Source organism: Actinoplanes sp. TFC3 (assembly GCF_001553785.1).
GTDB lineage: Bacteria > Actinomycetota > Actinomycetes > Mycobacteriales > Micromonosporaceae > Actinoplanes.
Genome location: NZ_LOJP01000001.1, coordinates 1,853,026 through 1,894,562, shown reverse-complemented (window position 1 = coordinate 1,894,562; position 41,537 = coordinate 1,853,026). Strand labels below are relative to the sequence as shown.

The 41,537-nt window shown below is 69.7% G+C and carries 33 protein-coding genes and 1 pseudogene; 16 read left to right on the top strand and 18 right to left on the bottom strand.

The genetic code is table 11. The features are described from left to right. Both TFC3_RS08635 and TFC3_RS08630 read left to right on the top strand, forming a co-directional pair. On the top strand, positions 1 to 2,411 hold a 2,411-nt coding region (locus TFC3_RS08635), incomplete at its 5' end, for a WG repeat-containing protein (RefSeq protein ID WP_161952552.1). Between the two features lie 9 nt (positions 2,412 to 2,420). Continuing rightward, on the top strand, positions 2,421 to 3,419 hold the full coding sequence (locus TFC3_RS08630) for an aldo/keto reductase family protein (protein ID WP_067497849.1): 999 nt from the start codon (positions 2,421 to 2,423) through the stop codon (positions 3,417 to 3,419). Here the strand turns inward: TFC3_RS08630 and TFC3_RS08625 are convergent. Continuing rightward, positions 3,416 to 4,231 carry a site-2 protease family protein gene (locus TFC3_RS08625; protein ID WP_067497846.1) on the bottom strand — a complete coding sequence of 272 codons (816 nt, stop codon included), beginning with the start codon at positions 4,229 to 4,231 and terminating at the stop codon, positions 3,416 to 3,418. The two genes, TFC3_RS08630 and TFC3_RS08625, sit on opposite strands and share 4 nt — an antisense overlap. Next, entirely contained in the window at positions 4,228 to 4,425 is a 198-nt protein-coding gene (locus TFC3_RS08620) for a hypothetical protein (RefSeq protein WP_067497843.1), read from the bottom strand. Before TFC3_RS08620 ends, TFC3_RS08625 begins: the two co-directional genes overlap by 4 nt. Positions 4,426 to 4,565: 140 nt before the next feature. Here TFC3_RS08620 and TFC3_RS08615 point away from each other — a divergent pair, with 140 nt between their 5' ends. Further along, positions 4,566 to 6,425: a bifunctional adenosylcobinamide kinase/adenosylcobinamide-phosphate guanylyltransferase gene (locus TFC3_RS08615; RefSeq protein WP_067497840.1), complete on the top strand. Its 1,860-nt coding sequence runs from the start codon at positions 4,566 to 4,568 to the stop codon at positions 6,423 to 6,425. Further along, a complete protein-coding gene (locus tag TFC3_RS08610) occupies positions 6,400 to 7,155 on the top strand; it encodes an adenosylcobinamide-GDP ribazoletransferase (protein ID WP_067497836.1) in 756 nt (251 codons plus the stop codon). The genes TFC3_RS08615 and TFC3_RS08610 overlap by 26 nt, the downstream gene beginning before the upstream one ends. On the opposite strand, the gene gcvT is transcribed toward TFC3_RS08610, so the two are convergent. Beyond that, positions 7,144 to 8,229, bottom strand: a complete 1,086-nt coding sequence (gcvT, locus tag TFC3_RS08605) for a glycine cleavage system aminomethyltransferase GcvT (RefSeq protein ID WP_236718038.1) — start codon at positions 8,227 to 8,229, stop codon at positions 7,144 to 7,146. The genes TFC3_RS08610 and gcvT overlap by 12 nt on opposite strands. A gap of 141 nt (positions 8,230 to 8,370) precedes the next feature. On the opposite strand from gcvT, the gene TFC3_RS08600 reads away from it, so the two are divergent. After that, positions 8,371 to 9,921 carry a leucyl aminopeptidase gene (locus tag TFC3_RS08600; RefSeq protein WP_067497833.1) on the top strand — a complete coding sequence of 517 codons (1,551 nt, stop codon included), beginning with the start codon at positions 8,371 to 8,373 and terminating at the stop codon, positions 9,919 to 9,921. Positions 9,922 to 9,942: 21 nt separating this feature from the next. Here the strand turns inward: TFC3_RS08600 and TFC3_RS08595 are convergent, their stop codons facing one another. Next, positions 9,943 to 10,263 carry a hypothetical protein gene (locus TFC3_RS08595; RefSeq protein WP_067497831.1) on the bottom strand — a complete coding sequence of 107 codons (321 nt, stop codon included), beginning with the start codon at positions 10,261 to 10,263 and terminating at the stop codon, positions 9,943 to 9,945. A gap of 136 nt (positions 10,264 to 10,399) precedes the next feature. Between TFC3_RS08595 and lpdA the strand changes: the two genes are divergently transcribed. From lpdA to lipB, 6 genes are all read left to right on the top strand, one after another. Continuing rightward, on the top strand, positions 10,400 to 11,815 hold the full coding sequence (gene lpdA / locus TFC3_RS08590; protein ID WP_173745307.1) for a dihydrolipoyl dehydrogenase: 1,416 nt from the start codon (positions 10,400 to 10,402) through the stop codon (positions 11,813 to 11,815). Positions 11,816 to 11,853: 38 nt separating this feature from the next. Beyond that, on the top strand, positions 11,854 to 13,707 hold the full coding sequence (gene sucB, locus TFC3_RS08585) for a 2-oxoglutarate dehydrogenase, E2 component, dihydrolipoamide succinyltransferase (RefSeq protein WP_067497825.1): 1,854 nt from the start codon (positions 11,854 to 11,856) through the stop codon (positions 13,705 to 13,707). 137 nt (positions 13,708 to 13,844) lie between these two features. Then, positions 13,845 to 14,762 carry a TIGR01777 family oxidoreductase gene (locus TFC3_RS08580; protein ID WP_067506252.1) on the top strand — a complete coding sequence of 306 codons (918 nt, stop codon included), beginning with the start codon at positions 13,845 to 13,847 and terminating at the stop codon, positions 14,760 to 14,762. 30 nt (positions 14,763 to 14,792) lie between these two features. Then, positions 14,793 to 16,640, top strand: a complete 1,848-nt coding sequence (locus TFC3_RS08575; RefSeq protein ID WP_067497822.1) for a DUF2079 domain-containing protein — start codon at positions 14,793 to 14,795, stop codon at positions 16,638 to 16,640. A 53-nt stretch (positions 16,641 to 16,693) separates the two neighbouring features. Further along, on the top strand, positions 16,694 to 18,571 hold the full coding sequence (locus TFC3_RS08570) for a DUF2029 domain-containing protein (RefSeq protein ID WP_082771928.1): 1,878 nt from the start codon (positions 16,694 to 16,696) through the stop codon (positions 18,569 to 18,571). A 22-nt stretch (positions 18,572 to 18,593) separates the two neighbouring features. Next, on the top strand, positions 18,594 to 19,226 hold the full coding sequence (gene lipB, locus TFC3_RS08565) for a lipoyl(octanoyl) transferase LipB (RefSeq protein ID WP_067497819.1): 633 nt from the start codon (positions 18,594 to 18,596) through the stop codon (positions 19,224 to 19,226). Positions 19,227 to 19,232: 6 nt separating this feature from the next. On the opposite strand, the pseudogene TFC3_RS35460 reads toward lipB, so the two are convergent. Together TFC3_RS35460 and TFC3_RS40415 are read right to left on the bottom strand one after the other, a co-directional pair. Next, positions 19,233 to 19,446, bottom strand: a pseudogene (locus tag TFC3_RS35460) (amino acid--tRNA ligase-related protein); the annotation flags it as partial. Beyond that, a complete protein-coding gene (locus tag TFC3_RS40415) occupies positions 19,410 to 19,598 on the bottom strand; it encodes an OB-fold nucleic acid binding domain-containing protein (RefSeq protein WP_067497816.1) in 189 nt (62 codons plus the stop codon). The gene TFC3_RS40415 and the pseudogene TFC3_RS35460, both read right to left, overlap by 37 nt. A 384-nt stretch (positions 19,599 to 19,982) precedes the next feature. Between TFC3_RS40415 and lipA the strand changes: the two genes are divergently transcribed. Together lipA and TFC3_RS40410 are read left to right on the top strand one after the other, a co-directional pair. Next, positions 19,983 to 20,879 carry a lipoyl synthase gene (gene lipA, locus TFC3_RS08555; protein WP_067497812.1) on the top strand — a complete coding sequence of 299 codons (897 nt, stop codon included), beginning with the start codon at positions 19,983 to 19,985 and terminating at the stop codon, positions 20,877 to 20,879. A 331-nt stretch (positions 20,880 to 21,210) separates the two neighbouring features. Next, complete coding sequence (locus TFC3_RS40410) at positions 21,211 to 21,510, top strand: hypothetical protein (RefSeq protein ID WP_369819591.1); 300 nt, start codon at positions 21,211 to 21,213, stop codon at positions 21,508 to 21,510. A gap of 467 nt (positions 21,511 to 21,977) precedes the next feature. On the opposite strand, the gene TFC3_RS08550 is transcribed toward TFC3_RS40410, so the two are convergent. Next, positions 21,978 to 24,791: an AAA family ATPase gene (locus TFC3_RS08550; protein ID WP_236718037.1), complete on the bottom strand. Its 2,814-nt coding sequence runs from the start codon at positions 24,789 to 24,791 to the stop codon at positions 21,978 to 21,980. A 450-nt stretch (positions 24,792 to 25,241) separates the two neighbouring features. On the opposite strand from TFC3_RS08550, the gene TFC3_RS08545 reads away from it, so the two are divergent. Then, a complete protein-coding gene (locus TFC3_RS08545) occupies positions 25,242 to 25,931 on the top strand; it encodes a DUF4191 domain-containing protein (protein WP_067497806.1) in 690 nt (229 codons plus the stop codon). A 510-nt stretch (positions 25,932 to 26,441) separates the two neighbouring features. On the opposite strand, the gene glnA is transcribed toward TFC3_RS08545, so the two are convergent. Beyond that, positions 26,442 to 27,866 (bottom strand): type I glutamate--ammonia ligase, encoded by a 1,425-nt coding sequence (gene glnA / locus TFC3_RS08540; protein ID WP_067497803.1) that lies wholly within the window; start codon positions 27,864 to 27,866, stop codon positions 26,442 to 26,444. Between the two features lie 225 nt (positions 27,867 to 28,091). Between glnA and TFC3_RS08535 the strand changes: the two genes are divergently transcribed. Continuing rightward, positions 28,092 to 28,481, top strand: a complete 390-nt coding sequence (locus TFC3_RS08535; protein WP_369819590.1) for an RDD family protein — start codon at positions 28,092 to 28,094, stop codon at positions 28,479 to 28,481. A 3-nt stretch (positions 28,482 to 28,484) separates the two neighbouring features. On the opposite strand, the gene TFC3_RS08530 is transcribed toward TFC3_RS08535, so the two are convergent. The 10 genes from TFC3_RS08530 to TFC3_RS08485 form a co-directional block, all read right to left on the bottom strand. After that, positions 28,485 to 29,120, bottom strand: a complete 636-nt coding sequence (locus TFC3_RS08530) for a hypothetical protein (protein ID WP_236718035.1) — start codon at positions 29,118 to 29,120, stop codon at positions 28,485 to 28,487. A 25-nt stretch (positions 29,121 to 29,145) separates the two neighbouring features. Continuing rightward, positions 29,146 to 30,300 (bottom strand): glycosyltransferase 87 family protein, encoded by a 1,155-nt coding sequence (locus TFC3_RS08525; RefSeq protein WP_067497795.1) that lies wholly within the window; start codon positions 30,298 to 30,300, stop codon positions 29,146 to 29,148. After that, the gene (mptB, locus tag TFC3_RS08520; RefSeq protein WP_067497791.1) at positions 30,297 to 31,649 is read right to left on the bottom strand and encodes a polyprenol phosphomannose-dependent alpha 1,6 mannosyltransferase MptB; all 1,353 of its coding nucleotides are present in this window, start codon (positions 31,647 to 31,649) and stop codon (positions 30,297 to 30,299) included. The genes TFC3_RS08525 and mptB (TFC3_RS08520) overlap by 4 nt, the downstream gene beginning before the upstream one ends. Further along, on the bottom strand, positions 31,646 to 33,040 hold the full coding sequence (gene mptB / locus TFC3_RS08515) for a polyprenol phosphomannose-dependent alpha 1,6 mannosyltransferase MptB (protein WP_067497787.1): 1,395 nt from the start codon (positions 33,038 to 33,040) through the stop codon (positions 31,646 to 31,648). The genes mptB (TFC3_RS08520) and mptB (TFC3_RS08515) overlap by 4 nt, the downstream gene beginning before the upstream one ends. Then, positions 33,037 to 34,434 (bottom strand): hypothetical protein, encoded by a 1,398-nt coding sequence (locus tag TFC3_RS08510; protein ID WP_067497785.1) that lies wholly within the window; start codon positions 34,432 to 34,434, stop codon positions 33,037 to 33,039. The genes mptB (TFC3_RS08515) and TFC3_RS08510 overlap by 4 nt, the downstream gene beginning before the upstream one ends. Next, the gene (locus TFC3_RS08505) at positions 34,427 to 37,447 is read right to left on the bottom strand and encodes a bifunctional [glutamine synthetase] adenylyltransferase/[glutamine synthetase]-adenylyl-L-tyrosine phosphorylase (RefSeq protein ID WP_067497781.1); all 3,021 of its coding nucleotides are present in this window, start codon (positions 37,445 to 37,447) and stop codon (positions 34,427 to 34,429) included. Before TFC3_RS08505 ends, TFC3_RS08510 begins: the two co-directional genes overlap by 8 nt. Before the next feature lies 1 nt (position 37,448). Further along, the gene (locus TFC3_RS08500; protein ID WP_067497778.1) at positions 37,449 to 38,222 is read right to left on the bottom strand and encodes a type 1 glutamine amidotransferase; all 774 of its coding nucleotides are present in this window, start codon (positions 38,220 to 38,222) and stop codon (positions 37,449 to 37,451) included. Between the two features lie 9 nt (positions 38,223 to 38,231). Next, a complete protein-coding gene (locus tag TFC3_RS08495) occupies positions 38,232 to 38,675 on the bottom strand; it encodes an N-acetyltransferase (RefSeq protein ID WP_067497775.1) in 444 nt (147 codons plus the stop codon). 9 nt (positions 38,676 to 38,684) lie between these two features. Continuing rightward, positions 38,685 to 39,110: a DUF350 domain-containing protein gene (locus tag TFC3_RS08490; protein ID WP_067497773.1), complete on the bottom strand. Its 426-nt coding sequence runs from the start codon at positions 39,108 to 39,110 to the stop codon at positions 38,685 to 38,687. 104 nt (positions 39,111 to 39,214) lie between these two features. Continuing rightward, on the bottom strand, positions 39,215 to 40,567 hold the full coding sequence (locus TFC3_RS08485) for a glutamine synthetase family protein (RefSeq protein ID WP_067497771.1): 1,353 nt from the start codon (positions 40,565 to 40,567) through the stop codon (positions 39,215 to 39,217). A 151-nt stretch (positions 40,568 to 40,718) separates the two neighbouring features. Here TFC3_RS08485 and TFC3_RS08480 point away from each other — a divergent pair. After that, positions 40,719 to 41,537 (top strand): nitrilase-related carbon-nitrogen hydrolase (locus TFC3_RS08480; protein ID WP_304438969.1); only part of this gene is annotated, 819 nt, incomplete at its 3' end.

Genomic DNA, 41,537 nt, shown 5'->3' with positions numbered 1-41,537 from the left:
GCGGCGCCCCCGTCAGCAAAACCGACTGGTTCGCCCCCACCTCCGAGTCCGAACTCATCGTCACCACGGCCGCCGCGCAGACCCCTGCCGCCCCCGATTTGGGCGAAGCGGCAGCCACAGAAGAGCCCACCACCGAGCCCACGGCCCAGCCGGAGTCCGTTCCCGGTTCCACGGTTGAGGCGACCGCAATCGCCGAGCCGGTGCCAATGGTTGAACCGGGGCCCGGATCGAGCGCCGGACTTGAGGTACAGCCGAAGCTCGCACCTGAGGCGTCCAGGATCGCGCTCTCTGGGATCGGGGCCGGACCGCGGCCGGAGATCGACCCCAAGGCCGAGAGTGCAGCCGGTCAGGAGACCGGCTCTGCCACCGGGACCGGGTCTGCGACTCACCCGGTGATCGGCTCCTCAGTTGAGGCTCCGACGCCCGCACCACCCGAGACCGAGCCGGACACGAAGGTCGAGCCGGAGAGCGAACCTACCCCTTCAGCCACGACCGAGATCAAGCCCGAGGCCGGCGCAACAGCCACGCTAGACAGCGAACCCGATGCTGACGCCGCGATCGAAGCTGACTCAGCGGCCCACCTTGAGGTCACCCAGGAGGCAGCGCCCGAACCCGCCACCGGCCCAGCAATGACGGAGCCCAGCACCGAAAGTGAACCAGCGCCATCAGAGCCGGAGAATTCCAGCGCTGACGAGCACAGCGACGTCACCTCGCAACCAGGTTCCGCCGCGCAAGAGAACGATGTCGCCGGCCCCAAGGCCACGGCTCAATCCGCACCCGACCCGGAGCCGACAGGATCGTCCCAGAACGAACCGCAAGCCGAAGATGAAACGCGCACCGATGATGCGGGCCGAGCGCCGCGGGCTGACAGCGCACCTTCGGAGAAGGCCCCTGAACCTGAGACCGCGGAAGCAGCGCAAACCGAAGTCGCAGAGCATGAGACGGAATCAGCCCTCGACGTTGCGCCGCATGCCGTCGGCGCGTTGGAAAGCACCGCCCCATTGATCGAGGCGGAAATCCTCCCCGACGTCATCCCGCCGACCAGCGAGATCATCGACGCGGAGATTGTGCCCGATGCGGAGCCGCAGCGAGCGGAAGCGGTTGAGCAGGACCAAACCCCAGCACAATTCTTCCCGCCGCAGACCTGGAAAGCGCCGCAGTCCACCAAAGAGCAGCCCGCCAAAGAGCAGCAGCCCGCGAAACAGCAGCAGCCCGCACCCCGCCGGCTCAAAGATCCCGAAGAACAATTAGCAGACCACCCCTGGACGACAGACCCCAGAACCCTCAGAGAAACAGCCACCGATCCCGAACCGCTGTACACCATTCAGGACCGCCTGACAGACAAGCTCGAGTATGCCGAACGAGACGTTGTCCGGGCTCGCCTCTTGAGCTTGCGGGCGGTTATCGGGCGGGTTCTGGGCGAGTCCGATCAGGCGCTTGCTGATGGGCGGGAGGCTTTGCAGCATGCCGAGGCCAGTGGGGATGTTCGGCTGCTGGCTGTGGTTAAGGCTCGCGTTGCTCAGGTTCAGCAGTGGCGGGGGGATTTCGCCGAGGCCGATCGGCTTTATGCTGAGGCTAATTCTGGGGATGTGCCGGAGCGGCTGCGCGCCGAAATTCACGTCAACGCCGGGCGTTCCTGTTTTGAGCAGGGGCGTTACCTGGAGGCTTGCAATCAGTTCGAGCAGGCGCTTGAACTGCGGCGGGACGACGATTCGGACCTTGCCGCCCGGGCTGAAGCTGCTCTCGATGCGGTTATGACCCGGGTCCAGGACAGCGGGTGGGGTCCCTATCAGCGGACCCGGGAGGAAATCCTCCAGCAGGATCCGCCACCGCAGCCGACGTCGAATACCGATTCCCTTCTCATGGGGTACGCCGATAGCGCCCACAAAGACAGCGCCCACACCATTGTCATAGCCGAGCAATTCGCCGAGGCGCAGCCGTTCTCGGAGGGCGCTGCCTGGGTTCGCCGGCCCGATGGTGACGTGTGGGAGTTGATTGATGAGTCCGGCGCTACGCTGATTGGCGACGCTTCGGCGTACCGGCAGATCAGTCCTTTCTCGGAGGGTTTGGCGTGGGTTTCGCGTGAGCTTGAGGGTGAATGGTTCGCGATCGACTGGCACAACCGGGTCATCGTGGCGGGCAGCTTTGACGATGTGCGGCCTTTCAAGAATGGCCTGGCGGTGGTACGACGGGGCGACTGGGGCGCCCTCGATCGGCATGGACGCGTTGTTGTCGCACCGCGGTACTCGAACGTCGTCATGCATTCCGCTGGCTTCCTGATTCAACAGGGCGAGCTATGGGGGGCTCTTGATCGCAGCGGTGAGCCGCTCGCCGCGGTGAGCCACGCGACGCCCGCCGAGGTCGCCCGGGAGATCGACGGGCGGAGCGCGGATTTCCGGCCGGTCCTGTAGAAAACGGTGATGGAACACCGTCACCTGGGCCGTTCCGGTCTGCTCATCAGCGAGATCGCCTACGGCAACTGGATCACCCACGGTTCGCAGGTCGAGGAGGACGCCGCCGCCGCGTGTGTGCGGGCCGCCCTCGACGTCGGCATCACGACATTCGACACCGCCGACGCCTATGCCGGAACCGCCGCCGAAGAGGTCCTCGGACGCGCGCTCAGGGGTGAGCGTCGTGAGGGCCTCGAGATTTTCACAAAGGTTTTCTGGCCCACCGGTCCCGGGCCAAATGATCGCAGCTTGTCGCGCAAGCACGTGATGGAGTCGATCAACGGGTCGCTGCGCCGGCTGCAGCTCGACTACGTCGACGTCTACCAGGCACATCGCTACGACTATTCGACGCCGCTTGAGGAAACGATGCAGGCGTTCGCCGACATTGTGCATTCCGGCAAGGCGTTGTACATCGGCGTCTCCGAATGGACCGCGACGCAGCTCCGCGCGGGCTGGGAGCTGGCCCAGGACCTGAAGTTCCAGCTCGTGTCGAACCAGCCGCAATACTCGATGCTGTGGCGCGTCATCGAGGCCGAGGTCGTGCCGCTCAGCCAGGAAGTGGGCATCGGCCAGGTCGTGTTCTCGCCGATTCTGCAGGGCGTGCTGACCGGCAAGTACGAGCCGGGTAAGCAGCCGCCCGCCGGTTCCCGCGCCACCGACGACAAGTCGGGAGCCAATTTCATCGCCCGCTACCTGACCGACGAGGTGCTGACCGCGGTCCAGCAGCTACGCCCGCTCGCCGATCAGGCAGGTCTCAGCATGGCCCAGCTAGCGGTCGCCTGGGTCCTGCAGAACAGCAACGTGTCAGCGGCCATCATCGGCGCCTCCCGCCCGGAGCAGGTCCAGGACAATGCCAAGGCCTCCGGCGTACGACTGGGCAACGACCTGATGAAAGCCATCGACTCCGTCATCGGGGGCATAGCCGAGCGCGACCCCGCCAAAACGGTAAGCCCCGCGCGGCGCCCCTAGAGGTCTGACCAGAAGCGCATGAAGTAGAGGCCGGCTTGGCCGAGGGTGTCGGGGATGCCGATGAGATCGGCCAGCCAGTCGACCGCGTTGAAGAAGTAGACGTTGATCTGGGACTGCCAGAGCAAAACGAAGAGCAGCATGAAGCCGTACGGGGCGAACAGGTCGTACGCCCGCTGGTACGCCTGGTTGAGCCACGGCCGCAGAATGTTGCCGCCGTCGAGGCCCGGGACCGGCAGGAAATTGAGCAGGCTTGCGGTGACCTGCAGGAACGCGAGTGCGCCGAGGCCGAGCCAGAAGCCGCCGTGCGGGCTCAGCGTGCCGTCCTCGTAGACCGCCAGGCCATCGGCCGCGCCCAGGGCGAACGGGATGGCCAGCAACAGGGCGAACAGCACGTTCGTCAGCGGCCCGGCCGCGCTGATCAGGGATTCCTTGGCCTTGCTGCGGATGTGGGCGTGGTCGACCCACACCGCACCGCCGGGCAGGCCAATGCCGCCGAGCACCACCGCGATCAGCGGCAGCACGATCGACAGCACCGGGTGCGTGTACTTCAACGGGTTGAGCCGCAGGTAGCCGCGATCGGCGACGCCGCGGTCGCCGGAGAAATACGCGATGATCGCGTGCGCGTACTCGTGCAGGCACAGGGAGAAAACCCAGCCCGCAATGACGAACAGGAAAACGTCAACGCGTAGGTTGCCGAACCCGGTCCACGCCATCCACGCGCTGACCACGACCAGCGCGAGGATCCCGACGAAGACCGGGCTGGGCAGGAAGGCACTGCGCGGCGCACCGCGGCTGACCTGAAAGCTGCTCACTCGGCCGGCAGCAGACTCATCTTGTAGTCGACCCGATCGTCCTCGACCAGGCTGACCTGCGCGACACCGGCGGAGACGAGCTCACGCCACGCCTGACCGATCCACGACTCGGCATCGGCCTGGCTGCTGAACGTCTCGGCCGGGCCCGCCACCGGCTGCCCATCGACGCCCTCGTACCGCCAACTCCACGGCATCCGCCTCGCCCCTCCTCGATGTCTGGAACGCTTGCCGTCCACCCTACGGTGTGCGGCCCAGGGGTCACGCCCAGGCGCGCGGGCGGGACGGGGACGGGTCGATCCACGGGGTGTCACCCAGCGGATCTAAGGTACGGGCTATGTCTGCTGACGGGTGGAGTTCGGTCCTGGTGCTCGGCGGGATCCGGTCCGGCAAGTCCGCGTTCGCCGAGGCGCTGGTCGCCGGCGCCGCCTCGGTGCGCTACATCGCCACCGCTGTCGGCGGCGAGGACGATCCGGAGTGGCTGGCCCGCATCGAGGCGCATCAGCGCCGCCGCCCGCAGTCGTGGAGCACCGAGGAGAGCGGCGCCGACCCGGCCCGGCTCACGGCAATCCTCACCGACGCCAAGCCCGACGAGACGCTGCTGGTCGACGATCTCGGCGGCTGGGTGGCCTCGCTGCTCAACCCGGACCTGCAACCCAACGACGACGTGGCCACCGTCACAGCCCTGGCCGAAGCGGTACGGACGTCGGCCGCCCGGGTCGTGGTGGTCAGCCCGGAGGTGGGCCTGTCCCTGGTCCCCCAGACCCCGCTGGGCCGCGCGTTCGCCGACGCCGTGGGCACCGCGAACCAGGCGCTCGCGGAGGCTTGCGACCGAGTGGTGCTGGTGGTGGCGGGCCGCCCGGCATGGCTCAAGACGGCCGCCGACGAACCTGGCATCGTGACCGACGTCCAAGCCGAGGCCGCAACCGCCGATGAACCGGGCGCCCAAGCGGCCCCGGTCCCGCAGCCCGCCCCGACCGGAACAGCTCCCGTCGAAGCAGCCACGGGCGCAGCAGTCCCGGCCGTCGAGCCGCGGTCGGCCCAGGTCTCGGTGGCCACCCCGGCCGCCTCACTGGACGCGCCGCAGGCCGCCAGGAGCCGCCCCGAAAAGGAGACGGCCGACGACGAGGCGGATGTGGTCATCGAGGCCGGGATGGATCTCCCGCTGCCCGACAGCGACGCCGGTCCGGACGCCCGCGACCGCCTTGCGACCCTCGACCTGCCCGGGTCCGGGGTGGGCGCGCTGGCCGAGGCAATCGAGTTCGCCGCCGCCACCCAGAGCACCGCGAGTCCCCGACCGTGGGGTCCGGTTCGGGTGCTGCTGCTCGACGGCCGGGACGCCGGGGCGGCGTCGGCCGGTGACAGTCCGGCCGGGTCCGACCGCCGCACCGCGCAGGTCGAGGCCGGGGAGGGTGCGCTGGCCCGGCTGGCGGCTGGGGCCGGGGCCGACATCGCCGTCGTGCGCGTACCGGATACCGGGGCTTTGGAAGATGGCCCGGTCTTGGACGACGCAGCCGTGGAGGCTGGGCTCCGGCAGGGCTGGGAGCTGGCCGTTGCGGCCGCCGCGGATGGCAAGGAGGCGCTGGTCATCGCGTCGTGCGGGGCCGGTACGGACGCCGCCGCTACCGCGGTGGTGGCCGCGACTACCGGCGCCGAACCGGTGGCCGTGCTCCCCCGCGTCCTTGCCCCGGGCGGCAAGTACGACGATGAGGCGTGGATGCGGCGCTGCGCCGCGGTCCGCGACGCCATGCACCGCATCCGGCACGAGCCGCGCGGCGCCAAGGACATCCTCGCCCAGCTGGGTGGGGCCGACCTGGCCGTCGCCGCGGGGGCGCTGCTCGGGGCGGCCGCCAGGCGCATTCCGGTGCTGGTGGACGGCCCGGTGGGGATCGCCGCCGGGTTGGTGGCGCGGGATCTGGCCGCGCAGAGCCGGCATTGGCTGCTGCTCGCCGACGCGGGACGCCACCAACTCGTACGGCAGGGCGCGGACGTGCTCGGCCTGACCCCGGTGCTGGAGCTTGGTCTGGACCTGGGCGAGGGTGCGAACGCGCTGGCCGCTCTGCCGTTGTTGCGCACGGCGATCGCGCTGGCCGGCGCGTTGCCGGTGCACCCGGCGCTGCTGGAGAGCCCGGGCGACGACGACTTGAGCGAGTTCCTCGAGCCCGAACCGAATGGTCCCGGCCCCGCCAGTGTTTGATGCGCTGCGCCTGGCGGTCACCACGTTGACGGTGCTGCCGGTCAAAACGGGGCGCATCGACGGGCGTACCGCGGCCGGGGCGATGAGCCTGGCGCCGCTGGTGGGCGCGGGGCTCGGGGCGGTGCTGGGAGGCCTGCACGCGGTGTTGCCGGCAACGCTGCTGGGGGCGGCGCTGACGGTTACCGCTGGGGTGTTGCTGACCCGGGGTCTGCACCTGGACGGGCTGGCCGATTCGGTGGATGCGCTGGGCTCCTACCGCACTGGCCATGAAGCGCTGGAAATCATGAAAAAGGCGGACATCGGGCCGTTCGGCGTGGCGGCCATCGCGCTGAACCTGATCCTGCAAATCGCCGCCATAGAAGCAACAACAACCGCGATAGCGCTGTGCATCGCCATCGCCTGGACCACGGGTCGGCTGGCGGTGACCCTTGCCTGCCGCAGGGGCGTTCCGGCGGCCCGGCCCGAGGGCCTGGGCGCGCTCGTGGCCGGCACCGTGCCCACGCCGGTTGCGGTGGGCATCGCGGTCCTGGTGATGGCGGGAGCGACCGTGGCGGTTCCGGGCCGTCCGTGGGCCGGTCCCGCCGCGGTCGCCGGCGTCATCGTCGTCGTGCTGGGTCTGATCAGGCATGCGGTACGGCGTTTCGGCGGCATCACCGGGGACGTTCTCGGTGCTCTGACCGAATTCGCCACCACGGCAACGCTGGTGACCCTGGCCCTGCTAGCGAACTGAGGTCTGCACGAACGGCGGCTTCACGATCCGGGCCTCGATCCGGCGGCCTCGCACGTCAATCTCGACCAGGTCGCCTTCTTTGAGCCCGGGTGCCGTGTCGAGCAGGGCCAGCGCGATGCCGGCCTTCTTCGTCGGCGAGAAGGTGCCGCTGGTGACCTCGCCGACCAGGGTGCTCTGGACGTACACCTGCATGTGGCCTCTCGCAATGCCACGGCCCGTCAGTTCCAGTCCTCGCAGCGACCTGCGCGGGCCCTGGGTCTTCTCGGCAAGCAGCACGTCGCGGCCCCAGAACGCCGGCTTGTTCCAGCCGACCGCCCAGCCCGAGCGCGCCTGCACCGGTGTGATCTCCAGCGACAACTCCTGGCCGTGCAGCGGGTAACCCATCTCGGTGCGCAGCGTGTCACGCGCGCCGAGACCGCACGGCCGGACACCCGCCTCGATCAGCGCATCCCACACCCGCACCGCGTCGTCCCACGGCACCACCAGTTCGTAACCCACCTCGCCGGTGTAGCCCGTGCGGCACACGATCAGCTCGACGCCCTGCAGGGTGGCCTGGTTGAACGACATGTACTCGTGCTCGACGGGCAGACCAAGCGCCTTCACCGTCTCCGGCGCCTGCGGACCCTGCACGGCCAGAACTGCCCAGCTCCGGTGCTCGTCGGTGACCGTGATGCCCTCGGGCGCGGCGGCCTGCAGGCGGCGCACGACCTCGGCCGTGTTCGCCGCGTTCGGGATCAGGAAAACCTCGTCCGGACCGATGAGGTACGCGATCAAGTCGTCGACCACGCCACCGCTCGCGTCATCGCAGCACAGCGTGTACTGCGCCCTGCCCGGCTCGATGCGGCCCAGGTCGTTGGTCAGGCACGAGTTGACGAAGCCGGCGGCGCCCGGGCCGGAAACCCGCGCCTTGCCCAGATGCGAGACGTCGAACACACCGACCGCTTCGCGCACCGCAGCGTGCTCACGCAGGACACCACCACCGGCGTACTCCAGGGGCATCTCCCAGCCGCCGAAGCCGGCGAACTTGGCGCCCAGGGCGGTGTGGCGCTCGTGCAGAGGCGATTGGAGCAACATGAGTGGCAACTTACCCGTGACCATGCATGTGGTTAGCATCGGCGGGACACCACCGCCGTCCGGCGCGACCCGCACCGGATGGAACACGCCGCCGGAGCGTCCCACGAGTCGCCTCCGGCCCAGCGATCGCGGAGAGCCCGAGTGACCCACCCCACCCCCACTTTGCGCCTCGCCGACGGCGACCCCGCCGAGCTAGCCGTCGATGCCCTGATCATCGGCCTGCACAGCCAGCCCGGCGAGGGTGGCGCACTGCTGCCCGCGGCCGGTGCCGAGAGCATTGCCGCCGCGTTCGACGGCAAGCTGAGCTCGACGCTGTCCCTGCTCGGCGCCACCGGCGCGCCCGGCGAGGTGACCAAGCTCGCCACCCTCGGCACGGTTGCCGCGCCGCTGATCGTCGCGGTCGGCTTGGGCGACGAGCCCGCCGGTTCCGCTCCGGCCACCGAGACGCTGCGCCGGGGCACGGGTGCCGCCGTGCGCGCGCTGGCCGGCAGTGAGAACGTGGCGCTGGCCCTGCCGGTGCCCGGCGACGCGGATGCGCCCGGCGTGCTGCGGGCCATTCTCGAAGGGGCACTGCTGGGGTCGTACCGCTTCGGTGGTTACAAGACCAAGCCGCAGCCCGGCCGCCGCGACCCGGTCAAGAACCTGCAGGTCATCGTGGCCGACTCCGGCGACGCCGCGGCGCAGGCGGAGCTCACCCGCGCCGAGATCGTCGGGCGCGTCGTACGGCAGACCCGCGACTGGGTCAACCAGGCGCCCAACGAGCTGCGCCCGCCCGCGTTCGCCGACGCTGTTGCGGCGGCCGCCGAGGGCACCGGCCTGGAGGTCGAGGTGCTCGACTTCGACCAGCTCAAAGCCGGTGGTTACGGCGGCATCGTGGCGGTCGGCCAGGGTTCGGAGGCGCCGCCGCGGCTGGTCAAACTTTCCTACACCCCCGAGGGCGTGCAGAACCCCAAGCGGGTGGCGCTGGTCGGCAAGGGCATCACGTTCGACACCGGCGGCATCAGCATCAAGCCGGCCGCCGGCATGTGGGAGATGAAGTCCGATATGGCCGGTGCCGCCGCAGTCGGGGCCACGCTGCTGGCCGTCGCCGCGCTCAAGCCGGACGTCGCGGTCAGCGGCTACCTGGCGATCGCGGAGAACATGCCGTCGGGCACCGCCTACCGTCCCGGCGACGTGATCACGATGTTCAGCGGCAAGCGCGTCGAGGTGCTCAACACCGACGCGGAGGGCCGCATGGTGCTGGCCGACGGGATCGCCCGGGCCTGCGCCGACGGCACCGACTACCTGTTCGAGACCTCCACACTGACCGGAGGCCAGGTGATCTCGCTGGGCAAGCGGATCGCCGGCGTGATGGGCGACCCGGCGACCTGCGAGCGCGTCAAGGCGGCCGGTGACCTGGTCGGCGAGCCGGCCTGGCCGATGCCGCTGCCCGACGACGTGCGCAAGGGCATGGAGTCCGAGATCGCCGACATCAGCCAGACCAACGCCAGCATGGACCGGGCCGGGCACATGCTGCAGGGTGGCGTGTTCCTCAGCGAGTTCGTGGCCGAGGGCGTGCCGTGGGCGCACATCGACATCGCCGGGCCGTCGTACCACACCGGCGAGCCGAGCGGTTACTGGACGAAGGGCGGCACTGGCGTTCCGGTTCGTACCCTGCTCGCCCTGATCGACGACGTCGCCGCCAACGGCTGACCCGTCCGCAGAGCGCCGCTCTCAAGCGGGGCGGCGCTTCTGGCGGGCGTTGTAGTCACGCATCCGCTGCGGATAGCCCATCAGCCGGATATCGTAGATCGGCATCGAGAGCTGGTGGGCGAAGCGACGGGCGCTCTCCGGCGAATCAATGCGGCGCCGGGTCCATTCGCCGTCGTGGGCGATCAGCAGGATGGTCGTCTCGGTGACGGTGGTCCGGGGCTCGATGAACGCTTCGACACCGCGGCGGGAGCGGACGAACTCCGTCAGATATTCAAGATCCTCACGGGTCGCAGTCCGGCCGCTCGTACGTACCGGCTCTCTGCGCCGCCGGAACCAGGCCACGGACGACTCCTTCAACGGGGTAGCTGTCGCAAGGGTACGTCCTGACGCAAGTGTCGTACGGCACCTGGCTTCATCGAACGGTTCGTCAAGTGACAAGATGACCGGGACAGCTGTGACCGTTTCCACCATGTGACCCATGTGGCAACGATGCGATCTGGGAGAAGACGTGAGCCAGCCTGGCGGAACCTTCGACATCGTGATCCTCGGCGCCGGCAGTGGCGGGTATGCGGCCGCCCTGCGCGCGGCCGAGCTCGACCTCTCCGTGGCCCTGATCGACAAGGCGGAGCTGGGCGGCACCTGCCTGCACCGCGGGTGCATCCCGACCAAGGCGCTGCTGCACGCCGCGGAGCTGGCCGACCAGACCCGCGAAAGCGAGCAGTTCGGCATCAAGGCCGATCTGGTCGGCATCGACATGGCCGGCGTCAACGCCTACAAGGACGGCGTCGTCGGCCGGCTCTACAAGGGCCTGCAGGGCCTGCTCAAGCAGGACAAGATCACCGTGGTGCAGGGCGAGGGCAAGCTCGTCAGCAAGGACACCGTGGAGGTCAACGGCCAGCGCTACACCGGCCGCAACATCATCCTGGCCACCGGCTCCTACTCGCGTTCGCTGCCCGGCCTCGAGGTCGACGGCAAGCGGGTGCTGACCAGCGAGCACGCCCTGCGGCTGGACCGTGTGCCCAGCTCGGCGATCGTGCTCGGCGGCGGCGTCATCGGCGTCGAGTTCGCCAGCGTGTGGAAGTCCTTCGGCGCCGACGTGACGATCCTGGAGGCGCTGCCCCGGCTCGTGGCCGCCGAGGATGAGGAGATCTCGAAGGCGGTCGAGCGCGCGTTCCGCAAGCGGAAGATCAACTTCAAGGTCGGCAAGCCGTTCGAGAAGGTCGAGCACACCGAGAACGGCGTGCGTGCCACGATCGCCGGCGGCGAGACCGTCGAGGCCGAGATCCTGCTGGTTGCCGTCGGCCGCGGCCCGGTCACCCAGGGCCTGGGCTACGAGCAGCAGGGCATCACGCTCGACCGCGGCTTCGTGATCACCAACGAGCGGCTGCACACCGGCGTGGGCAACATTTACGCGGTCGGCGACATCGTGCCCGGCCTGCAGCTGGCCCACCGCGGCTTCCAGCAGGGCATCTTCGTCGCCGAGGAGATCGCCGGACGCAAGCCCGCAGTGATCGACGAGGCCGGGATCCCGCGCGTCACCTACTCCGACCCCGAGGTCGCCTCGGTCGGCATCACCGAGGCCAAGGCCAAGGAGCAGTACGGCGCCGACAAGGTCAAGACCTACAACTACAACCTCGGCGGCAACGGCAAGAGCCAGATCCTCAAGACCCAGGGCTTCGTCAAGCTGGTACGGGTTGAGGACGGCCCGGTCGTGGGCGTCCACATGGTTGGCGCCCGGATGGGCGAGCTCGTTGGTGAGGCACAGTTGATCTACAACTGGGAAGCTTTCCCGGAGGAGGTCGCGCAGCTCGTGCACGCCCACCCCACGCAGAACGAGGCTCTTGGCGAGGCGTTCCTGGCGCTCGCGGGCAAGCCGCTGCACGCACACAGCTGATCACGATCCGTTCTACAGCGGTTAAGGAGTTCTGAGAGATGCCGGTATCGGTCACCATGCCGCGGCTGGGTGAGAGCGTCACCGAGGGCACCGTCACGCGCTGGCTCAAGCAGGAGGGCGAGCGGGTCGAGGCCGACGAGCCGCTGCTCGAGGTCTCCACCGACAAGGTCGACACGGAGATCCCGTCGCCGGCCGCGGGTGTGCTCTCGCGCATCGTCGTCGGCGAGGACGAGACGGCCGACGTCGGCAGCGAGCTGGCGGTCATCGCGGGCGACGGCGAGGACGCGGGCTCATCGGCCCCGGCCCCCGCCCAGCAGCAGGAACAGCAGAAGGCCCCGCAGCAGCAGGAACAGCAGCCGGAGCCCGAGCCGGCCGCGCCCACCACTCCCTCGACCGAGAAGCCGGTCGAGGAGGAGGCCCCGGCCCCGCAGACCGGCGCCCCGAGTGGCGGCGGCGACGGCACGGCCGTCAAGATGCCCGCCCTGGGTGAGAGCGTCACCGAGGGCACCGTCACGCGCTGGCTCAAGCAGGTCGGCGAGACGATCGAGGTCGACGAGCCGCTGCTCGAGGTCTCCACCGACAAGGTCGACACGGAGATCCCGTCGCCGGTGGCCGGCACGGTGCTCGAGATCAAGGTGCAGGAGGACGAGACCGCCGACGTCGGCGCCGACCTCGCCATCATCGGCACCCCCAGCAGCGCGCCCGCCCAGGAGGCCCCCAAGCAGGAAGCGCCCAAGCAGGAAGCGCCCAAGGTCGAGTCGGCGCCCACTCCTTCGGTCGAGCCGGGATCCTCCTACGCGGAGCCGGCCCCCGAGGCCGAGGTCGCCAAGGACCCGGTGGCCGCCGAGCGCAAGGCCGAACCGGCCCCGGCTCAGGCCGAACCGGCCCAGGCGTCCGCGCCGGCTGCCGAGACGGTGCGCGCCAACGGTGCCGGCGACGCCGGTTACGTGACGCCGCTGGTCCGCAAGCTGGCGGCCGACAAGGGTGTCGACCTCTCCTCGATCACCGGCACCGGCGTCGGTGGCCGCATCCGCAAGCAGGATGTCATCGAGGCGGCCGACAAGGCTGCCGCGGCCAAGGCGGCAGCGTCTGCCCCGGCTCCGGCTGCCGCCCCGGCGCAGACCGGCACCCCGGCTCCCAGCGCGAAGCCGGAGCCGAGCCCGCTGCGTGGCCGCACGGAGAAGCTGACCCGCATCCGCGCCACCATCGCCCGGCGCATGGTCGAGTCGCTGCAGATCTCCGCGCAGCTCACCACCGTCGTCGAGGTGGACGTCACGAAGATCGCCCAGCTACGCAACCGCGCGAAGGCGGACTTCCTGGCCAAGAACGGCGTCAAGCTCTCGTTCCTGCCGTTCTTCGCGCTGGCCGCGGTCGAGGCGCTGCGCCAGCACCCGGTGGTCAACTCGTCCATCGATCAGGAGGCCGGCACGGTCACCTACCACGAGGGCGAGCACCTGGGCATCGCGGTGGACACCCCCAAGGGCCTGGTCGTCCCGGTGATCAAGGACGCCGGCGACCTCAACCTGGCCGGGCTGGCCAAGCGGATCGCCGATGTCGCGGAGCGCACCCGCAGCAACAAGATCAGCCCGGACGAGCTGTCCGGCGGCACGTTCACGCTGACCAACACCGGCAGCCGGGGCGCGCTGTTCGACACCCCGATCATCAACCAGCCGCAGGTCGGCATCCTCGGCACCGGCGCGGTGGTCAAGCGCGCCGTGGTCGTCGACGACCCCAACCTGGGCGAGCTGATCGTGCCGCGCTCGATGGTCTACCTCGCGCTCAGCTACGACCACCGGATCGTGGACGGCGCCGACGCCGCCCGCTTCCTGGTTTCGCTGAAGGAGCGGCTGGAGGCCGGGCAGTTCGAGGGCGACCTGGGGCTGCACGCCTGACGAGGGCCAACCTCGGCGATCGCCAGCCGCACAGCATGAGCTCGGCGGATCGCGGCGGCAAAATGTGAGGAAGAAGGGACGCGCAAGCGTCCCTTCTTCTGTTTTGTGGGCCTTGGTGATCGGGAATGATGGAGAGCATGCGGATCCTCATGGCCGGCGCTTCCGGGTTTCTGGGCACCAAGCTCGCCGAACGGCTGCGAGCCCACGGCCACCACGTCGTCCGGCTGGTCCGGCGTCCCGCCACGAGCGCCGACGAGGCGACCTGGCAGCCGTCGACCGGCCAGCTCGACCCGGCGCTGCTGGTTGCCGCCGATGCGGTGATCAACCTGGCCGGTGCGGGCGTGGGCGACAAGCGCTGGACCGCCGGCTACAAGAGCACGATCCGCAGTAGCCGGGTGGACAGCGCGGGCACGATCGCGCACGGCATCCGCAAGCTGCCCGCCGAGGACCGTCCGGCGGTGGTGCTGCAATCCTCGGCCGTCGGGTGGTACGGCGACACCGGTGACCGCGAGGTGACCGAGGACGCCCCGGCCGGCGCGGGCTTCCTGGCCGACGTGTGCCGGGTCTGGGAGGCTGCGGCCCGGCCCGCCGAGGACGCCGGCGTGCGGGTGGTGCTGCTGCGTACCGGACTGCCGCTGGATCAGCACGGCGGCTTGCTCAAGCCGCAGATGCCGCTGTTCAAGCTGGGCGGCGGGGCCAAGCTCGGCGGCGGCAAGCAATACGTGCCGTGGATCTCATTGGAGGACTGGCTCGCCGCGACCGAGTTCCTGCTCGACCGCGAGGATGTGGCCGGGCCGGTTAACGTGGTCGGGCCCGCCCCGGCGACCAATGCCGAGTTCACCCGCACGCTCGGCAAGGTGCTGCACCGGCCGGCGTTGCTGCAGGTCCCGGGGTTCGCCCTGCAGGTGGCGCTGGGCGAGTTCGCCGGTGAGGCGCTGCGCAGCCAGCGGGTGCTGCCGGGGGTTCTCGAGCGGGCTGGATTCTCGTTCACCCACTCCACCCTGGAGGCGGCGCTGCGGGCGGCGGTGGGTGACGAAACACCCGCTGTCGCCTGATCACCGCTCAATCTTGCTAACCTCCGGCGCGTGTCCGTCGTCGAGGCAGCCCCGTCCGAGTCCGCCGAACCGCCGCCGTCCGCGCTGAGGGCCCGGCTGCGAGCGTGGCGCCCGCACCTGCTCTTCGGTGTCGTGGCGCTGGCGCTGGGGACGTACGTGGTCAGCGGTTTGTGGCTGAACCCGCACGGGCGCGTGCTGGTGGAGAACAAGGGTGACCAGGCGTTCTTCGAATGGCTCCTGGGTTATGGCGTCTACACGCTGAGCCATGGGGCCGATCCGTTCTACACCACGCTGCTCAACGCGCCGCTGGGCGTGAACCTGGCCGCCAACACATCGATCACCGTCTACACGACACTGTTCGCGCCGCTGACCTTCCTGGCCGGGCCGCAGGTCAGTTTCGCGACGATTCTGACGCTCAACCTGAGCGGGGCGGCGTTCGCCTGGTGGTTGTTCCTGCGACGCTTCCTGGTACGCAACCACATCGCCGCCGCCGTAGGCGCCCTGTTCTGCGGCTTCGCCCCGGGGTTCGTCTCGCACGCCAACGGTCACCTGAACTGGACTGCCGGCTGGGTCGCCCCGGTGCTGCTGTGGCGAGTGCTCAAGCTGCGCGAGCCGGGAATGTGGATCCGCAACGGCATCGTGCTGGGCATCCTGATCGCCGTCGGATTCTCGATCGCCGCGGAGGGGCTGTTCTTCACCGCGCTGGCCAGCGCGGTGTTCCTGGCCGTGTGGTCGCTGAGCCCGTCAACCCGCGGTGAGGCCCGCGCTGCGGCGCCGAGCATGGCCGCCGGGTTGGTTACCGCCGCCGTGATCGCCGCCGGCCTGCTGATGTACCCGCTGTACATGCACTTCGACGGGCCGCGCACGTTCACCGGCACCGGCTTCAACCAGTATCACTACGCCGAGGACGTGGGCGCCTACTTCGAGTACCCCACCCGCTCGGTGGCCGCCTGGATGGGCTTCGGCAACAACCTGGCGCCGAACCCGACCGAGGAGACCTCGTACTTCGGGGTGGGCCTGATGCTGCTGATCCCGATCGCCCTGATCGTGCTGTGGCGCCGCGCAGAACCCGGGCGGCGAGCCACGCTGGCCGCCATCAGCGCCGTCGGCCTGGTGTTCCTGGTGCTGTCGTGGGGACCCGGCCTCAAGTTCTTCAAGGATCTGACCGACATCAGCCTGCCGTACAAGTGGCTGATGGATCTGCCGCTGTTCGACTCCGCGCTGCCCGCCCGCTACGCGCTGGTGGTGGCCGCGGTGTTCGGCATCGTGCTGGCCCTGCTCACCGAGCGCCTGCTGACCGAGCCGCTGCCCTCCGTGACCGCGCACACCCTGTGGGCCGCCGCGTATGCCGTGGCCCTGCTCCCCCTGCTGCCCACACCGGTGCTGACCGAGCCCCGGGTGGCCGAGCCCGCCTTCATCGCCGACGGCCTCTGGCGCGACTACGTCACCGACAACGGCGTGATGACCGCGCTGCCGTTCGCCACCACCGACACCGCCGACGGCCAGCGCTGGCAGGCGTACACAATGGCTCGGGCGGGCAAGCAGTTCCGCATCCCGGATGGCTACTTCCTCGGCCCCGGCGGACCGGACGGCACCGGTCAGATCGGGGCGACCATGCGGCCCACCGACTGGTTGTTCTTCCAGGCCGCCTACTACGGGCAGATCAGGCAGATCAGCGAGCAGGACCGGGCCTCGGCGCGCGCCGACTTCGCGTACTGGGGTGTGCAGGCGGTGTTCCTGCCCGACCAGATCACGGGTTCGCACACCTCGCTGTTCCGCTCCGCGGCTGAGCTCACCGCCACCGAGCTGCTGGGCGAGCCGGAGCGGGTGGGCGGGGTCCTGCTGTGGCGCATCCGGCCGGGCCTGGATCCTTCCTGAGACTTCCGCGGGCAAGTCGATGATTCCGACGCCGCGCTGATAACTTCGTCTGGGTGGCCGTAGCACCCGCTGTGCCGGATGTCACCGATGCGCCGGCATCCGAACCTGCCCGCCGATCGTGGGTGTGGCTGCGGGATGCCGGGTTCGCGGTGCTCAGCCTGGCCATGGCTTACTGGATCACGTCCGGGATCTGGGTGGATCCGTTCCGGCGCGCGGTCAGCTACAACGAGGGCGACCACGCGTTCTTCGAATGGGTGCTCGGTTACGGCGTGCAGATCTGGACGCACGGCGACAATCCGTTCTGGACCACCTTGATCAACGCGCCGGCCGGGGTCAACCTCGCGGCTAACACGTCCGTCACGGTGTACGCCCTGGTGTTCGCCCCACTGACCTATGTGGCTGGTCCGCCGGTCACGTACGTGACGATCCTGACCTTGAATCTGGCCGGTTCGTCCTTCGCCTGGTACGCGTTCCTGCGCCGGTTCGTCGTCCGGCGCCGCAGCGCTGCAGCGATCGGTGCGCTGTTCTGTGGTTTCGCGCCCGGCTGGATCGCGCACGCCAACGGCCATCTCAACTGGACGGCGGGCTGGCTCATCCCGGTGCTGCTCTGGTGGGTGCTGCGGCTGGGCAGCTCGCGGCGCTGGGTGCTCAACGGTGTCGTGCTCGGCCTGCTGATCACCGTAGCCTTCTCGATCGCGCCGGAGCTGCTGTTCTCCGTTGCGATCGCGGCGACTGTGTTCGTCATCACCTGGTGCTGTTCGCGCGCGACGTGGCCGCAGGCGCGCGCGGCGGCACCCCGGGCGTTGGCTGCGCTGGGCATCACCGTGCTGCTGTCGGGGGCGTTGCTTGCGTATCCGCTGTACATGCATTTCGCGGGGCCGGGGTCGTACCAGGGGACGGGGTTTGACCAGCGCAGGTATGTCGAGGACGTGGCCGGCTACGGGGTGTATCCGTTCCGGTCGATAGCGGGGGCGTTCGGCTTCCAGCGCGGCGATCTGGCGTCCAACCAGACCGAGGGAGCGTCGTTTTTCGGCGTACCCCTTCTGCTGCTCGTGATTGCCGGAACAGTGCTGTTGTGGTGGCGGGCGGATCGGTCGCGCAAGGTGCTGATGCGGTCGCTGACGATCGTGGGCCTGCTGTTCGCGGTGCTGTCCTTCGGGCCGCGGCTCAACTGGTTCACCAAGGAGTACAACGTCCCGCTGCCCTACGCGGCGCTCGCGCATCTGCCCATCTTCGACTCGGCGTTGCCGGCCCGGCTGGCGCTGCTGGTGGTCTGCGTCATCGGCGTCACCTTGGCGCTGCTGGCCGACCGCAGTTTCTTCCGCGGACCGCTGGCCCGGCGCATCGCGTGGGGTGCGGCGTTCGCCGCGGCACTGGTGCCGATCTTCCCGACACCGGTCCTGACCAGCGATCGCACGACCGAACCCCAGTTCATCGCCGACGGTACGTGGAAGCTTTACGTGCGCGACGGGCAAGTCATGAGCGCTTTGCCGTACGCAGCCAGCGCGGCTCCCGACGCACAACGCTGGCAGGCCTACACGTTGGCTCGCGGCGGCCCGCAGTTCCGCATCCCGGACGGCTACTTCCTCGGCCCCGGCGGCCCCGACGGCACCGGCCGGGTGGGTGCCCCGCCCCGCCGCACCGACTGGATGCTGCTGCGCCCGGCGCTGACCGGTTATGTGGACGACATCGACAACTTCGACCGCGCCCGGGTGCGCGAGGACATGGCGTACTGGCAGGTCGACGCGCTGTTCATTCCCGACGAGATCATCGGGCGCGACGGGTTGATGTTCCGCGCCTCGCTGGTCAGCACGGTCACCGCGCTGTTCGGACCCGGCGAACGTGTGCAGGACGTGCTGATCTGGCGGGTCCGGCCCGGCCTCGACCCGGTGTCCGTTCCCGGTGACGGCGCCGACACCTACGGCCCCTAGAACCCGGATTAGAATCGCTCGCGTGACGACTTCCACGCTGCAGGTGCTGCGTCCGGGCCTGGTCGACTACCGCGAGGCCTGGGACGAGCAGCGCCGACTGCACGACGCCGTGGTGGCGGGCACCCAGCCCGACACGATCCTGCTGCTCGAGCATCCCAGCGTGTTCACCGCCGGCAAACGCACCGAGCCGATGGACCGCCCGATGGACGGCACCCCGGTGGTCGACGTCGACCGCGGCGGCAAAATCACCTGGCACGGCCCGGGTCAGCTGGTCGGCTACCCGATCGTCAAGCTGACGGACCCGATCGACGTGGTCGCGTACGTGCGGCGCATCGAGCAGATGCTCATCGACGTGTGCGCCGAGTTCGGGGTGAGCGTCGAGCGAGTCGAGGGCCGCAGCGGCGCCTGGGTGCGCGCCGACGAGCGGGGCCCGGACCGCAAGGTCGCCGCGATCGGCATCCGGGTGGCCCGCGGTGTGACCCAGCACGGCTTCGCCATCAACTGTGACTGCGAGCTGTCGAACTACGACCGCTTCGTGCCGTGCGGCATCCGCGACGCGGGCGTGACCTCGCTCTCGCAGGAGCTGGGCCGCCCGGTCACGGTTGCCGACGTCCTTCCGGTGGTCGAGAAGCACCTGCCGACGCTGCTGGCGTAGCCAGTGCTACGGCGTCACCCGGTGCAGGTCACGGGGGAAGGCCGTTGCTTCTCGGACGTTGGCGGCGCCGGTCAGCCGGGCCACGAACCGTTCCAGCCCGATTGCGAAGCCGCCGTGCGGGGGGCATGCCGTAGCGGAAGCCGTCAAGGTAACCGGCCAGCTTAGCCGGCTGTGGCGCGACCGCTAGGTAGTCCTCGTACCGGTGTAGCCGTCGACCTCCGGGTCGGTGATCACGACCTGGGCGAACCCGGCAGCGTCACGCACGATGAGAAAAGCTACCGATTTGAGCATTCTGCGGCGATGAACCCAACCCGAGATCGTCACGGTGCTGTGTTCGTGCCCGGCCAGGTCTTTCGAGAGGATGCGTTGCACGGCGGGGACCTCCTCTGTTGCTGCAACGCGGCCCCAGGGAGGTATGGGCGAGGGGATCCTCACGGTGCCACCACACCTTTACGCCCATTTTGTCAGGGCGCCTCCTGTCGTGCTCGGCTCAGGAGTGTCTTCGCGCCCGGTTCGCCGGACCACCTTCGCAGCTACCGGTGGCTCTCTCGGCCGGCTTGGCCCGGGCGTTACTCGGTTCCGTCATCGCCGTGGCCAGGACGTTAACAGTGGGACTGGTGTGTTCGCGCGATATTTGCCGACGCGACGTGAGTGGCCTCACAGTTCACTTCACGTGAGCCTCGTCGCCCCTGCTCAAGTTGATCAAGCTTCCGGCGTAACCTCAACAACGTGACTATTGCTCCCGAGGGCCGCCGCATGCTGCGCATCGAGGCGCGCAACGCCGAAACTCCCATCGAGCGGAAGCCGCCGTGGATCAAGGTCAAAGCCAAGATGGGCCCTGAATACACGCACATGCGCGGGCTCGTCCAGAAGGAAGGCTTGCACACTGTCTGCCAGGAGGCCGGCTGTCCCAACATCTATGAATGCTGGGAAGACCGCGAGGCCACCTTCCTGATCGGCGGCGACCAGTGCACCCGCCGCTGCGACTTCTGCCAGATCGACACCGGCAAGCCAGCCGAATTCGACGCCGACGAACCCCGCCGCGTCGGCGAATCAGTAGCCACCATGGGCCTGCGCTACGCCACGGTGACCGGTGTAGCCCGCGACGACCTCCCCGACGGCGGCGCCTGGCTCTACGCCGAAACGGTCCGCCAGATCCACAAACTCCAGCCCGGCTGCGGCGTCGAACTGCTCATCCCCGACTTCAACGCCGACCCCGAGCAGCTCGCCGAGGTCTTCGGCGCCACCCCCGAGGTCCTCGCGCACAACGTCGAGACGGTCCCCCGCATCTTCAAGCGCATCCGCCCCGGCTTCCGCTACGAGCGCTCCCTCGACGTCATCACCCAAGCCCGAGCCGCCGGCCTGGTAACCAAAAGCAACCTCATCCTCGGCATGGGCGAAGAACGCGCCGAAGTCTCCCAGGCCCTCCGGGACCTCCACACCGCCGGCTGCGAACTCATCACCATCACCCAGTACCTGCGTCCCACCCCCCGCCACCACCCGGTAGAGCGCTGGGTCAAGCCCGAAGAGTTCGTCGAACTCCGCGAAGAGGCCGAGGAGATCGGGTTCGCTGGGGTCATGTCGGGGCCCTTGGTGCGGTCTTCGTACCGGGCGGGACGCCTTTACCAGCAGGCGCTTGCCGCTCGGGGGTGATCACAGGCTGGGTGGTTGTCGGCTGGGTGGCTTCTAGCTGACGGTCGCTTGTGGTGGGTTGACGGTTTAGTGCTTTTCTTGGGCTGGCGGCTGGTTGGTGGGCTGACCTCTGGTCGCTTTCCATGGGTTGGCGTTCGCTCGCTTCTATCGGGTTGGCGCCTGCTCGATTTCTTGGGTTGGCTCCGACTCGCTTCTGGTGAGCTGGCGCCTGCTCGAATTCTTTGATTGGCGCCGTCTTGCTGTCCTCGTGCTGACGCCCTCCTCCTTTCGTTTCGAGCCGGCGCCTGCTTATCTTTAATTGGGCTGACTGGCCGCTCGCTTTTACGGCTGAATGCGCTTGCATTCGTCAGCCCGAGGGGCGCTCGCCTTCTTACGGCTGAATGCGCGCGTATTCGCCGGAGCCGACGGACGCCCGCATTCGCCGGGCCGACGGACGCCCGCATTCGCCGGGCCGGTGTTCGCTTCCGTGTTCCAAAACGCAGTGGGCCGGCCGAACCTGGATCGGTGCGTATTCTTCGACCCGGCCTCCAAGGCCGTCCACCCGTATTGCGAGCGACTGACCGAGGACGTTGTCGCGCTCCTGCGTGCTGAGGCGGGCCACCGACCGTACGACCGGAGCCGACCACCTTGACCGGCGAGCTGTCCACGCGCAGCGAGCCGTTCCGCACCCACCGAGCCACAGGCCACCGCAGCGGCCCAGCGGCAATCTATCGGCGCGACCAAACCGCAAGCCACCGAGCGTGACCCAGCCGCAAGCCATCGGCGCCGCCAAGCCCCAAGCCCCAAGCCAACGGTGCCACCCCATCCGAACCGCCCGGCGCCACCTCATCCGGAGCAACCGGCCCGAAGCGATCGCTGCCACAAAGCCACAGGCCACCCGCGCCCACCGTCTTGAGACGACCGGCGCGAACCGGCCCGAAGCCACTGGCGTCAGCCGACCGCAAGGTACCGGCACCGATAGGCCGTCTGCGTAGCGGAACCGATAGGCCGTCTGCGTAGCGGAACCGATAGGCCGTCTGCGTAGCGGAACCGATAGGCCGTCTGCGTAGCGGCGGCGAAGACGGTGACGCGGTTGGGCGACCCGCGCCGCGTCGTGGATCAGTTGATGAGGCCGAGCCGGTGGGCCAGCGCCGCCGCCTCCCCTCGTCCCTTTACCTTCAGCTTGGAGATGATGCGGGATACGTGCACGCTTGCCGTTTTCTTGGAGATGTAGAGCGACTCGGCGATCTCGACGTTGCTCCGACCTTCGGCCACCAGTTGCAGCACCTCGCGTTCCCGGCCGGTGAGCATGTCTGGGCCGAGGGGCGCGGCTCGCAACCCCAGGCGTCGGGCCAACGTCTCGACCTCGTCCTGCAGCACTACCGCGCCCAGTGAACGGGCTATCGCTGTTGCATCGACGAGCGCTTCGGCGGCCCCCGTACGGTTGCCCGCCGCGGCTTGCGCCTTCGCGAGATGGAACAGCGTCCCGCCGAGCTGGTAGGGCTGCCCGTCGGTGCGCCACGCCGCCGCGGCTGTCTCCCATGGTGCGACCTCGCCGGACAGGGTTGCCTCGACCTGCGCCGCATATGCGCGTTCCGCCGGGTAGCGCCGTGGCAGTGTTGCGGCCAGCTCGCCGACCTGCGGCCTGACGTCATGCACCTGCACCGCGGCAGCCAGCAAGGGCCAGCCATAGCGGGGCGAGGCGAGGACCGATGGCTCCTGAACCGCGGCGCCGGCCGCCGTGAGCGCCGCGGCCTCGTCGTTGGCATACAGGGCGCCGAGGATCCGCAGCTCCAGAAGTGACAGCCGGTTGTCGCGGTTCAGGTAGGGCTTGCCCAGGAAGGCAACCGCCCGTTGCACCAGTAGCTGGGCACCCTCGTGACCTCGCGCAAGCCGTAATCGGGCCCGGTGCCGTAGCCAGGGCAGCGCCAGCGTGCCGGGTGGGTCGAGACGGGCGGACTCGGCGTACCGTTCGTCGGCCTCGTCCCAACGGCCGAGCGCCAGCAGGGCCTCGGCGTGATTGGCCAGCAGGAAGACACCCGTTGTGCGGCTGACGCCGATGCGATCCGCATACGGGACGCCCTCCACTGCGGCGGCTGCTGACTCCTCGTAGCGGCCCAGCTCGAAGAGGACGTCGGACACGTTGCACAGCGCCCGAGCCAGGTTGGGCAGGTCCTCGGCAGCGCGGGCCCGTTCGACGGTCACCTTCATCGAGGGCAGTGCTTCCTCGGCGGTGAGCTGCCCGGCGCAGATCTTGCCGTAGGCGATCGTCGCGGCAGCCTCGGCAGCCGAGTCGTCGAGATCCGCCGCTGCGGCGATGGCCTCCTCGGCGATGCGTGAGGCCTCTTCGTTGTCGACCCCACTGAGCGCGTAGGCCACCTCGGCCAGCAACTGCACGCGTTCCCTGACCGCAGGAGCGCCGCGCAGCAGCCGATAAGCCTCGCACGCCTCGGCCGCTCCGTTGCTGGTGCCGGCGTTGTAGAGCAGCTTGGCCCGGCGGACCAGCAGGTGCGCGGCCCGCAACGGCTCGGCATCGCAGTCGAGGTCGGCCAGGGCTGCCCGGGTGAGCTTGAAGGCACGCTTGTGATCACCGGCGTCCAGCGCAGCGACCGCCGCCTCCTCCAACAGGTCGAGGTGGGTCGCGCCCAGCTGCTCGGCCGCGTCGTCGACCACCTCCCACAGATCGAGGACTCGTTCGAGCAGGCGGGACTGCTCCGCGTACGCATATCGTCGGCGGGCCGCGCACGCTGCCGCACGCGCCGCCACCAGGGCCCTCGAATAGTCGCGGGCGGCATGCCAGTGGTGGGCGATCTCGGCGGGCGCCCTTCCGGCTGGCACGAGATGAGACTCGGCCTCAATCGCCTCGGCGAAACGCGCGTGCAGGCGTGCGTGCTCACCGGGCAGCAGGTCGTCGTGGACTGCCTCGCGCACCAGAGCGTGCCGGAACTCGTAGCCGCCCTCGGCGTCGACGACGATCAGCTGAACCGCCACGACGGCTCGCAGCGCGGACTCCAGCTCGGCCTCCGCCATGCCGGCGACCTGGGCCAGCAACTCGTGACTGAAGTGAGTGCCACCGACAGCGGCGACGCGCAGCACCCGCTGAGCCTGCTCACCGAGCTGGTCGACGCGGCTGAGCAGCAGGTCCCGAAGGGTGTGCGGGATGTCGTAGCAGCCCGGGTCGCCGGAGGCGGCGAACTGCTCGATGAAGAACGGATTGCCTTGGGCACGCTCGTGAACCGTGTCGGCCAGCGACGGCTCTGGCTCGACCCCGAGCAGATGGGTGAGCATTTCGGCCGTGCCGTCGCGCGCGAGCCTGTCGAGCTCCATGCGTTGCACGCCGCGTACCCGGTCAAGCTCGGCAAGGAACGGCCGCAGCGGATGACCGCGCTGCAGCTCGTCGGTGCGGTAGGTGCCGAGCAGCAGCACGTTGGGCACGCGGGCCGAGCGGACAAGGAAGCCGATCAAGTCCCGCGTCGAACGGTCCGCCCAGTGCAGGTCCTCCAGGACGAGCATCACCGGCTCCTTCTCGGAGATCCGGATCAGCAATCGGGCGACAAGCTCGAACAGGTGCCCGCGCCGGCTCATGAGGTTGCCCTCCGCGGGCGGCCCCAGTTCCGGCAGAAGGTGCGCGAACTCCTCCTCCCGGCCGTCCAGCACCTCGGTGCCGTTGGCACGGATCAACTCGCGGACCGCCGCCGCGAAGGGTGCGAAGGGCAGCCCCTCCTCACCGAGCTCCAGACACGGGCCGGTGAGGACGCGCGCTCCGGCCGTACCGGAAAAGTCTTCGACGAGGCGGGTCTTGCCGACGCCGGCCTCACCACCGATCAGCACGGCAGCGAATTCGCCGCCTCGGGTGCGCTTGAGGGCGTCCCGCAGCGCGGCCAGGTCGGTCTCACGACCCACCAGGACCGCACTGCTGGCGTGCGCCGTCACGGAATCGAGCATGCCATGCCCGAACGACACATTCATCCCTGTATCGCGGGTGCGCATGCTGCCCTGGAGCGGCGGCGCCACGACCATGAGGAACGCGGGCTGCGATGACGCCCGCGTTCGGCCTCGCGAGCCAAGCGGTAGGCGCCGGCTTCGCGGCGGCGCTCGTCGGCACGCTGCAGGTAGAGGGCCAACAGGAACTCTGGTTCTCCGGTGGTGAACATGTCAACGACTCTTCGCCTGAGGACCCCGGTCGCGCATGGGGAAGATGCCTCATTTCCGGACGGCCTCAGCGCCTTAGGCGAGGCGCGGACGCTGCTAAGCCGCGCTCAGCGGCTTAGCAGCCGGGGCGTCCGCCCAGCTCAACGCCACGCAGTAGGCAGCCTGGCCGGACGAGGCGCAAGCACCCGCCCGGCCCACTGGAGCAGCACGGCGACCCTTACACTTTCGGGTATGGCAAAACCCCAGGAGAAGGTGTCGTTCGGTGGGCGCCTGAAGCAGATCGGCCAGGTGTTCGCCTTCACGGCACGGCAGGACAAGTGGTTCGTGCCGCTGCTGATCGCGGCTGTGCTGATCCCGCTCGCCGTGGCGGTGCTTCTCCTGCTGCTCGGCCTGGGCTGGGCCTGGATCCCGATCGGCGTGATGGTCGCGCTGCTGGCCGCCCTGATCGTGCTCAACCTGCGCTCCAACGCCGCGATGATGAACGCGGCCGAGGGCCAGCCCGGCGCGGCCGCCTCGATCATGGAAAACCTGCGCGGCGACTGGCGGGTACGCCCGGCCGCCAGCTCCACGACCCAGTTCGACATGATCCACGTGGTCATCGGCCGGCCCGGCGTCATCCTGCTGGGTGAGGGCCAGCCGCAGCGCGTGCGCGGCCTGATGGGCCAGGAGAAGCGGCGCCTGTCCAAGGTCATCGGCAACGCCCCGATGTACGACTACGTCATCGGCACCGGCGAGGGCGAACTCTCGATCCGCAAACTGCGCACGACGATGATGCGCCTGCCGCGCAACCTGACCGGCAAGGACGTCAACTCCCTGGACAAGCGCCTCGGCGCCCTGATGTCGCGCCCGCAGATGCCCAAGGGCGCGATCCCGAAGAACATGCGGCCGTCCAAGGGCGCCCGCCAGCAGCGGCCCCGCTAGCGACAACCAGCCCCAGCAGGGCGGACCGAGCACTCCGAACAAGGCGGCACCGGCTAGCAGGTACCTGGGCCAGCGGCATCCGGGCTACCGGGAGTCCAGGCCTGATCTTCGGCGAGAACGCCTGGGCGTTCCACTCGCCGACAGACCCGCAGGGCGACGGCTATGTCGCCGTGAGGCCGGTCGAGTTGCAGGACGATGGGCTCAGCGCCGCCACCGAGGTCGAACTGAGCTGGCCCCCGCGCGATCTCATCGACTTCTTCGACAGCCTTTGCCGACTGCTGGATGGGCTGGGACGGCGAGCGCACTCGGCGCTCGCTCGAATCACCGTGACGATTTCCCCGCGCCACGACGGTCGGCGTCAGGTGGTTCTTGAGGCGATCGTGGAGCGGCGCAGATGCGCCGGCTCGCGGCAGACGTCCGAGCCTTCCGCAAAGCGGCAGCAGCGATACGGCACAGCAAACGGCGGCCGCCCCAGCTCGAAGCCGGGACGACCGCCGTTCGCCTGGCGACTCAGACGTTGTAGTACATCTCGAATTCGTGCGGGGTCGGGCGGAGCCGGACCGGGTCGATTTCGTTTGTGCGCTTCCAGTCGACCCAGGTGGAGATCAGGTCGTCGGTGAAGACGCCGCCCGCGGTCAGGAACTCGTGGTCGGCCTCAAGCGAGTTGAGCACCGCGTCGAGCGAAGCCGGGACCTGGCTGACGCCCGCCCACTCCTCCGGCGGGAGGTCGTACAGGTCCTTGTCGATCGGCGCCGGGGGCTCGATCTTGTTCTTGATGCCGTCCAGGCCGGCCATCATCTGGGCCGAGAAGGCCAGGTACGGGTTGCTCGACGGGTCCGGCACGCGGAACTCGACGCGCTTGGCCTTCGGGTTGCTGCCCGTCACCGGGATGCGGGTGCAGGCCGAGCGGTTGCGCTGGGAGTAGACCAGGTTGACCGGGGCCTCGTAGCCGGGCACCAGGCGGCGGTACGAGTTGACCGTCGGGTTGGTGAACGCCAGCAGCGACGGGGCGTGGTGCAGCAGGCCACCGATGTACCAGCGGGCGGTGTCGGACAGCCCGGCGTACCCGGTCTCGTCGTAGAACAGCGGCTCGCCGCCGAGCCAGAGGCTCTGGTGGGTGTGCATGCCGGAGCCGTTGTCGCCGAACAGCGGCTTGGGCATGAACGTGGCGGTCTTGCCGTGCTCCCAGGCGGTGTTCTTGATGATGTACTTGAACATCTGCATCTGGTCGCCGGCGTGCAGCAGCGTCGAGAACTTGTAGTTGATCTCGGCCTGGCCCGCGGTGCCGACCTCGTGGTGCGAGCGCTCGACGGTGAAGCCGGTGTCGATCAGCCGGCGCACCATGGCGTCACGCAGGTCGGAGTAGTGGTCCAGCGGCGCGACCGGGAAGTAGCCACCCTTGAACGCGGTCTTGTAGCCGCGGTTGCCGCCCTCTTCCTCCCTGCCGGAGTTCCAGGCGCCCTCGATCGAGTCGATGTAGTAGAACGCCTGGTGGGCCGAGGTCTCGTGGCGGATCGAGTCGAAGATGTAGAACTCCGCCTCGGCCCCGAAGTAGGCCGTGTCGGCGATGCCGCTCGACGCCAGGTAGGTTTCCGCCTTCTTCGCCACGTTGCGCGGGTCACGCGAGTAGGGCTCGCGGGTGAACGGGTCGTGGATGAAGAAGTTGAGCGCCAGGGTCTTCTGGATGCGGAACGGGTCGATGAAGGCCGTGGTGACGTCCGGCAGCAGCATCATGTCGGACTCGTGGATGGCCTGGAACCCGCGGATGGAGGATCCGTCGAAGGCGAGGCCGTCGGTGATGGCGCTGTCGTCGAACGACTCAACCGGCATGTTGAAGTGCTGCATCACGCCGGGAAGGTCACAGAATCGTACGTCGACGAACTTGACGTCCTCGTCTTTGAGGTATCGCAGGAGTTCCTCGGGATTGGCGAACACACGTCCTCCTGGCACAAGAATCATCAATACTCGAGGCGGCGTGGACCGCAACGATGACTGGCACGGTGGCTAGGCTGGTCGCGACGCTATGGGGTAGCCGTTGCCCAGGCGTATCCCTATTGTTTCCGCCATGTTACGGACACTGTGATGTTCCACAGGCCTTCCCGAGGCTATCCCGCCGTGCCCCCAGCATGAGCCGGATTCGCCGGTACTAACCTCTGATGCGTGGCGACACCTACCTTCAATCCGGCCCGCATGGAGATGGGTGGGTTCCTCCGGCGTCTCGCCGCGCTCCTCATCGACTGGGCGCTCTGCGAGCTCATCGCGGCCGCTTACGCCGACCCCCGGGTGGTGCCTTGGCCTCCGGTGGCCCTGCTGATCGTGATCAACACCTTCTTCATCGGCCTCTTCGGACAAACTCCCGGCCTGTGGCTGGCCAGGCTGCGATGCATCTCGTACGTCGATGGCGGCGCGATCGGCATCGGCAAAGCGTTCCTCCGGGCGGTCCTGCTCGCCCTGTTCATCCCACCGCTGATCATGGACCCGCAGCAGCGCGGCTTGCACGATCGCGTGGCCGGCTCCTACGTCGTCCGGCTCCCCCGCAGCACCACCTGACCGCTACGCCTCCCGCGCGGGCCGGACGATGACCTCCGAACCGATCGGGATGAACCCGGCGGCCAGGAAGGCCCGCAGCGATCGGGCGTTACCCGGGGACACGGCGGCGAACACCGGCTCGCCGGCCGGCACGAGGGTCAGCGCGTCGGTGATCAGGCTGCGGCCGTGGCCGTTTCCCGCTTCCGGTAGCCGGTGCAGTTCGATGCTGAGCTCCAGGCGCCCGGCCAGCCCGCTGGCCAGCACGACCAGCCCTCGGGCAGGGTCGCCGTAAACGCGCAGGTCGGTGCGCAAATCCCTGGCGTACTGCACGCGGGGGTGCTCGTCGCTGCCGGTGAGGGGTTGCAGGCTGGGGCGGCCGCCGGTGCCGGGCCGGGTCAGCATCACGTCGAGGTCGCCGACCCGGCCGGTCGGCCCAGCCACGGCGCGCAGGAAGTCGGGGGCCATGGAGCCGCCGAACCCGTCCGGCCCCAGCGCGTGCACCGCGTCGGGCGCCAGCTCGGTGGCCACGACCCCATGGCCGGTGAACGCCACCGAGCACTCCAGCCCGCCCGGCATTGCGGGCAGCACCGTCACCTCCCCGTCCGGCGGCAGGAAGCGACCTTCGGCGGCGTCGAGCAGCAGTCGGAGCAGGGGATGCACGTCGCCGAACATTACTGCCCGGCGGTCACAGCCGGCCGAGGCGCAGGAAACCCGTCTCCCCCGTGGCTTCGTCGATGGCGTCGTTACGGGACGGCGGGGAGAGCGGGAGGAACAGCAGCAGCGCCAGTCCGGCGTACACATAGAAATTGGCTCCGATAATGGCCAGCGGTGGCTTGGGGCCGGTCTCGTAGAGGAAGGTCACCCGCGAGCTGAGCACCACGAAGATGCCGAGGCTCCACTTCCAGGACCATTCCGCGCACCGTACGAGCGCAGGCAGCAACCACACGCAATGATGCACCCACGTCACCGGGCTGATCAGACAGCTGAGCACGCCCGTCAGCGCAAGCGCCCCCAGCGCATCAGCCCGGCGCACCCGCCACGCCCAGACGCCCAGGATCAGCAGCACCCCGGCGACCCACAAAACCGGTTCGACCGCGTCCACCGGTAACCGGGCCAGGAAACCGCGCAGCGACTGGTTGGACACATACGCCAGGTTGCCGACCCGGTTGGTGTCCCACAGCGCGGCCGTCCAGAACTCGCGCGACGCGTCCGGCCACATTGCCGCGGCCAGCAACGTTGCTGCGGCGGAGGTGCCGATCGCCGTACCTGCCGCCCGCCATCGCCGGGTGACCAGCAGGTACAGGATGAACACCCCAGGGGTCAGCTTGACCGCGGTGGCCAGCCCGATGCCGACGCCCGTCCAGCGCCGGTTCTGGGTGAGCCCGAACAGCAGGTCGGCGGTCACGAGCGCGAGCAGCAGCATGTTGACCTGGCCGAAGCCGAAGGTCTCGCGCACCGGCTCGAAGATCAGGGCCAGGCAGGAGGCGACCGCGACCGCGTACCGGGGTGGCCAGCCTTGCCGGCGGACCAGCGGCGTGATGAACCACCACATGACCAGCACGGTGACGGCGATGGAGGCGATGGAGGCGAGCGTGGCCACGGCCCAGAGCGGCAGGTACGCCATCGGTGACATGACGAGCCCGGCGAAGGGCGGATACGTGAAGCCGTACGGCGTCCCCGGCTTCATGTAGTCGTAGACCATGCCGCCGTCGCGGAACCAGTAGCGCATCGCCCCGGCGTAGACCCCGGAGTCGAAGTAGAAGTGCAGGATCGCCGTCCACACGAGCAGCCCGGCGGCGAGGATCGCCAGCCCGCCGAGCATCATCCACCGTCGCATCATGCGGGCACCCTTCGCCGTACGGCCCGAGCGCCCAGCCAAGCCAGCGCCACTGTCACCACAATCGCGCCGGGTATCCGGGTGTAGAGCCCCCAGTTGTACCCGGCCGGTGTCGTCAGCGTGGCGGCCAACGCGCACAACCCCAGCAGCCAGCGGCTCTCGGCTCGGGTAGCGGCGAGAACCGCGAGCGGCCAGAGCGCGTACCAGGGGTGGAACACCGGCGCGCACAGCACCGTAGCGGCCAGCGCCAGCCCGGCGCCGTCCAGCGCTTTCCCCTGCCGCCAGGCTCGCAGGGCCAGCCACACCAGGATGCCCGCCAGCACCACAATGCCGAGCAGCCGCGTCGCGGGAACTGCGTCGTACCCTGTCAGGGCCTTGATCGTCAGTCCTACCGCGGTGGGCGGCGAGCCCCACGTCACGCTGTCACCACTGCGCAGCAGCCCGGCCACCCACCCGAAGCCGCGCCCCGACGCAAGCGCGAGCGCGAGCGTGGAAAGCACCAGGCCACCCGCGAGGGGCAGAGCCGGACGCAAACCGCGCTTGGCGGCCAGCACGGCGAACGGAACCACCACGATCGCCGTGGCCTTGACCCCCACGGCCAGCCCGAGCAGCGCCCCCGCCGCGACCAGCCAGCCCGGAGAAACACGCGAAGCCGCCAGCGCCAGCCCGCACACGATCAACCCGGCCATCAGCGCATCGTTGTGCGCGCCCGACACCAGGTGTACGAGCACGATCGGGCAGGCCAGCACCATCCACACCGCCCGGCCCGGGTCGATCCCGCAGCGCCGGGCCAGCACCGGCACCCCGGCGGCGATCAGCGCAACCCCGCCCAGCGCGACCACCCGCAGCCCGGCGATCACCCCGGCCAGCGAGTCCCCCGCCAGCCCCACCACGCGCGCGGCGACCAGCAGGAACAGCGGTCCGTACGGAGCTGGGGAGTCCACCCAGGACGAGGCGACCGAGCCGAGCCACGGGCAGCCGGACGAACCCACGCCGGCGGCATACGGGTCACCCCCGGCCTGCTGGACGTAACCCTGACACGCGTACGAGTACACGTCCGCGCTGCCCAGCGGCAGGAACGGCAGCACCGGCACGAACCACAGTGCAGCCGTGATCAAAGCCCAGCGCGTGGAGGGCACCACGTGCCGTCCGAACCACCGGGCCAGGATCAGCACCGCCGTACCGGTAACCCAGAGAATCGGCAGGAGCACCCCGCGCTGACCGCTGAGCAGCGTGACCGGGTTGATGCTCGGCACCCGCTCGAAGCCCGACCCGCCCAGCCAGGCCGTACCCGCAGTCGCCATGCTGCCGGCCAGCCCACCCCAGCGGATGAGCGGCGCGCTGACCCTCATCGCGGCACCAGTTGTGGCGTGCGCAGCCATTGCACCGATCGCCATGCCACCCCGCAGACCAGCCCGGTGACCAGGAACGCGAACGGCACTTGCAGCGGTTTCCAGGCGCCGTCGCCGTTGGGCAGGATCAGGAACATGGACGCGATGATCACGATCTCGAGCCAGCGGATCGGCATGGTCGTCACCGCCCACAGCACCAGCGTCCAGAACACATACCAGGGCTGCGTGATGGGGGCGCAGAAGATGACGGCCAGGCAGGCCAGCCCGGCGCCGTACAGCGTGTCGCCGTTGCGGAACCGCCACCAGATCACGACGAGGGCGATCAGCAGCACGAGCACCGCAATGGTCCGGATCGCCGGCACTACGTCGATGGAAGCGCCGAACCATTTCCCGGCCGCGTTCACCGCGAGGCCCACGGCGGTGGGTGGGGACGTCCAGCTGCGGGACTCGCCCGCGCCCGACAGTGACGTCGCCCAGCCGAACCCCAGGCCAGACCCTACGGAGAGGATGACCAAAAGTGCCGCCGCGCCCCCGACCACGGCCCCGCCCCGGCGCAGGAAGTGGGTGAGACGGTCGAACGAGAACCCCCCTGCCGCCAGCACCGCGGCGAACGGCAGCACCACCCCGACGGTCGTCTTGATGGCGATCGCCGCGCCGATCAGCGCTCCCCCGGCGATCCAGAAGCGCGCCGATCCCCGGGTGACCAGGGCCAGCCCGGCTGCCAGCAACGCCATCGCCAGCGTGTCGTTGTGCGCGCCGCCGATGAAGTGCACCGCCACCAGCGGGCAGCACAGCACCAGCCACAGCGCCCGGTTCTCGTCCACCCCCAGCCGGCGGGCCAGCGGCGGCAGCGCCAGCGCGAGCCCGGCCACCGCCAGCACCGCGTAGACCCGGAAGATTCCCAGGGCCACCACCTGCGACCCGAACGACGCGGCGAACCCGGTCAGCAAAATCCACAGCGGCCCGTACGGGGTGGGCGTGCTGCGCCAGACCACCGAGACCGACTCGATCCACGGGCACGGCTGCGCGGCGATCGCGTCGACCGACGGGTTGTACCCGGCGTCGAACAGCGCGCCCTGACACGCGTAGGCGTACATGTCCCGGCTGGCCAGCGGCGGCACCACCAGCAGCGGCAGGATCCACAGCGCGGCGGTCACCAGGATCCAGCTACGGGTCAGCGTCAGCCGCCGCCCCTGCCACCACGCCGCACACAGCGCCGCCAGCCCCGCAATCCAGAGCAGCAGGATCAGTACGCCGTTGGACCCGCGCAGGATGCTGACCACTGACACGCCTTGCCGGATCCAGGTCGGCGCGCCGAACAGCACGGCGTCAGCGGCGCAGCACAGCGCGCCGAGGAAGCCAAGCCAGCGGACCTTGGCGGCGGCAGTCACGGGTTGGCTCGCAGGATCGGCACACCTTCGACAGTTGTTTCGGGGTGGTAGTACACGGCGAGGCCGGCGGCGAGGCCCCCGCGCGGGTCGACCGCGGCGGGCGGGGTGTCCAGCACGACCAAGGCCGGCCGGTCCGGCGAGGCGAGCATCGAGCGCAGCCTCGGCAGCGCGTCCGGAATCTTGTCGATCGGTTTTCCCCACAGGTACGGATAGGGCGACACCCGGTCGGCCCGGAAGTACAGGTAAGCCTCGGACTCCAGCACGTAGATCCGGTCGTCCGGCGCGGTGGAAGCCCTGATCACGGTGGCGATCCGATCGTCGCGGCGCGCCAGGGCATCGTACGGGATGGTGTCAGCTCTTCGGCTTGCTGACATCGGTACGAGCGCGACCAACCACACCAGAGTGGGCGCGACCAGCACCCCACCCACAGCCCAGCGCCACCGCACCGAGCGCAACCCGATCACCGCCGCAGCGGCCAGCAGCACGAGCGCCGGGAGCGGCTGGACGAAGTAGTGCGGCCAGTACGAACCACCGAGGTTGATGCCGATGAACCCGGCGACCAGCCAGGCACCGAGCACCCAGCGCCCGCCGCGGTCCAGCAGCCGCCAGCCGAGCAGCGACACCACCAGCACCAGCGTCACGTCCAGCGCGATGTCGCCGGCGTGGCGGCCGAGGTCGGACCAGCGGGTGCTCGCGTTGGAACCGTCCCCGCCCATCGCCGACAGCTGGTAGCCGATCAGAGCGTCCCAGTAGGAGGACCAGCCGATGGCCAAGCCGTGCGCGACCGACGCGAGCAGGGGCACCGTCGCGGCCGCAAAGAACAGGAACCCGCGGCGCAGCAGCACCACCAGCACCAGCCCCACCAGGAGCGCATCGATGCCGGACTGCTTCATGGTCAGCGCCACCCCGGCCAGCAGGCCCGCACCGAGCAGCCACCACACCGAACGGGACCGCCGCCACCACAACACCAGCAGCGCGATGGACACCGTCGACGGGATGCTGGCCAGCAGCTCGCCGTTGAACGTCATGCCTTCCAGGTGCGGTGCCACGCCGAGCACCGCGTACAGAAACGCCGCCGTGCTGCCGGTAGCCCGGTTGACCAGCAGCGTTCCGAGCGCCCCCAGCGCCACAGTAATGATCGCGCCGCCCAGCACGACGCCCAGGCGGATCGTCCAGCCGGAACCGTCGAGCCCGAGCAGCCCGCGATAGACCAGCAGCAGCCCCTGCGGCCGGTCCAGCCATGCCGTGTCGTAGAGCCGGTCGCCGCGGGCCCACTGGCGGGCCACATAGGCGTAGCCGCCCTCATCGGTCGAGAGGCCGGTGAACAGGAACGGCACTCTCAGCAGCACAGCGAGCACCGCCGCGGCCACGATCGGCCGGACGGGATCACGCATCGAGAACCCGTTCCATCGCCGCTCGCGACCGCCGGGTCAGCCGCAGATACCGGTCCACGAACTCCCCCGGGTCACCGCCGCCGAGCAGTTGCACGACGCCGGCCAGCTCCACGCCGTGGCGCGGTAGCTGATCGGTCGGGCGCCCGCGCACCAGCGTGAGCGCGTTGCGGACCTGAGCGGCCAGCGTCCATCCGGCCTGCATGGCCGCCGCGTCGACCTTGTCGATCAGCTTCGCCTCGACCTCGGCGGCAAGAGCTTCCAGCGTCCGGGTACGACGCAGCTCGGCCAGCGCGTACGCGTGCCGCAGCTGGATCAGTTGCACCGCCCACTCCACGTCCGCAAGCCCGCCGCGGCCCAGCTTGGTGTGGGTGTTCGGGTCCGCGCCGCGCGGCAGCCGCTCGGTCTCCACCCGCGCCTTGATCCGCCGGATCTCCACGACCTGCTCGCGGGTGAGCCCGCCATCCGGGTAGCGCACCGGGTCGGCGAGCTGCTCGAACTCGCGGCCCAGTTCCTCATCCCCGCACACGAACCGGGCCCGCAGCAACGCCTGCGACTCCCACACCCGCGACCAGCGCGCGTAGTACTGCGTGTACGCGTTCAGGCTGCGCACCAGCGGACCTTGCCGGCCCTCGGGTCGCAGGTCGGCGTCGATGCCCAGCGGCGGGTCGGGGGCCGGGGCACTGAGCGTGCGGCGCATCTCCTCGGCGATGGCTTGCGCGGCCGAGCTGGCCTGCTTGGTGCCGGAGTAGACGAACAGCACGTCGGCGTCGGACGGGTAGCTCATCTCGTAGCTGCCCAGGCGGCCCACCCCGATCACCGCGAAGCGCAGGTCCTCGGGCCCGGGGTGCACCCGGCGGGCCACGTGCAGCGCGGCGGCCAGGGTGGCGTCGGTGACGTCGGAGAGCGCGATGCCGATGCGCTGCACGTCGAGCGGCTCGTCCGGGGCGAGTTCCCCGGCCTGGCTGAGCAGGTCGGCGCAGGCCAGCCGGAACAGCTCACGCCGGCGCATGGCCCGGATCGCGGCGATCGCCGGGGCCGGATCGGTCACGCCGTCGCGCAGGTGCCGGTCGGCGGCGGCCACGAACCCGTCGCGCAAGGCGTCGCGGCCCCGCGGCAGCAGCTCGGCGTCGTCGGCCAGCAGCCGCAGCGCCTCCGGGTCACGGGTGAGCAGGTCGGTGGCGTAGCGCGACAGGCCCAGCACCCGGGCCAGCCGCCGCGCGACCGGGCCGCCGTCGCGCAACAACCGCAGATACCACGGGGTGCTGCCCAGCTTGTCCGACACGTGCCGGTAGTTGAGCAGGCCGCGGTCGGGTTCGGGGGCGTCCGCGAAGTCCTGCAGCAGCATCGGCAGCAGGGTGCGCTGGATCGCCGCGGTGCGGCTCACCCCGCCGGTAAGCGCCTGCAGGTGGCGCAGCGCCCCAGCCGGGTCGGCGAAGCCCAGCACCTCCAGGCGCCGGCCGGCCGACTCGGGCGTCATCCGCAGCGCCTCGGCGGGCACCCTGGCGACGGCCTCCAACAGCGGGCGGTAGAGCAGCTTGGCGTGCAGCCGGCGGACCTGGGCGGCATGGCCGATCCAGTCCGAGCGGAACGCCTGCACCGCGTCGCGCCCGGGGTCCGCGCGGTAGCCGAGCGAGGCGGCGAGCCAGCGCAGCGCCTTCGGGTCGTCGGGAATGGTGTGGGTGCGGCGCAGATTCTGCAGTTGCAGGCGATGCTCGACGTCGCGCAGGAAGCGGTAGCCGTGCAGCAGCGTCTCGCCGTCCTCGCGACCGACGTATCCCCCGGCGACCAGGGCACGCAACGCGGGAAGGGTGCCTGTCGAACGCAATGTCTCGTCGATGCGCCCGTGCACGAGCTGCAACAGTTGCACGGCGAACTCGATGTCGCGCAGACCGCCAGGACCCCGCTTGATCTCGCGGTCCACCTCGGCCCGGGGCACGTTCTCAATGATCTTGCGGCGCATGTCCCGCACGTCCGCGACCGCCTCGGGGCGTTCGGCCGCTTGCCACACCAGCGGCGCGAGATCGTCGATCCACTCCTGGGCGAGCCCCAGGTCACCGGCCGCCGGGCGGGCCTTGAGCAGCGCCTGGAACTCCCACGTCCGTGCCCAGCGCCGATAGTAGGCCTGGTGGCTTGCCAGCGTGCGAACCAGCGGCCCCCGGTTGCCCTCGGGGCGCAGCGCCGCGTCGACCTGCCACGCCACCTGCCCGCAGATCTCGATCAGCCGGGCCGCGACCGTCGCACCCGCCGACAGATCCTCGTCCCCGGCCACCACGAAGATCACGTCCACATCGGAGACGTAATTCAGCTCGTTCCCGCCGCACTTACCCATCGCCACCACCGCCAGGCGTGGTTCGCTCACGCTCTGCGCAAGACCATCGACAGCTATCCGGTACGCCGCCCCGAGCGTCTCGTCCGCGAGCTGCGACAACGCCGCCATCGTCGGTTCGAGCCCGCGGCCGCCGGTGAGATCGGCCGCCACGATGCGCAGCAACGCCATCCGGTACGCCGCCCGCAGCGCCGGCACCGCCGGCGGCCCGCCATCCCCGCCGGGCTCGAACTCCAGATGCCCGTCGGCGTTGGGCGGCAGCCCGGTCTTGCCGGTGGCCAGCACCCGCCACTGCTCGGAGTTGGCCACCAGGTGGTCGCCGAGCGCGCTGGAGGCGCCCAGCACCGACACCAGCCGCCGGCGCAGCCCCGCGTCCTCGCTGAGCGCGGACAGGATGGTCTCGGTGACCGGGCTGCCGGCGATCTCCCCGTCGGCCGCCTGCACCGGGCCGCCGCTGCTGCGCCGGGCCTCCCGGGTGGCCGTCTCGACCATCCGGTGCAGCTGGCGCAGTGCCAGGTTGGGGTCGGCGGCACGCGACAGCGAGTGGATCAGCTCGGTGGCCTGCGTGCTGACCGGCTCCTGCAAGCCGGCGTCCCACAGCCCCAGCCCTTCCGGGCCGAGCAGGTCGGCGGCCCGGGAGCCGTTGTCGGCGAAGCCGAAGCGGGCGAGCCGGCTGGGCCTGGTCACGTCACTGACCCAGCAGCGGCAGGGTGCGCGGGGTGCCAGGCGCGGGGATGTCGGCGCCGGGCAGCTCGCCCTTGGCCAGCGCGGCGAAGCGGGCGGCGAAGGGCTGCCACACCTCCTCCACGTCGGCGAGCACCCCGGCGGTCGCGGCGATCACGCTGTCCGGGTCGAAGCCCAGCTCCTCGATGACCTCGCTGTCGGACTCCGTCCAGGCGGTGATCATGTCGACGTCGCACTCGATGTGGAACTGCACGCCCCAGGCCCGGTCGCCGAGGCGGAACGCCTGGTGCGGATAGCGGCTCGACGCGGCGAGCAGCACCGCGCCGATGGGCAGCTCGGTGATCTCGTCGCTGTGCCACTGCACCACGTCGGGCAGCAGCGGCACCCATTTGAACAGCGGGTCGGTGTCGGCCGCGTCGCGCCGCCCGACCAACGCGGGTCCGATCTCCGGCCCGGAGGTGCTGCGCTCGACCAGGCCGCCGTGGGCCTGGGCGAGCAACTGGGCGCCCAGGCACACACCCAGCGTCGGCACGTGGTGGCGCACCGCCTTGCGCAGCAGACCTTCGAGGGCCGGGAACCACGGCCCCTGCTCGGTGGAGTAGGCGCTCTGGTCACCGCCCAGCACCACCAGCGCCAGGTAATCGTCGAGGGTCTCGGGCAACGGCTCCCCGGCGTGCGGGCGCACGACCGTCAGCTCCAGCCCCGCCTCGGCAAACCAGTCCCCGAGCCGGCGCAGATCATCCGTCGGGTCGTTCTCGACCACCAGTGCTCTACCCACCCGACGAGGCTAACTGGTGGGCGGTGTCCACCTCGCCACGACCTCGTCGTCCTCGGTCTCGCCGGTCTCCACGAACCCGAGAGCCAGGTAGAGCGAGCGCGCCGCGGTGTTGGCGGGCTGATAGCTCAGCGCCACATTGGGGGTGCCCGGCTCGGCGGCGAGGCGGTCGCGCAGGGTGGTCACCAGCGAGCGCCCGATGCCCTGGCGCTGGCGGGACTCATCGACCACCACGCCGCCGATCCACCGGCTGCGATCCTCGTCCACTGCCCACATGCAGAACCCAGCAACCTGGCCGTTCACGGTCACCGCGAGCGGATGCCACAGCTCGCCGTACGCGCACATGGCCAGGTAGTACGTGACGTCGGCGACGAACTCGCGCTGATCGGGGTGCACGCTCAGCTTGGTCAGCGCCCGCCAGTTGTCCTTCGTCACCGGATCGAGATCGACGATCATCCGCGCAGCCTAAGCAATGCAGGCACACACGATGAGGGCGGCGCCGAAGTGCGAGGCCGCGCTGACGATCGCGCCGGGGTGACGGTCCTCGCTGCAGATGACTTCACCCAGCTTGCCAGGGGTCATCCAGTCGAGCACCACGAACGCCAGGCCCATCACCGCGATGCCGAGCACGCCGAACAGCGCGGTCGACACCAGACCCTCGGTGAAGTTCTCGTAGCTGGTGAACACCGCAGTGAACACGATCAACGCGATGCCGAGCTGGTTGGCGGCCAGCAGCATGGCGGCGTTGCGGTTCTTGTCGACCCAGATCAGGTCGCGCAGCTTGCCGGGGGTGAGCAGGTCGACCAGCACGAAGCCAACCGCCATCAGAGCGATGCCCAGCGCTCCGAACACGATGCTGCGCCCAGCACCCTCGAGCAGATTTTCCAGCACGACCGTTCCCCCTCAGAACCTTGCGATGTTGGGAGGCACGGTATCGGATCGGTGCTGCTCAAACGATATTGGCTTCGGTTTCGCCTCGCGGGTCGCAACAGCCGCTAAAGGCTGCCGAGGTAGCGCTGGCGCTCGTACGGCGTGACCTCGCGGCGGTATTGCTCCCACTCCTGGCGCTTGTTGCGCAGGAAGAAGTCGAACACGTGCTCGCCCAGCACCTCGGGGATCAGCTCCGACTTGGCCATCACATCGATCGCCTCGGACAAGTTTTCCGGCAGGGAGTCGTACCCCATCGCCTTGCGTTCCTGGGCCGACAGCGACCAGACGTCGTCCTCGGCGCCCGGCGGCAGCTCATAGCCCTCCTCGATGCCCTTGAGACCGGCACCGAGCATCACCGCGAAGGCGAGGTAGGGGTTGGTCGCCGAGTCAAGCGAGCGCACCTCGACGCGCGCCGAGCCGGGCTTGCCGAACGCGGGCACGCGCACCAGCGCCGAGCGGTTGAGCGCACCCCAGCTGACGAACGCCGGCGACTCGGTGATCCGGTCGGGCAACTGCATCGGGAACAGCCGCTTGTAGGAGTTGACCCACTGGTTGGTGACGGCCGTGTACTCGCGGGCGTGCACGAGCAGGCCGGCGATGAACGCGCGGGCCGTCTTGGACAGCTTGAGCGGGTCCTCGGCGTCGTAGAACGCGTTGCGCTCGCCCTCGAACAGCGACAGGTGGGTGTGCATGCCGCTGCCGGGCTGGTCGGTGAATGGCTTGGGCATGAACGTCGCGCGCACGCCCTGCGACAGCGCGACCTCCTTGACCACGTGCCGGAACGTCATGATGTTGTCGGCGGTGGTCAGCGCGTCGGCGTAGCGCAGGTCGATCTCCTGCTGGCCGGGCGCGACCTCGTGGTGACTGAACTCCACCGAGATGCCGATGCGCTCCAGCGCGAGCACCGCCTGGCGCCGGAAGTCACGCGCCACCGAGTGCGTGGTGTGGTCGAAGTAACCGCCGCCGTCGACCGGCACCGGCACCGAGCCGTCCAGCGGCCCGTCCTGCACCAGGAAGAACTCGATCTCCGGGTGGGTGTAGAAGGTGAAGCCCTTCTCGGCGGCCTTGGCCAGCATCCGGCGCAGCACGTGGCGCGGGTCGGCCCAGGCCGCGCTGCCGTCGGGCAGCAGGATGTCGCAGAAGATCCGCGCGCTCTCCCCGCTGACCCCGCCCTCGAACGGGAAAACCTGGAAGGTGGTCGGGTCGGGCATCGCCACCATGTCGGACTCGGAGACCCGGGCAAAGCCCTCGATCGCCGAGCCGTCGATGCCCATGCCCTCCTCGAAGGCGGACTCGAGCTCGGCCGGGGCCACGGAGACGCTCTTCAGGGTGCCCAGCACATCGGTGAACCAAAGCCGGACAAAACGGATGTCGCGCTCCTCAAGCGTGCGAAGCACGAACTCCTGCTGTCGGTCCACGTCGTCCCCTCAGGCTTGCCGGTGCCCAGTCTCTCCCGGTCCCGTTACGCCGAGATTACGCTGACCAATCCACGCGCGTGCCGCTTGGGGTAATGCCCCGGGCCCAGGGTAAGGCGGGATGGGATGGCAACGCTGTGGGAAGAATAGGGGCATGCCCTCGTTGCGTCTTGCTCTCGCCCAGGTGAATCCGACTGTCGGTGACATCGCCGGCAATGCCGCCGCGGTGCGCCGGTGGACCCGCCGCGCGGCCGACGCCGGTGCCCAGCTGGTCGCGTTCCCGGAGATGATGCTGACCGGTTATCCAATCGAGGACCTCGTGTTCCGCGAGTCCCTCGTGGTGGCCTCCCAGCACGCGTTGCGCACGCTGGCCGCCGACCTGGCCGCCGACGGTCTCGGCGAGGTGGCAGTGGTGGTCGGCTACGTCGACGCCGACGGCCCCGCCCCGACCAGCTCGGCGGCGGTCAAGGGCAGCGGCCGGCGCGATGCCTCGGCGCTGCTGCTGGGCGGGGAGATTGCCGCCACCTACTACAAGCACCACCTGCCCAACTACGGGGTGTTCGACGAGGACCGCTACTTCGAGCCGGGGACCGCGCTGACCGTCGTGCGCTTCGGCGGTGTCGACGTGGCCCTGACCGTGTGCGAGGACCTGTGGCAGGCGGGCGGTCCGTTCGCCGCCGCGCGGCGGGCGGGGGTCGGGCTCGTGGTCAACATCAATGCTTCGCCGTACGAGCTCAACAAGGACAATGCCCGCCTGCCGCTGGTCCAACGCCGAGCCGCAGAGGCCGGCGCCACCGTGGCCTACGTCAACATGGTGGGCGGCCAGGACGAGTTGGTCTTCGACGGCGACTCGATGATCGTGACCGCGGGCGGCGAGCTGCTCACCCGCGCCGGTCAGTTCACCGAGGAACTGCTCGTGCACGACGTCGACGTGGCCCCGACCCCGAGCGCCCCGCCCGCCCCGCCGCCCGCG

Excerpts from the sequence above, each read along its gene's own strand:
- TFC3_RS08630 (WP_067497849.1), top strand. The coding sequence starts at position 2,421 with ATGGAACACCGTCACCTGGGCCGTTCCGGTCTGCTCATCAGCGAGATC.
- TFC3_RS08620 (WP_067497843.1), bottom strand. The coding sequence starts at position 4,425 with ATGCCGTGGAGTTGGCGGTACGAGGGCGTCGATGGGCAGCCGGTGGCG.
- TFC3_RS08615 (WP_067497840.1), top strand. The coding sequence starts at position 4,566 with ATGTCTGCTGACGGGTGGAGTTCGGTCCTGGTGCTCGGCGGGATCCGG.
- TFC3_RS08610 (WP_067497836.1), top strand. The coding sequence starts at position 6,400 with ATGGTCCCGGCCCCGCCAGTGTTTGATGCGCTGCGCCTGGCGGTCACC.
- gcvT (WP_236718038.1), bottom strand. The coding sequence starts at position 8,229 with ATGTTGCTCCAATCGCCTCTGCACGAGCGCCACACCGCCCTGGGCGCC.
- lpdA (WP_173745307.1), top strand. The coding sequence starts at position 10,400 with ATGTGGCAACGATGCGATCTGGGAGAAGACGTGAGCCAGCCTGGCGGA.
- sucB (WP_067497825.1), top strand. The coding sequence starts at position 11,854 with ATGCCGGTATCGGTCACCATGCCGCGGCTGGGTGAGAGCGTCACCGAG.
- TFC3_RS08580 (WP_067506252.1), top strand. The coding sequence starts at position 13,845 with ATGCGGATCCTCATGGCCGGCGCTTCCGGGTTTCTGGGCACCAAGCTC.
- lipA (WP_067497812.1), top strand. The coding sequence starts at position 19,983 with ATGCTGCGCATCGAGGCGCGCAACGCCGAAACTCCCATCGAGCGGAAG.
- TFC3_RS40410 (WP_369819591.1), top strand. The coding sequence starts at position 21,211 with ATGCGCTTGCATTCGTCAGCCCGAGGGGCGCTCGCCTTCTTACGGCTG.
- TFC3_RS08545 (WP_067497806.1), top strand. The coding sequence starts at position 25,242 with ATGGCAAAACCCCAGGAGAAGGTGTCGTTCGGTGGGCGCCTGAAGCAG.
- TFC3_RS08525 (WP_067497795.1), bottom strand. The coding sequence starts at position 30,300 with ATGATGCGACGGTGGATGATGCTCGGCGGGCTGGCGATCCTCGCCGCC.
- mptB (WP_067497791.1), bottom strand. The coding sequence starts at position 31,649 with ATGAGGGTCAGCGCGCCGCTCATCCGCTGGGGTGGGCTGGCCGGCAGC.
- TFC3_RS08510 (WP_067497785.1), bottom strand. The coding sequence starts at position 34,434 with ATGCGTGATCCCGTCCGGCCGATCGTGGCCGCGGCGGTGCTCGCTGTG.
- TFC3_RS08495 (WP_067497775.1), bottom strand. The coding sequence starts at position 38,675 with ATGATCGTCGATCTCGATCCGGTGACGAAGGACAACTGGCGGGCGCTG.